The sequence below is a fragment of the Actinophytocola sp. NPDC049390 genome, from assembly GCF_044466355.1.
Classification (GTDB): domain Bacteria; phylum Actinomycetota; class Actinomycetes; order Mycobacteriales; family Pseudonocardiaceae; genus Actinophytocola.
Map to the genome: position 1 here is coordinate 187,434 of NZ_JBITMQ010000011.1, position 55,652 is coordinate 243,085.

The 55,652-nt window shown below is 69.0% G+C and carries 58 protein-coding genes and 4 tRNA genes (2 of these 62 cut by a window edge); 52 read left to right on the top strand and 10 right to left on the bottom strand.

The features are described from left to right. Together ACIBVP_RS28800 and ACIBVP_RS28805 are read right to left on the bottom strand one after the other, a co-directional pair. Positions 1-271 carry the 5' portion of a TetR/AcrR family transcriptional regulator gene (locus tag ACIBVP_RS28800; RefSeq protein ID WP_396109481.1) on the bottom strand. 269 nt of this gene lie to the left of the window's left edge, so the window shows 271 of its 540 coding nt (coding positions 1-271); it begins with the start codon at positions 269-271; its stop codon lies off the left edge, out of view. Beyond that, the gene (locus ACIBVP_RS28805; RefSeq protein WP_396109482.1) at positions 268-1,602 is read right to left on the bottom strand and encodes an amidase; all 1,335 of its coding nucleotides are present in this window, start codon (positions 1,600-1,602) and stop codon (positions 268-270) included. Before ACIBVP_RS28805 ends, ACIBVP_RS28800 begins: the two co-directional genes overlap by 4 nt. A 68-nt stretch (positions 1,603-1,670) precedes the next feature. On the opposite strand from ACIBVP_RS28805, the gene ACIBVP_RS28810 reads away from it, so the two are divergent. Next, positions 1,671-2,450: a siderophore-interacting protein gene (locus ACIBVP_RS28810; protein WP_396109483.1), complete on the top strand. Its 780-nt coding sequence runs from the start codon at positions 1,671-1,673 to the stop codon at positions 2,448-2,450. An 82-nt stretch (positions 2,451-2,532) separates the two neighbouring features. Continuing rightward, positions 2,533-3,402: a zinc metalloprotease HtpX gene (gene htpX / locus ACIBVP_RS28815; protein WP_396109484.1), complete on the top strand. Its 870-nt coding sequence runs from the start codon at positions 2,533-2,535 to the stop codon at positions 3,400-3,402. A 28-nt stretch (positions 3,403-3,430) separates the two neighbouring features. On the opposite strand, the gene rfbA is transcribed toward htpX, so the two are convergent. Next, a complete protein-coding gene (rfbA, locus tag ACIBVP_RS28820) occupies positions 3,431-4,312 on the bottom strand; it encodes a glucose-1-phosphate thymidylyltransferase RfbA (protein ID WP_396109485.1) in 882 nt (293 codons plus the stop codon). Positions 4,313-4,335: 23 nt separating this feature from the next. Next, on the bottom strand, positions 4,336-4,827 hold the full coding sequence (locus ACIBVP_RS28825; RefSeq protein ID WP_396109486.1) for a YajQ family cyclic di-GMP-binding protein: 492 nt from the start codon (positions 4,825-4,827) through the stop codon (positions 4,336-4,338). 131 nt (positions 4,828-4,958) lie between these two features. On the opposite strand from ACIBVP_RS28825, the gene ACIBVP_RS28830 reads away from it, so the two are divergent. The 8 genes from ACIBVP_RS28830 (at position 4,959) to ACIBVP_RS28865 (ending at position 10,528) form a co-directional block, all read left to right on the top strand. Then, positions 4,959-5,042: transfer RNA gene (locus tag ACIBVP_RS28830), tRNA-Tyr, on the top strand. A gap of 164 nt (positions 5,043-5,206) precedes the next feature. Continuing rightward, positions 5,207-6,226: a winged helix DNA-binding domain-containing protein gene (locus ACIBVP_RS28835; protein ID WP_396109487.1), complete on the top strand. Its 1,020-nt coding sequence runs from the start codon at positions 5,207-5,209 to the stop codon at positions 6,224-6,226. A 191-nt stretch (positions 6,227-6,417) separates the two neighbouring features. Next, positions 6,418-9,081, top strand: coding sequence for a putative bifunctional diguanylate cyclase/phosphodiesterase (locus ACIBVP_RS28840; protein ID WP_396109488.1), 2,664 nt, complete (start codon positions 6,418-6,420; stop codon positions 9,079-9,081). A gap of 83 nt (positions 9,082-9,164) precedes the next feature. Continuing rightward, positions 9,165-9,237, top strand: a tRNA-Thr gene (locus ACIBVP_RS28845). 53 nt (positions 9,238-9,290) lie between these two features. Beyond that, positions 9,291-9,363 (top strand) — tRNA-Met (locus ACIBVP_RS28850). A 138-nt stretch (positions 9,364-9,501) separates the two neighbouring features. After that, complete coding sequence (gene rpmG / locus ACIBVP_RS28855) at positions 9,502-9,669, top strand: 50S ribosomal protein L33 (RefSeq protein WP_184815317.1); 168 nt, start codon at positions 9,502-9,504, stop codon at positions 9,667-9,669. A 2-nt stretch (positions 9,670-9,671) separates the two neighbouring features. Then, positions 9,672-10,124 (top strand): MaoC family dehydratase N-terminal domain-containing protein, encoded by a 453-nt coding sequence (locus tag ACIBVP_RS28860; RefSeq protein WP_396109489.1) that lies wholly within the window; start codon positions 9,672-9,674, stop codon positions 10,122-10,124. Continuing rightward, positions 10,121-10,528 (top strand): MaoC/PaaZ C-terminal domain-containing protein, encoded by a 408-nt coding sequence (locus ACIBVP_RS28865; RefSeq protein ID WP_396109490.1) that lies wholly within the window; start codon positions 10,121-10,123, stop codon positions 10,526-10,528. The genes ACIBVP_RS28860 and ACIBVP_RS28865 overlap by 4 nt, the downstream gene beginning before the upstream one ends. On the opposite strand, the gene ACIBVP_RS28870 is transcribed toward ACIBVP_RS28865, so the two are convergent. Both ACIBVP_RS28870 and ACIBVP_RS28875 read right to left on the bottom strand, forming a co-directional pair. Then, on the bottom strand, positions 10,525-11,280 hold the full coding sequence (locus ACIBVP_RS28870; protein WP_396109491.1) for an IclR family transcriptional regulator: 756 nt from the start codon (positions 11,278-11,280) through the stop codon (positions 10,525-10,527). The two genes, ACIBVP_RS28865 and ACIBVP_RS28870, sit on opposite strands and share 4 nt — an antisense overlap. Before the next feature lie 274 nt (positions 11,281-11,554). Continuing rightward, on the bottom strand, positions 11,555-12,775 hold the full coding sequence (locus tag ACIBVP_RS28875) for a pyridoxal phosphate-dependent aminotransferase (protein ID WP_396109492.1): 1,221 nt from the start codon (positions 12,773-12,775) through the stop codon (positions 11,555-11,557). Between the two features lie 64 nt (positions 12,776-12,839). On the opposite strand from ACIBVP_RS28875, the gene ACIBVP_RS28880 reads away from it, so the two are divergent. From ACIBVP_RS28880 to rplA, 6 genes are all read left to right on the top strand, one after another. Next, positions 12,840-13,484 (top strand): hypothetical protein, encoded by a 645-nt coding sequence (locus ACIBVP_RS28880; RefSeq protein ID WP_396109669.1) that lies wholly within the window; start codon positions 12,840-12,842, stop codon positions 13,482-13,484. Between the two features lie 136 nt (positions 13,485-13,620). Beyond that, positions 13,621-13,693, top strand: a tRNA-Trp gene (locus ACIBVP_RS28885). Between the two features lie 65 nt (positions 13,694-13,758). Beyond that, positions 13,759-14,241, top strand: a complete 483-nt coding sequence (secE, locus tag ACIBVP_RS28890) for a preprotein translocase subunit SecE (RefSeq protein ID WP_396109493.1) — start codon at positions 13,759-13,761, stop codon at positions 14,239-14,241. An 86-nt stretch (positions 14,242-14,327) separates the two neighbouring features. After that, entirely contained in the window at positions 14,328-15,164 is an 837-nt protein-coding gene (nusG, locus tag ACIBVP_RS28895) for a transcription termination/antitermination protein NusG (RefSeq protein ID WP_396109494.1), read from the top strand. A gap of 37 nt (positions 15,165-15,201) precedes the next feature. After that, the gene (gene rplK, locus ACIBVP_RS28900) at positions 15,202-15,633 is read left to right on the top strand and encodes a 50S ribosomal protein L11 (protein WP_396109495.1); all 432 of its coding nucleotides are present in this window, start codon (positions 15,202-15,204) and stop codon (positions 15,631-15,633) included. Positions 15,634-15,692: 59 nt separating this feature from the next. Next, positions 15,693-16,412, top strand: a complete 720-nt coding sequence (gene rplA, locus ACIBVP_RS28905; protein ID WP_396109496.1) for a 50S ribosomal protein L1 — start codon at positions 15,693-15,695, stop codon at positions 16,410-16,412. 64 nt (positions 16,413-16,476) lie between these two features. Here the strand turns inward: rplA and ACIBVP_RS28910 are convergent, their stop codons facing one another. Next, entirely contained in the window at positions 16,477-17,376 is a 900-nt protein-coding gene (locus tag ACIBVP_RS28910) for a S1 family peptidase (protein ID WP_396109497.1), read from the bottom strand. 81 nt (positions 17,377-17,457) lie between these two features. After that, a complete protein-coding gene (locus ACIBVP_RS28915; protein ID WP_396109498.1) occupies positions 17,458-18,252 on the bottom strand; it encodes a hypothetical protein in 795 nt (264 codons plus the stop codon). A gap of 261 nt (positions 18,253-18,513) precedes the next feature. Here ACIBVP_RS28915 and rplJ point away from each other — a divergent pair, with 261 nt between their 5' ends. The 18 genes from rplJ (at position 18,514) to ACIBVP_RS29005 (ending at position 41,438) form a co-directional block, all read left to right on the top strand. Then, a complete protein-coding gene (gene rplJ, locus ACIBVP_RS28920; RefSeq protein WP_396109499.1) occupies positions 18,514-19,056 on the top strand; it encodes a 50S ribosomal protein L10 in 543 nt (180 codons plus the stop codon). A gap of 29 nt (positions 19,057-19,085) precedes the next feature. Continuing rightward, entirely contained in the window at positions 19,086-19,478 is a 393-nt protein-coding gene (gene rplL / locus ACIBVP_RS28925) for a 50S ribosomal protein L7/L12 (RefSeq protein ID WP_396109500.1), read from the top strand. A 200-nt stretch (positions 19,479-19,678) separates the two neighbouring features. After that, a complete protein-coding gene (locus ACIBVP_RS28930) occupies positions 19,679-20,806 on the top strand; it encodes an ABC transporter ATP-binding protein (RefSeq protein ID WP_396109501.1) in 1,128 nt (375 codons plus the stop codon). Further along, complete coding sequence (locus tag ACIBVP_RS28935) at positions 20,803-21,597, top strand: MlaE family ABC transporter permease (protein WP_396109502.1); 795 nt, start codon at positions 20,803-20,805, stop codon at positions 21,595-21,597. Before ACIBVP_RS28930 ends, ACIBVP_RS28935 begins: the two co-directional genes overlap by 4 nt. Position 21,598: 1 nt before the next feature. After that, on the top strand, positions 21,599-22,435 hold the full coding sequence (locus ACIBVP_RS28940) for an MlaE family ABC transporter permease (RefSeq protein WP_396109503.1): 837 nt from the start codon (positions 21,599-21,601) through the stop codon (positions 22,433-22,435). Further along, positions 22,432-23,781: an MCE family protein gene (locus tag ACIBVP_RS28945; protein WP_396109504.1), complete on the top strand. Its 1,350-nt coding sequence runs from the start codon at positions 22,432-22,434 to the stop codon at positions 23,779-23,781. The genes ACIBVP_RS28940 and ACIBVP_RS28945 overlap by 4 nt, the downstream gene beginning before the upstream one ends. Next, positions 23,778-24,824 carry an MCE family protein gene (locus ACIBVP_RS28950; RefSeq protein ID WP_396109505.1) on the top strand — a complete coding sequence of 349 codons (1,047 nt, stop codon included), beginning with the start codon at positions 23,778-23,780 and terminating at the stop codon, positions 24,822-24,824. Before ACIBVP_RS28945 ends, ACIBVP_RS28950 begins: the two co-directional genes overlap by 4 nt. Then, complete coding sequence (locus ACIBVP_RS28955) at positions 24,821-25,813, top strand: MCE family protein (protein WP_396109506.1); 993 nt, start codon at positions 24,821-24,823, stop codon at positions 25,811-25,813. Before ACIBVP_RS28950 ends, ACIBVP_RS28955 begins: the two co-directional genes overlap by 4 nt. Continuing rightward, positions 25,810-26,982: an MCE family protein gene (locus ACIBVP_RS28960; RefSeq protein ID WP_396109507.1), complete on the top strand. Its 1,173-nt coding sequence runs from the start codon at positions 25,810-25,812 to the stop codon at positions 26,980-26,982. Before ACIBVP_RS28955 ends, ACIBVP_RS28960 begins: the two co-directional genes overlap by 4 nt. Then, positions 26,982-28,142 carry an MCE family protein gene (locus ACIBVP_RS28965; RefSeq protein WP_396109508.1) on the top strand — a complete coding sequence of 387 codons (1,161 nt, stop codon included), beginning with the start codon at positions 26,982-26,984 and terminating at the stop codon, positions 28,140-28,142. The genes ACIBVP_RS28960 and ACIBVP_RS28965 overlap by 1 nt, the downstream gene beginning before the upstream one ends. Further along, the gene (locus ACIBVP_RS28970; protein ID WP_396109509.1) at positions 28,142-29,413 is read left to right on the top strand and encodes an MCE family protein; all 1,272 of its coding nucleotides are present in this window, start codon (positions 28,142-28,144) and stop codon (positions 29,411-29,413) included. Before ACIBVP_RS28965 ends, ACIBVP_RS28970 begins: the two co-directional genes overlap by 1 nt. 17 nt (positions 29,414-29,430) lie before the next feature. Beyond that, on the top strand, positions 29,431-30,027 hold the full coding sequence (locus ACIBVP_RS28975) for a hypothetical protein (RefSeq protein WP_396109510.1): 597 nt from the start codon (positions 29,431-29,433) through the stop codon (positions 30,025-30,027). A 12-nt stretch (positions 30,028-30,039) separates the two neighbouring features. Then, positions 30,040-31,098 (top strand): hypothetical protein, encoded by a 1,059-nt coding sequence (locus ACIBVP_RS28980; protein WP_396109511.1) that lies wholly within the window; start codon positions 30,040-30,042, stop codon positions 31,096-31,098. A gap of 417 nt (positions 31,099-31,515) precedes the next feature. Next, positions 31,516-35,010, top strand: a complete 3,495-nt coding sequence (gene rpoB, locus ACIBVP_RS28985) for a DNA-directed RNA polymerase subunit beta (RefSeq protein ID WP_396109512.1) — start codon at positions 31,516-31,518, stop codon at positions 35,008-35,010. Between the two features lie 88 nt (positions 35,011-35,098). Then, on the top strand, positions 35,099-38,998 hold the full coding sequence (locus ACIBVP_RS28990; protein WP_396109513.1) for a DNA-directed RNA polymerase subunit beta': 3,900 nt from the start codon (positions 35,099-35,101) through the stop codon (positions 38,996-38,998). Positions 38,999-39,175: 177 nt separating this feature from the next. Beyond that, positions 39,176-39,928, top strand: coding sequence for a D-Ala-D-Ala carboxypeptidase family metallohydrolase (locus ACIBVP_RS28995; RefSeq protein ID WP_396109514.1), 753 nt, complete (start codon positions 39,176-39,178; stop codon positions 39,926-39,928). 169 nt (positions 39,929-40,097) lie between these two features. Further along, entirely contained in the window at positions 40,098-40,856 is a 759-nt protein-coding gene (locus ACIBVP_RS29000) for a D-Ala-D-Ala carboxypeptidase family metallohydrolase (protein ID WP_396109515.1), read from the top strand. 69 nt (positions 40,857-40,925) lie between these two features. Then, positions 40,926-41,438: a DinB family protein gene (locus tag ACIBVP_RS29005; RefSeq protein WP_396109516.1), complete on the top strand. Its 513-nt coding sequence runs from the start codon at positions 40,926-40,928 to the stop codon at positions 41,436-41,438. On the opposite strand, the gene ACIBVP_RS29010 is transcribed toward ACIBVP_RS29005, so the two are convergent. Continuing rightward, the gene (locus ACIBVP_RS29010) at positions 41,435-42,160 is read right to left on the bottom strand and encodes an ABC transporter permease (protein WP_396109517.1); all 726 of its coding nucleotides are present in this window, start codon (positions 42,158-42,160) and stop codon (positions 41,435-41,437) included. The two genes, ACIBVP_RS29005 and ACIBVP_RS29010, sit on opposite strands and share 4 nt — an antisense overlap. Then, complete coding sequence (locus tag ACIBVP_RS29015) at positions 42,157-43,041, bottom strand: ABC transporter ATP-binding protein (protein ID WP_396109518.1); 885 nt, start codon at positions 43,039-43,041, stop codon at positions 42,157-42,159. The genes ACIBVP_RS29010 and ACIBVP_RS29015 overlap by 4 nt, the downstream gene beginning before the upstream one ends. 112 nt (positions 43,042-43,153) lie before the next feature. Here ACIBVP_RS29015 and ACIBVP_RS29020 point away from each other — a divergent pair, with 112 nt between their 5' ends. From ACIBVP_RS29020 to rplN, 18 genes are all read left to right on the top strand, one after another. After that, entirely contained in the window at positions 43,154-44,314 is a 1,161-nt protein-coding gene (locus ACIBVP_RS29020; protein ID WP_396109519.1) for a sensor histidine kinase, read from the top strand. Beyond that, positions 44,311-44,916, top strand: a complete 606-nt coding sequence (locus ACIBVP_RS29025) for a DNA-binding response regulator (RefSeq protein WP_396109520.1) — start codon at positions 44,311-44,313, stop codon at positions 44,914-44,916. Before ACIBVP_RS29020 ends, ACIBVP_RS29025 begins: the two co-directional genes overlap by 4 nt. Positions 44,917-45,317: 401 nt before the next feature. Then, complete coding sequence (gene rpsL / locus ACIBVP_RS29030) at positions 45,318-45,692, top strand: 30S ribosomal protein S12 (RefSeq protein ID WP_133906284.1); 375 nt, start codon at positions 45,318-45,320, stop codon at positions 45,690-45,692. Further along, positions 45,692-46,162: a 30S ribosomal protein S7 gene (gene rpsG / locus ACIBVP_RS29035; protein WP_396109521.1), complete on the top strand. Its 471-nt coding sequence runs from the start codon at positions 45,692-45,694 to the stop codon at positions 46,160-46,162. Before rpsL ends, rpsG begins: the two co-directional genes overlap by 1 nt. Positions 46,163-46,225: 63 nt before the next feature. Continuing rightward, positions 46,226-48,325, top strand: a complete 2,100-nt coding sequence (gene fusA / locus ACIBVP_RS29040) for an elongation factor G (protein WP_396109522.1) — start codon at positions 46,226-46,228, stop codon at positions 48,323-48,325. Positions 48,326-48,446: 121 nt separating this feature from the next. Continuing rightward, a complete protein-coding gene (tuf, locus tag ACIBVP_RS29045; protein WP_396109523.1) occupies positions 48,447-49,640 on the top strand; it encodes an elongation factor Tu in 1,194 nt (397 codons plus the stop codon). 281 nt (positions 49,641-49,921) lie between these two features. Next, complete coding sequence (rpsJ, locus tag ACIBVP_RS29050) at positions 49,922-50,227, top strand: 30S ribosomal protein S10 (protein WP_003938093.1); 306 nt, start codon at positions 49,922-49,924, stop codon at positions 50,225-50,227. A gap of 13 nt (positions 50,228-50,240) precedes the next feature. Next, the gene (gene rplC, locus ACIBVP_RS29055) at positions 50,241-50,894 is read left to right on the top strand and encodes a 50S ribosomal protein L3 (RefSeq protein WP_396109524.1); all 654 of its coding nucleotides are present in this window, start codon (positions 50,241-50,243) and stop codon (positions 50,892-50,894) included. Next, positions 50,891-51,589, top strand: coding sequence for a 50S ribosomal protein L4 (gene rplD / locus ACIBVP_RS29060; protein WP_396109525.1), 699 nt, complete (start codon positions 50,891-50,893; stop codon positions 51,587-51,589). Before rplC ends, rplD begins: the two co-directional genes overlap by 4 nt. After that, on the top strand, positions 51,586-51,882 hold the full coding sequence (gene rplW, locus ACIBVP_RS29065; RefSeq protein WP_396109526.1) for a 50S ribosomal protein L23: 297 nt from the start codon (positions 51,586-51,588) through the stop codon (positions 51,880-51,882). The genes rplD and rplW overlap by 4 nt, the downstream gene beginning before the upstream one ends. 33 nt (positions 51,883-51,915) lie before the next feature. Beyond that, positions 51,916-52,752 carry a 50S ribosomal protein L2 gene (gene rplB / locus ACIBVP_RS29070; RefSeq protein ID WP_396109527.1) on the top strand — a complete coding sequence of 279 codons (837 nt, stop codon included), beginning with the start codon at positions 51,916-51,918 and terminating at the stop codon, positions 52,750-52,752. Between the two features lie 19 nt (positions 52,753-52,771). Next, positions 52,772-53,053, top strand: coding sequence for a 30S ribosomal protein S19 (gene rpsS, locus ACIBVP_RS29075; RefSeq protein ID WP_075126579.1), 282 nt, complete (start codon positions 52,772-52,774; stop codon positions 53,051-53,053). A gap of 19 nt (positions 53,054-53,072) precedes the next feature. After that, complete coding sequence (gene rplV / locus ACIBVP_RS29080) at positions 53,073-53,504, top strand: 50S ribosomal protein L22 (RefSeq protein ID WP_396109528.1); 432 nt, start codon at positions 53,073-53,075, stop codon at positions 53,502-53,504. Further along, on the top strand, positions 53,504-54,367 hold the full coding sequence (gene rpsC, locus ACIBVP_RS29085) for a 30S ribosomal protein S3 (RefSeq protein WP_396109529.1): 864 nt from the start codon (positions 53,504-53,506) through the stop codon (positions 54,365-54,367). Before rplV ends, rpsC begins: the two co-directional genes overlap by 1 nt. A 3-nt stretch (positions 54,368-54,370) precedes the next feature. Beyond that, positions 54,371-54,790: a 50S ribosomal protein L16 gene (gene rplP, locus ACIBVP_RS29090; protein ID WP_396109530.1), complete on the top strand. Its 420-nt coding sequence runs from the start codon at positions 54,371-54,373 to the stop codon at positions 54,788-54,790. Further along, positions 54,790-55,038: a 50S ribosomal protein L29 gene (gene rpmC, locus ACIBVP_RS29095; RefSeq protein ID WP_396109531.1), complete on the top strand. Its 249-nt coding sequence runs from the start codon at positions 54,790-54,792 to the stop codon at positions 55,036-55,038. Before rplP ends, rpmC begins: the two co-directional genes overlap by 1 nt. Next, complete coding sequence (gene rpsQ / locus ACIBVP_RS29100) at positions 55,035-55,316, top strand: 30S ribosomal protein S17 (protein WP_396109532.1); 282 nt, start codon at positions 55,035-55,037, stop codon at positions 55,314-55,316. Before rpmC ends, rpsQ begins: the two co-directional genes overlap by 4 nt. Then, positions 55,313-55,652 carry the 5' portion of a 50S ribosomal protein L14 gene (rplN, locus tag ACIBVP_RS29105; protein ID WP_133906298.1) on the top strand. It continues 29 nt past the right edge of the window, so 340 of the gene's 369 nt are visible here — the first part of the coding sequence; its start codon is at positions 55,313-55,315; the stop codon falls past the right edge of the window. The genes rpsQ and rplN overlap by 4 nt, the downstream gene beginning before the upstream one ends.

Genomic DNA, 55,652 nt, shown 5'->3' on the forward strand with positions numbered 1-55,652 from the left:
TGTCCACCGCGACGCGCTCGACCAGCGCCGCCGCCTCGGCCAGCGACGTGCCGGGGTGGGCGTCCGCGAGCGCCGCGAGCCGGGCGGCCTCCTCGGCCACGAACAACAACATGGCCTCCCGCAGCAGCTCCCGCTGCGACTCGAAGTGGTAGGTGAGCGTGCCCAGCGACGTCTCCGCCTCCCGCGCCACCCGCCGGTTCGTCACGCCCGAGACGCCGTCGGTGCCGATCACCCGCAGCACCGCGTGCAGGATCCGTTCCCTGGCGGTCACGGCCTGCGCTCGTCCCAGCGCAGCACCGACTCGAGCTGCGCGGCCAGCGAGATCAGCAGCTCCTCGCCACCGGCGGGCGCGAGCAGCTGGGCGCCGACCGGAAGACCGTCGCCGGTGAGCCCGGCGGGGACGTTCAGCCCCGGCCAGCCGAGCGCGTTCCACGGCCACGCGTACGGGCAGGCCGCCATCACCGTCTGGTCGGTCCGCCAGCCGGAGAGCCCGTCGATCGCGCCCACGGGCAGCGGCGGGGTCGCGGTCGTGGGCGCCAGCACCACGTCGACCCGCTCGAACAACCTGCCCACCTTGCGGCGGTAGCGCGCAAGAGACGCCTGCGACCACCGCAGTGCCCGACCGGAAAGCCGCGCGCCGAGCCGTCCTGTGTCACTGGTACGGACATCGAGCAGCGACCGGTCCGGCGCGGCGGCACACCACTCCTCGACCCCGGCGAGCGACCTCGGCAGGAACGTCAGCCCGAGCAGCCCGTAGGCCGGATCGTCGACCACGATCTCGTGCCCGAGCCCGTGCAGCCGCCGCGCGACCTCGACCACCGCGGCACGGACCCGGGGATCGAGCCGCACGCGGATGCCACCCATGAACGCCGGGCGCAACGACAGTGCGACCCGCAGCCGCGCCGGTTCGCGGTCGGCCGCGGCGCGGAACCGGGTCTGCCCGGCCAGTACGTCCAGCAACAGGGCGGCGTCCGCGGTCGTCCGCGCGAGCGGGCCCCACTCGGTGATCCCGTTGAACGCCTCGGGCGTCGGCAGCGTGCCGCGACCGGGCTTGATGCCGACGAGGTGCGTCCACGCGGCCGGGATGCGGATCGAGCCCGCGCCGTCCGACCCGACGGCCGCCGCCACGACTCCCGCCGCGACCGCGGCCGCCGACCCGCCCGAGGAACCGCCGGGCGTGTGGCCGAGGTGCCAGGGGTTGCGGGTGACGCCGAACGCCTCGCCCTCGGTGATCGGCCACAACCCGAACTCCGGCGTGTTCGTCTTCCCGATGATCACCGCGCCGGCCGCCCGCAGCTGCCGGACCAGCGGCCCGTCCTCGGTGGCGGGCGGGTAGTCGCCAGCGCAGCCGAACGCCGTCGGCTCACCGGCGACGTCCATGTCGTCCTTGACCGCGACCGGCACGCCCAGCAGCGGCCGCCGTTCGCCCGCCGCGAGACGCCGGTCCGCGTCCTTGGCCTCGACGAGCGCGGCGTCCCGGCGCAGGCGGCGGAACGCGTTGAGCGTGGGCTGCGTGGCGTCGGCGCGGTCGAGCGCCTCCTGTGTCAGCTGTACAGAAGTGCGTTCACCCCGTGCCAGTGTCGCTGCCTGAGCCGCCAGCATCCGCCCTCTCCTCTCGTTCGTTCGAACGAACGATAACCCGCAAAACGGCCGGTGCGAAGATGGACGGGATGAACACCACCGTGAGCAGGCGTTCGCGCCGGCAGCAGACGAAGTTGTGGCGGGTCCCCGTGCTGCGGGTCGAGCGGGTGACTCCGCGGATGGCCCGTGTCACGGTCGGCGGCCCGGATCTGGCCGACTTCGCGGCCGCGGGCACCGACCAGAACGTGATGCTCTACTTCTACCCGGACGACGTCGAACTGCCCGAGCCGTTGACGCTGGAGTCCGCACGCGGCATGTGGTCGCAGGTCCGCCCGCTGACCAGGACGTACACCGTCCGCCGCTACGACCCCGCCGCCTGCGAGATCGACTTCGACTTCGTGCTCCACTCCGACGCGGGCCCGGCGTCGGACTGGGCGAAGAAGGCGGAGCCCGGCGACCGGCTGATCTTCGTGGGCCCGTCCCCGGCCTACGTGCCGGACGACACCGCCGACTGGCATCTGCTGGCGGGCGACGAGTCGGCACTGCCCGCGATCGCCGCGATCCTGCGTGAGCTGCGTCCCGGCGTGCCCGCGCACGTGTTCGTGGAGGTCCACGACGCGGCGGAGGAGCAGCCGCTGCCGACCGACGCCGACCTGCGCCTGACGTGGCTGCACCGGGACGGTACGGATGACCTGCTCGCCCGCGCTGTGGCCGCCGCCGACCTGCCGGACGGCCGCGTCGACGCGTGGCTGGCGGGGGAGCGGTCGTCGATGGTGGCGCTGCGGGCGCACCTGTTGACCGACCGGGGCTACGACCGCTCGCGGGTCCGCCCGACGACGTACTGGCGCAGGGGCGAGACAGGCAACTGACCAGCGGGTTTGCCTCGCCCGGGGAACTCGTGCCCGTCGTGGTTCGTTACGCGTCAGTAGAAACGGCCACGGAGGCGGGAAAGTGCACAAGCACTACAACGGGCTGAAGACCGCGTTGTTGCTCGGCGGTATGAGCGCGCTGATCATCCTGATCAGCGGGCTCTTCGGGCGTGGCGCCTTGGTCATCGGTCTCGCGGTCGCCCTGCTGATGAACGGTTACGCGTACTTCAACTCCGACAAGCTGGCACTGCGCGCGATGCGCGCGAGGCCCGTGTCGCAGGCCGAACAGCCCGCGATGTATCGCATGGTCCGCGAGCTGGCGACGTCCGCGCGCCAGCCGATGCCGAGGCTGTACGTGAGCCCGACGGCCGCCCCGAACGCGTTCGCGACCGGCAGGAACCCCCGCAACGCGGCGGTCTGCTGCACGACGGGCATCCTGGAACTGCTGGACGAGCGTGAGCTGCGTGCCGTGCTGGGCCACGAGCTGTCCCACGTCTACAACAGGGACATCCTGATCTCCTGTGTGGCGGGCGCCCTGGCCTCGGTCGTCAGCGTCCTGGCGAACCTGGCGATGTTCGCGGGCCTGTTCGGCGGCTCCGACGACGACCGCCCGAACCCCCTCGCGATGCTGCTGCTGGCGATCCTCGGCCCGGTCGCGGCGGGCATCGTCCAGATGGCGGTGAGCCGTTCCCGCGAGTACCAGGCGGACGCGTCCGGTGCGGAGCTGACCGGCGATCCGCTGGCACTGGCCTCGGCACTGCACAAACTCCAGTACGGCACGGCCCGCCGCCCGCTGGCCCCGGAACCGAAGGTCGTGTCGCAGGCCCACCTGATGATTGCGAACCCGTTCCGCCCGGGCGAGAACCTGGCACGCCTGTTCTCGACGCACCCCCCGATCCCGGACCGCATCCGCCGCCTGGAGGAGATGGCCCGCCGGGGCCCGGGCCACTGAACGGGAATGCCCGGGCCGTGCGCCGAGGTCAGCCCACGGCGCCTGCGGCCAGCGCGACCTCCATCACGTAGTCGCCGTAGCCGGACTTCGCCAGCTTGCTGCCCAGCGCGTAACAGTCGTCGGCGCTGATGAAGCCCTTGTCGAGCGCTATCTCTTCGAGACAGGCGATGCGCACACCGGTCCGGTGCTCGAGGACCTGCACGAACTGCCCGGCCTCCAGCAGGGAGTCGTGCGTGCCGGTGTCGAGCCACGCGAAGCCGCGGCCGAGGTCCAGCAGCCGCGCCCGGCCCTGCCGCAGGTAGGTGAGGTTCACGTCGGTGATCTCCAGCTCACCACGTGCCGACGGAGTCAGCCCCTTGGCGATCTCCACCACGTCGTTGTCGTAGAAGTACAGGCCGGTGATCGCCCGGTTCGACCTGGGCTTGGCGGGCTTCTCCTCGATCGAGATCAGCATGCCCTTCTCGTCGACCTCGCCGACGCCGTAGCGCTGCGGGTCCTTCACCGGGTAGCCGAACAGCACCGCGCCGTCCATGCCGGCGACGTGCTCGTGCATGACGGCGGCGAAGTCGGCCCCGAAGAAGATGTTGTCCCCGAGCACGAGCGCCGCGTCGTCCCCGTCGATGAACGACTCACCGATGATGAACGCCTCCGCGAGCCCGTTGGGCTGCGGCTGCTCCGCGTAGCTGATCTCGATGCCCCACTGGTTGCCGCTGCCCAGCAGCCGCTGGAAGCTGGGCATGTCCTGCGGTGTGGTGATGATCAGCACGTCCCGGATACCGGCCAGCATCAGCACCGACAGCGGGTAGTAGATCATCGGCTTGTCGTAGACCGGCAGCAACTGCTTCGAAACGGCCTGCGTGATGGGGTGCAGCCGGGTACCACTGCCACCCGCGAGGACGATGCCTTTCATTGGGCCACCGTAGCGAGCGCGACTCAACGATAGTTCGTGAACTGCAGCGCGATGCCGAAGTCCTCACCCTTGAGCAGCGCGATGACCTCCTGCAGGTGGTCCTTCTTCTTGCCGGAGACCCGCAGCTGGTCGCCCTGGATCTGGGCCTGCACGCCCTTGGGCCCCTCGTCCCGGATCTTCTTGGCGATCTTCTTCGCGTGGTCGGAGTCGATCCCCTGCACGATCTTGCCGGTGACCTTGTAGGTCTTCCCGGACACCGCGGGCTCGCCCACGTCGAACGCCTTGAGCGAGATCTGCCGCTTGACCAGCTTGTCCTTGAAGACGTCGATGGCCGCGTTGCAGCGCTCCTCGGTCTCGGCCTCGATCGTGACCGCTTCCTCGCCCGCCCACTTCACCGAGGCACCGGTACCGCGGAAGTCGAAGCGCGTGGACAGCTCCTTGCTCGCCTGGTTGAGCGCGTTGTCGACCTCCTGCCGGTCAACCTTGCTCACCACGTCGAAGGACGGATCCGCCACCAGTCTCACCTCTCGAGCCGCCGTACTGCCAAGTGCCGGACGCGAGCCTACCGCTGGAGGGGATACCGGTTGTGAGCGCCGCGAGGGCGTTGGGTATGGTTTCGCCCGTCCGGTCACGACCGGTCACTCCCGGCGGGTTGCCCGAGCGGTCAAAGGGAGCAGACTGTAAATCTGTCGCGCAAGCTACGCAGGTTCGAACCCTGCACCCGCCACCACAAGCCACAACGGCCCACGGACCATCAAGAATCGGTCAGTGGGTCGTTTTGCTGTCCAGCCGAAAAGTTTGGGCTGGGTGCGATTTTGGGCGCGATCGCCGGAACTGTTCCGGCAACACCGCAGGGTCATCAGCCCGTGCTCGTCGACTGACTAGCGTCGGCGTGTGGACATCTGGGCTGCTCGTGCGTACGCCAACGGGCTCGGGGACGACCGCGCGCGGACCGTCGTCGACGCGGTGCGGAAGGTCGTCGCGCTTCAGGGGCAGGACGTGCGGGCCACGCGGCTCGCGGTGCGGGTACGGACCGACGGGCTGACGGCGGCCGACGTCGACGACGCCGTCGCGCGGGCGGACGTGGTGCGGACCTGGGCGATGCGCGGGACGCTCCACCTCGTCGCGGCCGAGGACCTCCGGTGGTTGACGTCGATCTTCGGGCCCTACTTCCGGGATCGGCAGCGGCCTCGGCGGCGGCAGCTCGGGCTCACCGACGACGACTGTGCGCGCGGCGTGGAGCAGCTGCTGACCTTCCTGCACGCGCCGATGACCCGCGCGGAGATCGTCGAGCGGGTCGATCTCGACCTCGCGGGGCAGGCGGCGCCGTACTTCCTCGCGTTCGCGGCGTTCGAAGGGGTGGTGTGCCGCGGGCCGGAGCGGGGGAACGAGGCCACCTACGTCCTCGTCGACGAGTGGGTGCGGACGCACGGTGAGGGCCGGCTGGCCGAGCGGTACCTCCGCGGCCACGGGCCCGCCACGCCGGCGGACCTCGCCGCCTGGTCCGGGTTGCCCGTGACCGTCGCGCGGAAGGCCTTCGACGACGTCCGCGACCTTCTCGAGCCCGTCGACGGGGGCTTGCGGCTGCGGGACGGACATCACGGCGACGCGGTGGGGACCCGGCTGCTGGGGCACTTCGACGCCTACCTCCTTGGCTACGGAGAGCGACCGATTCCGCCGGAACATGTCAAAACCATCCAGACGGGTGGTGGGTTCGTGATGCCTGCCGTCTCGGTGAGTGGGCGGATTCACGGTGCCTGGAGCGCCAGGCCAACACGGGACTCTCTCGGTATCGACGTGACGCCTTTCACAACGATCTTGGAACGGTTGACGGATGAACTATCTGCCGAGGCTGCTGACCTCGGTAGATTCCTCGGACAGCAGACGACCCTCTCGGTGCGGACACCGAACTGACCAGTTGGTTTAGCCCTTCGACCAGCGAATTAGCACAGTCGGAATCTGTGCACGGAGGGGGTACAGTTACGCGACCGTGACTAGCCCGATCGGGGGGCGTGGTCACTTGGGGGTCTGGGGATCGCTTCCTCAGATGTCCCCGCGCGGCGGGATTGGCCTGTGGTGTCGCCAGGGGCGGCAGAGGAGGTTGCATGCCGGACCATGCCATGCCGGCGGCCACGGACCGCACCCCTGAGGACTACCCAGTGCTGGACCGCCGGTTCAGCGTTTTTTCGGTCCTCGTGCTGGTCTCGGGCGTGGCCGCGGCGGCGGCCGTCTCCTGGTGGCTGCCGTTCCACGGCGGCACCGAGCTGATCCTGACCGGGCTCCTGCTCGTGCTCGGGTTCCTCGTGGTCGAGCAGCTGTCGGTCAACATCGACGTCCGGGGCGGTGTCTCCTGGACCATCTCGTTCACCGAGATCCCGCTGGCCATCGGGTTGTTCGTCGCGCCGTTCCAGGTCGTGCTCGCCGCGCACCTGATCGCGGGCGTCAGCACGCTGCTCGCCAGGCGAGTCCAGGACCGCGTCCTCTACAACACCGGCGCGGAGATCTTCGAGATCGCCGTGGCGTACACCGTCCTCACCGTGGTCGCGGGCGCTGTGGGCACCGGTGACCCGGACTGGTTCGCGGTGTTCGTCGCCGCGCTGTCAGCGCCGGTCACCAGCACCCTCCTGGCGCTGGTCGCGGTGCACGTGCTCGGCAGGCGGATGCGCCTGTCCGCCGCCACCAAGCTCGTGTCCCGCACGCTGGTCCTCGGCCTGGTCAACGCGTCGGTCGGCGTCGTCGGCTTCGAGGTGGCCACCGGCGTCCAGTACGGCTGGCCACTGGTCATCGCGATGCTCGGCGGGCTCTGGGCCCTCTACCTCGCCTACTCCGGACTGCTCCGCGAACAACGCGACCTCGAGGCGTTGTCCGAGGTCAGCCTCATCGTCGCCCGCTCGGGGCGGCGTGCGGCGGCCCGGCCTGCAGCCGGACCCGATACCTCGGCCGCGGTCAGCAACGAGGACTGGCTCGGCATCGCCCAGCGGATCAAGGACCAGCTCGGCGCGGCCCGCGTCGTGTTGCGCCTGCGGTTCGACCCGGGGCAGCCGATGCACACGGTCGTCGCCGGTGACGAGCTCGCCGCCGACCTGTACGAGGTCGAGCCGACCGGCGCCCGCGCCGACGCGCTCCTGCGGCTGCCCGGCTCGCACGTGCGGCACTTCCGCCGCGTCGACGCACTGCCCGAGGTCCGGGCCGCGCTGGTGCAGCGGAACGCGCAGGAGGCGCTCGTCGTGCCGCTGCGCAGCGCCAGCCACCTGCTCGGGGTGGTCGAGGCGCACGACAAGCTGTCCCGCTGGCGCGGCTTCGGTCAGGCCGACATCCGCATGATCGGCACGACCGCGAGCCACCTCGCGACCGCGCTGGACAACAGGAGACTCCTCGCCACCCTGCGCCACGACGCCTACCACGACCCGCTGACCGGCCTGTACAACCGGCCCGGCTTCCGGCAGGTCGCGACCGAGCTGCTCACCACCAACCCCGGCTCGGTGATGCTCCGGCTCGACCTGGAGGTGCAGCCGGCGATCAGCGACGCGCTCGGCTACGCGTGGAGCGACCGGATCGTCATCGCGGCCGGGCGGCGGCTGCGCGAGACGCTCGGTCCGGACACCCCGCTCGCCCGGCTCGAGGGCGGCGCGTTCGCGGCACTGCTCGTCGACTCGGACTTCGAGCAGGCACAACTCGTCGCGGACCAGCTGGTCACGCGGTTGTCCGCGTCGTACCCGGTCGACCGGCTGTCGATCGAGGCCGGGGTGGTCATCGGCTACTCCTCCGCCACGATGGCGGACGGGGTGCTGTTCTCCGACTCGACGTCGGTACCGCCGGGCGCCAGGGATGGGGCGCCCGCCGGACTCGACGTCGACGAACTGCTCAAGCGGGCCGACGTGGCACTGCGGGCGGCACAGACGTCCGGCGAGCACGCCAGGGCGTACGTGCCCAGCATGGGACAGATGTTCCTGCGGCGGTTCCAGCTGGTCACGCAGTTCCGGCAGTCGATGGAGACCGGTCAGGTCAAGATCCACTACCAGCCGAAGATCGCGCTGCCCAGCCGTGAGGTGCTCGGTGTCGAGGCCCTGGTCCGCTGGCGGCACCCCGAGTTCGGCGACCTGCACCCCGACGAGTTCGTGCCCGCGGTCGAGGCGGCCGGCCTCGTCGACGCGCTGACCGACTTCGTGCTCGACAAGGCGTTGATCAAGGTCCGCACGTGGATGGACCGGGGCCTGCGGATCGGGGTCGCGGTCAACCTGTCGGTCCGCAGCCTCGCCAACCTGGACTTCCCGGACGGCGTGGCCGACGCGCTGGCACGGCACCGGGTGCCGCCGGAGCTGCTGACGCTCGAACTGACCGAGTCCGGTGTGATGGCCGACCCGCAGCGGGCGCTGCCGGTGCTGCGTGCCCTGCACAACCTGGGCGTCGTGCTGGCCGTGGACGACTTCGGCACGGGCTACTCGTCCCTGGCGTACCTGCGGCAGCTGCCCGTGGACGAGGTCAAGATCGACAAGAGCTTCGTGTTCGGCATGGGCAGCGACCTCGGCGACCTCGCCGTGGTGCGGTCGATCGTCGAGCTGGGGCACTCGCTCGGGCTCACCGTGGTCGCCGAGGGCGTCGAGGAGGACGTGGCACGGGACCAGCTGGCGGCCATGGGCTGTGACGTGGCGCAGGGGTACCTGATCTCGCGGCCGCTGTCGGAGGCGCGGCTCGAGGCGTGGCTCCAGGCGCGAACGGCGCAGGCCAGGGGCTTGCGGGACGAGACGGTGCTGACCTTGCTGTCGTAGAGGGGATACCCGATTTCGTCCGCGCCGACAGGCCGTGTAATCTTCTCTCGGCTCCACAGGAACGGCTTGCACGTTCTGGATCCGCCCCAATAGCTCAGTCGGTAGAGCGTCTCCATGGTAAGGAGAAGGTCTACGGTTCGATTCCGTATTGGGGCTCGGTGAACTGGCCGCGGTGTTCGATTCCGGGCACCGCGGCACAGGCATGTCAAGGCGGTGTAGCTCAGTCGGTAGAGCAAGCGGCTCATAATCGCTGTGTCGCCGGTTCAAGTCCGGCCACCGCTACGCGATTGGGCGACGTATGTCCGCGGAGAGCGCGGACCGTCATCGCTCCGCATAATCCTGGGGGCCCAGCCCCCAGACCCCGGCCGGGGGCGAGCCCCCGGACCCCCGGGACACTAGTTTGGAGAAGAGGAACCTCAGGTGGCTGGTGGCAGCGACGTTCGCCCGAAGATCACGCTGGCGTGCGAGGAGTGCAAGCACCGCAACTACATCACCAAGAAGAACCGGCGCAACGACCCGGACCGCTTGGAGATGAAGAAGTTCTGCCCGAACTGCGGCACGCACCGGCTCCACAAGGAAACTCGCTGAGAGTGGCCCTGGATCCGGCTTTCGTCGGGCACACGTACCCGACGTCTGAGGTCTACGAGGTCGGCAGGGCCAAGATCCGGGAGTTCGCCGAGTCGATCGGTGACGACCACCCGATGTACCGCGACACCGCCGCCGCGCGGGCGGCGGGTCACCCGGACGTCATCGCCCCGCCGACCTTCCCGATCATCCTGTTCAGCCACTACTCGATGGCGGACATCATCAACGACCCCGAGCTGGGGGTCGACTACGGCCGCCTCGTGCACGGCGACATGGGCTTCCAGTACGCGCGACCGCTGTGCGCGGGTGACCGGGTCACGGTGACCACGCGCATCGCGGCCATCGACGTCCGCATGGGCAACAGCTTCCTCGGCCTCGACGCGCTGATCGACACCGAGGACGGCACCCGCGTCGTCACGGCGACCGCGCAGCTGGTGATCCGGGCGGAGGACGCGTGACCGCGGCAGGCGACGAACTTCCCCAGCTCGACGTGCGAGTGCGCCGCGCGGACCTGGTCCGCTACGCGGGTGCCTCGCTCGACTTCAACCCGATCCACTGGAACGACAAGGTCGCCGAGTCGGTCGGGCTTCCCGGCGTCATCGCCCACGGCATGCTGACCATGGCGCTCGCCGGCCGTCTCGTCACCAACTGGACCGGTGACCCGGCCGCCGTGCTCGAGTACAGCGCCCGCTTCATCCGCCCGGTCGTCGTGCCCAACGACGCCGACGGCGCGCTGGTCGAGCTGACCGGCAAGGTGAAGGAAGTCCGCGACGACGGCACCGCCCGCGTGGACATCACCGCCAAGTTCGAGGGCAAGGCCGTGCTGGGCAAGGCCATCGCGGTCGTCCGCCTGCCCGCCTAGAACACCGGCGCGAGGTCCTTCGCGGCCCGCACCGTGTGCCACACGACGTCCGGCGGCACCTCGTCCGACCTCGTCGACACCACGACCGCCCACGAGTCCTCCGCGGTCGCGCGCCGCACGACGTGCCCGACGCACGACACGCCGTCGCGGAACTGCCCGGACTCGAGCACCGGCCCGTCGCTCAGCGTCGTCAGCTCGTGGTCCAGCGCGTCGCGGTCCACCACCGTCCTCGCCGTGAAGCGGCGCATGCCCTGGTCAGTGAGGTACTCGGCCCGGCGGGTCCTGGGCAGCTCGGCGAGCAGCACCTTGCCGATCACGGTCGCGTGCGCCGCCACGTCCAGCCCCACCTCCAGGTCCTCCAGGTAGGGCGACTCCGGCCCCTCCACGACGTCGGCTATGAGGATGCGGCCCGACACGAACTGCCCCAGGTACACGGTGCGCCCGGTGGTCGCCGACAGGTGCCGGAGCACCTGACGCACCTCCGGCGGCTGGTCGAAGGACGTCAGCAGGTCGCGGAACCGCCGCGCCACCGCGACGCCGAGCACGTAGCCGCCGTCGGGCGTGCGGACCAGGTAGTCCTCGTAGGCGAGGGTCCGCACCAGGTGGTAGGCGGTGGAGAGGTTGAGGCCGCACCGGCGGGCGATCGCCTTGACGGCCAGCGGCGCGCGGCTCGCGCCGACCTCCTCCAGGATCCGGAAGGCCCTCGACACCGAACGAACGAGGTCCGATGGCTCGGGCGCTCTGTCGCTCATGAGTCACCGTTTCGTGCAGCCGCTTTCACCATCTGAAATATTACGGCTTTCACCAGGCCCGGCCGCCTGTCAGCCTACGATGCGTGGCCGACCTGTCCCAGCTCGAGTCGGCGGCTTCCCGAACGCCGGCCCTGACCCCGCCGGAGTAGAACCTGAATGGCGTCTTCCGGGCCCTCGGATGTCCGGAAGACGCCATTCAGGGCGTGCGGCGGGCGACCACCGACGAGAACGGCCCCCCGACGCCGGTGGCGTCGAGGGGCCGGACAACGTCGAACTACTTGGCCTCACCCAGAAGAGCGGCCATCCGGGACACGCCCGTGGCCAGGTCCTCGTCCCCGAGGGCGTACGAGAGCCGGAAGTACCCGGGCGTCCCGAACGCCTCCCCGGGCACGACCGCCACCTCGGCGTGCTCCAGCACGAGCGCGGCCAGCTCAACGCTGGTCGACGCACGAACCCCGCGGATCTCCTTGCCCAGCAACGCCTTCACCGACGGGTACACGTAGAACGCGCCCTGCGGCGTCGGCACCTCGACGCCGGGGATCTCCGACAGCATCCGCACGATCGTCTGCCGACGCCGGTCGAACGCCGACCGCATCGCGTGCGCCGCGTCCAGGGAACCCGACACCGCCGCCAACGCGGCTCGCTGCGAGACGTTGGCGACGTTCGACGACAGGTGGGACTGCAGGTTGGCGGCGGCCTTCGTGACGTCCGCCGGGCTGATCATCCAGCCGACCCGCCAGCCGGTCATCGCGTACGTCTTCGCGACGCCGTTGATCACGATGCAGGTGTCGGCCAGCTCGGGCACGACCACCGGCATGGACGGGGCGGTGACGCCGTCGTAGGTGAGGTGCTCGTAGATCTCGTCCGTGATCACCCAGATGCCGTGCTCCACGGCCCAGCGGCCGATGGCCTCGACCTGCTCGCGCGGGTAGACGGCACCGGTCGGGTTGGACGGGGAGCAGAACAGCAGCGCCTTGGTCTTGGGCGTGCGAGCGGCCTCCAGCTGCTCGACCGAGACGAGGTAGCCGGACGTCTCGTCGGCCACGACGGGCACGGTGACACCGCCTGCCAGGCCGATGGCCTCCGGGTAGGTCGTCCAGTACGGCGCGGGCAGCAGCACCTCGTCGCCCGGGTCGATGATCGTGGCGAACGCCTGGTAGACGGCCTGCTTGCCGCCGTTGGTCACCAGCACCTGGTTGGCCTCGACCTCGTAACCCGAGTCCCGCTTCGTCTTCGCGACGACGGCCGCGCGCAGCTCGGGGAGGCCGGCGGCGGGGGTGTAGCGGTGGTTCTTGGGGTCGGCGGCCGCGGCGACGGCGGCTTCGACGATCTCCGGGGGTGTGGGGAAGTCCGGCTCACCGGCGCCGAAGCCGATGACCGGCCTCCCCGCGGCCTTGAGCGCCTTGGCCTTCGCGTCCACCGCCAGCGTGGCGGACTCGGCGATGCCGCCGATACGGGCGGAGATCCGGCGCGGGGTGACGGTGGTCTCGCTCATGCAGGCATCGTCGCAGATCGGCCGAACGGAACAGCGAGCGGCCACTAGCCTGCGGCGGGTGGCGATGGCGGAATGGGACGGGGCGACGCTCCGCACCACCTACAAGGACAGCTACCAGGCGAAACGTGACGAGTTCGCGGACCGGGCGCGGGACGGGGGCTGGGCGGAAGTGCTCGCGGCGGTCGAGGAGGCGCCGTCACTGGTCAACGCCTGGCGGCCGGGCGGGCCGAGCTGGTACACGCCACTCCACCAGGCGGCGTGGCACGGCGCGAGCGAGTCCGTGGTCCGCGCGTTGCTGAGCCACGGGGCGTGGCGGACGCTGCGCACCGCGGCGGGTGACCGGCCGCTGGACATCGCGCTGCGTGGTGGGCGCACGCACCTCACCGGGCCGCTGCTGCCGGTGATCCACCGCCCGGTGCCGACCGACGTCCTGCGGGCGCTCCAGTCGCACCTCCACGGCGTGATCCGCGGCCGGGCCGCCGACCTGGTCGACGAGCAGCGGCTGCGGCTTCCCGAGCTGGACGTGCTCACGGAGCTGGAGACGCCGGAGATGTGGTTCCCGGTGCCGGGCATGTACGGCGGGTTCCGCTACGCCCTCGAGGAGCACGAACTGAAGGTGGACAGCTGGAGCCGGGTGGTCGGCGGGTCGGGTGAGACACACCGGATCACGGTCGACGGCGCGGTGCTCACCGACAGCGGGTTCGTGTGAGTGGGGGCGTGCTTGCGGGCCGTCATCGCGGTTGCCGTACACTCTTGAACTTGGAAGTTGACGACTCGCTCCGCGCGGCGACACGGGGCAGGTCGAATGCGTCCGAATTCGTGGCGTCGAGTGATCGGCAACGCGAAGGGGTGTAGCTCAATTGGCAGAGCAGCGGTCTCCAAAACCGCAGGTTGCAGGTTCAAGTCCTGTCACCCCTGCGTCAGGCGCAAGGCCGGGGAGGACCTCCCCGGTTCCGTGAAGAACACCGAGCGGAGGAACTGGCGTGGTTGACGACCGGGACAAGGAGCCGAGCAAGGGACAAGAGCGCCCTTCTCGTCCGGTCACCGCCGCGGCGCGGCGTGAGCGCCGTGCATCCGCTCGCCCTGCCGCGCGGAAGGAGTCCTCGGCGGAGGACACCAAGTCCGCGAAGGGCATCGAGGACAAGGCGAAGCCGAAGGCCAAGGCGAAGTCCGACAGCGACGCGAAGCCGGCCGCCAAGACCGCCCCGAAGAAGGGCGAGCACAAGGGCAGGCCGACGCCGACGCGGGACAAGAGCAAGGACGCGCGGCCCGGGTTCCTCGCCAGGATCTTCCGCTTCCTGCGGGAAGTGGTGTCCGAGCTGCGCAAGGTCATCTGGCCGACGCGCAAGCAGATGATGACGTACACGGCCGTCGTGTTGGTTTTCGTGGCCTTCATGGTGGCGCTGATCGCGGGTCTCGACCTCGCGCTCACCCAGGGTGTTGACGAGCTGTTCGGCAACGACTGAGCGTTGCTCGGCTGAGCTGCGCTTTCGCGAGCGCACCGGCACAGTAGGTGGAGCACGCGATCGATGAAAGGAAGCAGGGCCGAACAGTGAGTTCCGACAACGGCGCGGCCGGCAGCGACGAGCTGACCGGTCTGGCCGAGGACGGCGACGTGCGCACGGAGGACGTCGCGGCAGCCGAGGCGGCGCTGGCCGTCGACCCCGAGGTCGAGTCCGCGGCGACCGACGACGACACCGCCGACGACACTGACACCGCCGACGACGTCGACGCGCCGGTCGAGACCGTGGCCGACGACGACGCGGCGGCCGCGGACGCCGACCCGGTCGCCGAGATGCGGGACGCGCTCCGCCGCGCGCCGGGCGAGTGGTACGTCGTGCACTCCTACGCCGGCTACGAGAACAAGGTCAAGACCAACCTCGAGACCCGGATCCAGACCCTGGACATGGAGGAGTACATCTTCCAGGTCGAGGTGCCGACCGAAGAGGTCACCGAGATCAAGAACGGGCAGCGCAAGCAGGTCCAGCGCAAGGTGCTGCCCGGCTACATCCTCGTGCGCATGGACCTGAACGACGCGTCGTGGTCCGCGGTGCGGAACACGCCGGGGGTCACCGGGTTCGTCGGCGCGACGTCCAAGCCGTCGCCGCTGACCATCGACGAGGTTCTCAAGTTCCTCCTCCCGCAGGTGGAGGAGGCCAAGCCGGCAGCCGCTGGCAAGGGCACGACGGCCGCACCGGCCAAGGGTCCGGTCGTGGAGGTCGACTTCGAGGTCGGCGAGTCGGTCACCGTCATGGACGGTCCGTTCGCCACGCTGCCCGCGACCATCAGCGAGGTCAACGCGGACGGCCAGAAGCTCAAGGTCCTCGTGTCGATCTTCGGTCGGGAGACCCCGGTCGAGCTGTCGTTCAGCCAGGTCTCGAAGATCTGAGCCACGGCTGTCGGAAGACAACTGAGCAGGGAAAGAAATGCCACCCAAGAAGAAGAAGCTGGCCGCGATCATCAAGCTGCAGATCACGGCAGGCCAGGCCAACCCGGCGCCGCCCGTGGGTCCCGCCCTCGGTCAGCACGGCGTCAACATCATGGATTTCTGCAAGCAGTACAACGCCGCGACGGAATCGCAGCGCGGCAACGTGGTGCCGGTGGAGATCTCGGTCTACGAGGACCGCTCGTTCGACTTCAAGCTCAAGACCCCGCCGGCGGCGAAGCTGCTGCTCAAGGCCGCGGGTGTCGACAAGGGCTCCGGCGAGCCGCACCGGAACAAGGTCGCCAAGGTGACCTGGGACCAGGTGCGTGAGATCGCCGAGACGAAGAAGGCGGACCTCAACGCCAACGACATCGACCAGGCGGCCAAGATCATCGCGGGCACGGCCCGTTCGATGGGTATCACGGTCGAGTAATTCGCAAGCGTGGGAGAGCCAGGCGCTGGCTCGTTCACCACTGACTGTTAGGACATTTCATGGCAAAGCGCAGCAAGGCCTACCGCCAGGCCGCCGAGATGGTCGACCGCGAGCGGCTGTACAGCCCGCTCGAGGCCGCGAAGCTCGCGAAGGAGACCTCCAAGGTCAAGCTGGACGCGACCGTCGAGGTCGCCATCCGGCTCGGGGTCGACCCCCGCAAGGCGGACCAGATGGTGCGCGGCACGGTGAACCTGCCGCACGGCACCGGCAAGACGGCACGCGTGATCGTGTTCGCGACGGGTGACAAGGCCAACGAGGCCGTCGCCGCCGGCGCGGACGAGGTGGGCGCCGAAGACCTGATCGAGCGCATTCAGGGTGGCTGGCTCGACTTCGACGCCGCGATCGCGACCCCCGACCAGATGGCCAAGGTCGGCCGGATCGCACGCATCCTCGGCCCGCGCGGCCTCATGCCGAACCCGAAGACCGGCACCGTGACCCCGGACGTGACGAAGGCCGTCGCCGACATCAAGGGCGGCAAGATCAACTTCCGCGTCGACAAGCAGGCCAACCTGCACCTGGTGATCGGCAAGGCCTCCTTCGACCAGGAGAAGCTGGTGGAGAACTACGCCGCCGCCCTCGATGAGGTGCTGCGCGCGAAGCCGTCCGCCGCGAAGGGCCGCTACCTGAAGAAGGTCACCTTCTCGACCACCATGGGCCCCGGCATCCCCGTGGACCCGGCCCGGACCCGCAACCTGCTGCAGGACGAGCCCGTCGCCTGATTTCGCTGAACGAACGAGGGCCGCACCTCCCGCGCGGGGCGCGGCCCTCGTCGTATGTTCAGCCTCAGCCGATGGTGGCGCCGACCGCTTCGAGCGCCGTGGTCACCGGCTGGAAGAACGTCTCACCTCCCGTCGTGCAGTCGCCGCTGCCACCCGAGGTGAGGCCGACCGCGGCACCCTCCTCCGTGAACAGCGGGCCGCCGCTGTCGCCCGGCTCGGCACACACCGTGGTCTGGATGAGCCCGCTGACCGTGCCCTCCGGGTAGTTCACGGTCGCGTCGAGGCCGACGACCTGGCCGTCGAACAGGCCGGTGGTGCTGCCCATGCGGAACACCTGCTGCCCGACCCGCGCCTCCTCGGCACCGGTGATCTCGAACAGCTGCCCGCCGAGGTCGACCACGCTCCGCGCGTCCTGCGCCGGGTCGTCGTAGGTGAGCAGCGCGAAGTCACCCTCGCCGGGGAAGGCGGCCGTCTCGACACTCGCGATCGGCGCGCCGCCCGCCTCGCCCGACCACTGCTCGGCGGCGACGCCGCAGTGGCCCGCGGTCAGGAAGCCGGGGCTGCCGTCGCTCGTGACGACGTTGAAGCCGAGCGAGCAGCGCGAGCCGCCGGCGAAGATCGCGTCACCGCCCTCGGCGAACAGGCGGAACTCGCCGTCGCCGCGCCGGAGTCGTGCCTGGTCACCGACCGCGTCCACGGCGCCCTCGAGCTCGTTCCAGGTGTCCCCGGTGACGGTGGCGTCGGCGGTGATGATCATCCGGTCGGTGCGCGGGTCGACCGCCCACGCGGTGCCGGGAATGCGTTCCTGCCGCAGGCTCGTCAACGCGTCCATCGCGGACACGGAGTCCTGCGCGCCCTGCTCGGCGTTGGCCTGCGGCAACAACACCGCGACAAGACCGCCGAGCGCGACGACCCCAGCCGCGGCGAACAGGCCCCTGCGGGTGGCTGTCCGGTGTCTGGGCATTCGCGACCTCCTCGGTAACGGATACGGACCGAACTCGATCCGTTCCGTACACGAGGAGTTCTCAGCGGCGGTTCACGAACCTCAACTGGTCGGACCTGTGGAGCCCACCGGACAGGCGGGCTCGGTGGCGTGGCCGGTGATGATCCACTGACCGCCCTTCGAGCCTTCGATCTTCGACACCGTGAACACGCCGAGCGGCGGCCCGCCCTGGATGCCGCCCCGGATGTTGTCCTCGCACGAGCTGATCCGGATCTCGTCGCCCGGCACCTTCGTGGTCGTGTACGAGGGCATCGACTCGGCGTACGCGTTCGAGTCGGTCACCTCACGGGCCAGCCCGCGGACCGCGTCGGTGCAGTCGGAGTAGCCCATGTCCCGGGCGAACTTCTCGCCCCGGTCCTGGAACCGCAGGCAGACCTGCTCCGGCACACCGTTCTCGCCGTTCGCGATGTGGTGGTAGATCTTGCGGACGGTCTCGTACGGGTTGGTGTCCAGGATCAGGTTGTCCGTGGTCTTGCCGCCGCCGGTCTGGGAGGCCGGGGGCTTGTCGCGGTCCGTGCCGAAGAAGTAGTCGATCGCCAGGTAGGCGCCCAGTGTGAGGATGGCCAGGACCACCAGACCGGTCACGATCTTGCTGATCGCGCCCTTGAGCAGCCGCTTGCCGAGGCTCTCCTTCGGCGGCGGACCCCACGGTTGCAGCAGGCCGGGCGGGGGCGTGCCGGGCGGGAACCCCTTGTCCGCCTGCTCGCGCATCAGCTCCTGGAAGCGCTGGAACTCCTGGAACTGGCGCACCTGCTCCGGCGTGATCTCGGTCGGCTCGCGCACCGCGGGCGGGGGCGCGGCGGGGTCGTGCTCGCGCGGGTGCTCGTTGTCGGCCACGACCACCATCATGCCGTGTCGGCCCCGGTTTGGAGGGGGCCACCACCGCAACGTACGATGGACGACGGTTCTACCGAAGACCGCTGGTTTCTGCCGTCAGGCAGACGAAGGTTCCGCGAGTACGCGGGCGGCCCGCGCAGGAGGAACGTGGTTGTACCCGGGCTCGCGCCCGGGAAGAAGCGCCCCGTGCCGTCTTGCGCCGGGGCGTTCGTCGTCTCTGAGGCCGGGGCCAGTGGCTACAGCCAATGAGAGGAGGCGACCATGGCGAAGGCAGACAAGGTCGAGGCCGTCGCTGAGATCGCGGACAAGTTCCGCAACAGCTCGGCTGCCGTTGTCACCGAGTACACCGGTCTGACCGTGTCCCAGCTGACCACCCTGCGTCGCGCTCTCGGCACGGGCACGTCCTACCGGGTCGCCAAGAACACCCTGGTCCAGCGCGCCGCGGAGGCCGCCGACGTCAAGGGCCTGGACGCCCTGTTCGTCGGTCCGACCGCGATCGCGTTCGTCGAGGGTGAGCCGGTCGATGCCGCGAAGGCGCTTCGCGACTTCGCGAAGGACAACAAGGGCCTGGTCATCAAGGGCGGCTACATGGACGGCCGCCCGCTCACGGTCGACGAGGTCGACAAGATCGCCGACCTCGACTCCCGCGAGGTGCTGCTCGCCAAGCTGGCGGGCGCCATGAAGGGCAACCTCGCCAAGGCCGCCGGGCTGTTCAACGCCCCGGCCTCGCAGGTCGCCCGCCTGGCCGCGGCACTGCAGGAGAAGAAGGCGTCCGCCGAGCAAGCGGCTCCCGCCGAGAGCTGAACAACCACAGTTAGAAAGGAATGCCAGTCATGGCGAAGCTCAGCACCGACGAGCTGCTCGACGCGTTCAAGGAGATGACGCTGCTCGAGCTGTCGGCTTTCGTGAAGCAGTTCGAGGAGACCTTCGAGGTCACCGCTGCCGCGCCGGTGGCCATGGCCGCTGTCGGCCCGGCCGCCACGGACGGTGGCCCCGCCGCCGCCGAGGAGCAGGACGAGTTCGACGTCGTCCTCGAGTCCGCCGGTGACAAGAAGATCCAGGTCATCAAGGTCGTGCGTGAGGTCGTCTCCGGCCTGGGCCTGAAGGAGGCCAAGGAGCTGGTCGAGTCCGCTCCGAAGCCGGTCCTGGAGAAGGTCGCGAAGGAGGCCGCCGAGGCCGCCAAGGAGAAGCTCGAGGGCGCGGGCGCCAAGGTCTCGCTCAAGTGAGCTAGCTCGAACCACCGCGAAAGCCGGTGCCCGATTCGTCGGGTACCGGCTTTTGTGCGTCCTGTCGACACACCCCGCCTTCACACACGGTGAGTGACTGGGTAGCTTGCCTCCTCATGGTCTAACCGGCCAGTAACCCACACGGGGACACGCTCGTTCTACACATAGTCGGGGATGCGAGAAGCTGAGCGGGAGGTTCGATGGGCGCCGAGGTGGTTGTCGAGGGCCTGACGAAGTCCTTCGGCCGCCAGACCATCTGGCGGGACGTCACACTGACTCTCCCGCCTGGCGAGGTCAGCGTCATGCTCGGGCCGTCCGGCACGGGCAAGTCGGTGTTCCTCAAGTCGATGATCGGGCTGCTCAAACCGGACAGCGGCCGCTGCGAGATCAACGGCGTCGACATCGTCACCTGTTCGGAGCACAAGCTCTACGAGATCCGGAAGTTGTTCGGCGTCCTGTTCCAGGACGGCGCGCTGTTCGGCTCGATGAACCTGTACGACAACGTCGCCTTCCCGCTGCGGGAGCACACGAAGAAGTCCGAGTCGGAGATCCGCCAGATCGTCCTCGAGAAGCTCGAGATGACCGGTCTGCAGGGCGCGGAGCGCAAGCTGCCCGGTGAGATCTCCGGCGGAATGCGCAAGCGCGCCGGCCTCGCCCGCGCGCTGGTGCTGGACCCGGAGATCATCCTGGTCGACGAGCCGGACTCGGGCCTCGACCCGGTCCGCACGAGTTACATCTCGCAGCTGCTCATCGACCTGAACACCCAGATCGACGCGACGATCCTGATCGTCTCGCACAACATCAACCTCGCGCGGACCGTGCCGGACAACATCGGCATGCTGTTCCGCCGCGAACTGATCATGTTCGGGCCCCGCGAGGTGCTGCTGACCAGCGAAGAACCGGTCGTCAAGCAGTTCCTCAACGGGTCACGCATCGGGCCGATCGGCATGTCCGAGGAGAAGGACGAGGCCACCATGGCCGCCGAGCAGGCCCAGGTCGACGCCGGTCACCACGACGGCGGCACCGACGACGTGCGCGGTGTCGTGCCCCAGATCCAGCCGACCCCCGGCCTCGGCGAGCGCACCGGGGTGCGCCGCCGCCTCGACCGGGTCATGTCGATCATCCACACGCTGCCGCCCGCGGCGCAGCAGGGCATCCGGGACTCCCTGACCGAGGAGGACCGCGCCCGGTACGGCGTCCACGCGGGCGCCACCGCGTTCCGGCCCAGCCCGCACCCGCGCGGCGACGGTTGGCAGGCCAGCTCCGGTGACCTCAACGTCGCCGACCTCCCGACGTCGAACTACCGCGACCCGCGGGGTGGTGCATGACCACCCGTTCCGCGCCGGCGACATTCCCCGGAGCGGGTGCGCTCCGCGAGACGGGCCGGTTGTTCGCACTCGCCCTCGACGTCGTGGTCCAGACGTTCCGGCGGCCGTTCCAGGTCCGCGAGTTCATCCAGCAGTGCTGGTTCATCGCCTCGGTCACGATCCTGCCGACGGCACTGGTCGCGATCCCGTTCGGCGCGGTCGTCGCGCTGCAGCTCGGGTCGCTGATCGTCCAGCTCGGCGCCCAGTCGTTCACCGGCGCGGCCGCGGTGCTCGCGATCATCCAGCAGGCGGCGCCGCTGGTGACCGCGCTGATGGTGGCCGGTGCCGGTGGTTCGGCGATCTGCGCGGACCTCGGCGCGCGGACCATCCGCGAGGAGATCGACGCGATGGAGGTGCTGGGCGTCAACCCGATCCAGCGCCTGGTCGTGCCGCGCGTGCTCGCTGCCATGGTCATCGCCGTCCTGCTGAACGGCCTGGTCAGCGTGGTCGGCGTGCTCGGCTCGTACTTCTTCAACGTGGTCCTGCAGGGCGGCACACCCGGCGCGTACCTGGCGAGCTTCTCGGCGCTCGCGCAGCTGCCGGACCTGTGGATCTCCGAGATCAAGGCGTTGATCTACGGCTTCATCGCCGGTGTCGTCGCCGCCTACCGGGGCCTGAACCCGAAGGGCGGGCCGAAGGGTGTCGGCGACGCGGTCAACCAGTCCGTGGTGATCACGTTCCTGCTGCTGTTCTTCGTGAACTTCGTGCTCACCGCCGTGTACCTGTCCATCGTTCCGCAGAAGGGCAGCTGACATGGCCATCTCGGACACCGCGCGGCGGATGGCGAACGCCCCGCTGACCTGGCTGGACACACTGGGCGACCAGCTGTCGTTCTACCTGCGCGCGCTCGCGTGGATCCCGCGCACGCTGCGGCGGTACATGCGGGAGACCATGCGCATCCTCGCCGAGGTCAGCTTCGGCTCCGGCGCGCTCGCGGTCATCGGCGGCACGATCGGCGTGATGGTCGGCATGACCGTCTTCACCGGCACGGTCGTCGGCCTGCAGGGCTACGCGGCGCTGGACCAGCTCGGCACCTCCGCGCTGTCGGGCTTCGCGTCGGCCTACATCAACACGCGTGAGGTCGCGCCGCTCGTGGCGGGGCTCGCGTTGTCGGCGACGGTCGGCGCGGGCTTCACCGCGCAGCTCGGCGCGATGCGGATCTCCGAGGAGATCGACGCGCTGGAGGTCATGGGGGTGCCGTCGCTGCCGTTCCTGGTGACGACGCGGATCATCGCGGGCTTCATCGCAGTGATCCCGCTGTACATCATCGGGTTGCTGTCGAGCTACCTCGCGTCCCGCACGATCGTCGTCTACTTCTACGGGCAGTCGGCGGGCACCTACGACCACTACTTCAACCTGTTCCTGCCGCCGGAGGACGTGTTCTGGTCCTTCGGCAAGGTGCTGATCTTCAGTGTGGTGATCATCCTGACGCACTGCTACTACGGCTACCGCGCCTCCGGCGGCCCGGCGGGGGTCGGCATCGCGGTTGGCCGCTCCGTGCGGACGACGATCGTGACGGCGGCGCTGCTGAACTTCTTCATCGGCTTCGCCATCTGGGGCACGACCACGACGGTGAGGATCGCGGGATGAGCCGGGGAGCGTGGGCGACGGTCCGGCGCCGGCTGCTCGGCGTCGCGTTCATCGTGGTGGTGGCGGCGCTGGTGAGCCTGTCGATCGCGATGTACAACAAGGCGTTCACGCCGGTCGTGAAGGTCTCGCTGTCGACGGACAAGGTCGGCAACCAGCTGCAGGTCCTCGGTGACGTGAAGGTCCGCGGGCTGATCGTCGGCGAGATCCGCGAGATCACGCCGACCCGTGACGGCGCGGTGCTCGAACTGGCACTGGACCCGGAGAAGGCGGACCTGATCCCGCGCAACGTCTCCGCGCGCTTCATCCCGAAGACGCTGTTCGGCGACCGGTACGTGGCGCTGCAGATCCCGAAGGACGCGGACACCGCGACGCTGTCCGACGGCGACCGGATCGAGCAGGACCGCTCGGCGCCCGCCGTCGAGCTGTCGCAGGCGCTCGACCACCTCCTGCCGGTACTGCAGGCGGTGCAGCCGCAGAAGCTGTCGACCACGCTGACCGCGATCTCCACCGCGCTCGACGGCCGCGGCGAGCAGATGGGCAGGACGCTGGTGGAGCTGGGGAAGCTCGTCGAGGAGATCAACCCGCACGTGCCGCAGCTGACGCACGACCTGCGGGCGCTCGTCGAGGTCAGCGACACCTACACCGAGGCCATCCCGGACTTCGTCGCCGCGCTCGACGACATGACCGTCACCTCGCGGACCATCTACGAGCAGCGCGCCAACCTGAGCACGCTGTTCAACGACCTGACGAACTCCAGCCGCGACCTGGAGTCCTTCCTGCGCGCCAACTCCGACAACATGATCGGCCTGGCCGACAGCTCCCGTGACACGCTCGAGCTGCTGGCGAGGTACTCACCCACCTACCCGTGCTTCCTGAAGCAGATGGCGTCCCTGGTCGACGCGGCCAAGCCGGTGTTCGGGGCGGGCACCAACGCACCCGGTCTGCACGCGACGATCGAGGTCGTCGTGAACAAGGGCAAGTACGAGCCCGGCAAGGACACCCCGGAGTTCAACGAGCACCGCGGCCCGCGCTGCTACGACCCGAAGCAGATGGGCAACCCCTTCCCGGACCAGCCGCCGGACGGCCCGCTGCAGGACGGCACGTCGCACGGCCCGCAGAACCGCACGCAGCAGGACGGTGTGCTGCCGCCCGCGAACGGTGAGGAGTTCATCACCGACCCGAACTCGCTGACCACGGCCGACTCGATCGCCAACACCCCGGCCGAGCAGGAGTTCCTCGCGCAGCTCATCGCGCCCGGCATGGGTGTCGAGCCGTCGCAGGTGCCTGGCTGGTCCACGTTGTTGCTCGGCCCGATGTTCCGCGGGGCGGAGGTGACGGTGAAGTGAAAGGGAGTGCTCTGGGCATCGCAGGGCCGCTGACCAAGCTGGTGATCTTCACGGTGGTCACCGTGATGGCCACCGCGCTGCTCGCGATCAGCATCGCCAACGTGAACCTGTCCGAGACCACGGACTACAGGGCCAGGTTCTCCGACGCGACGTTGCTGCTGCCCGGTGACGACGTGCGCATCGCCGGGGTGCGGGTCGGCCAGGTCGAGGAGGTCGGCATCGTCGACCGCAAGCAGGCGGAGGTCACCTTCTCCGTCGACGCGGGCCGCAAGCTGCCGAAGAACGTCACCGCGCAGATCAAGTTCCGCAACCTGGTCGGGCAGCGGTACGTGTCGCTGTCGCAGGGCAGCGGCGGCAACCCCAACGCCGTGCTCGGGCCCGGCGAGACGATCCCGCTGGAACGCACCAGGCCCGCGCTGGACCTGACCGAGCTGTTCAACGGGTTCAAGCCGTTGTTCCGCGCGCTGTCGCCGGACGACGTGAACAAGCTGTCCTACGAGATCATCCAGGTCCTGCAGGGCGAGGGCGGCACGGTCGAGTCGCTGCTCGCGCACACCGCGACCCTCACGTCGACCATCGCGGGCAAGGACCAGGTGATCGGCCAGGTCATCACGAACCTCAACAACGCGCTGACCACGATCAACCAGCGCGGCGAGAAGCTGTCCACACTGGTCGTTCAGGTGCAGCAGCTGGTGTCGGGCCTCGCGGCCGACCGGGAACCGATCGGTGACGCGATCGACGCGCTCGGCGGGCTCACCGAGACCACCGCCGGGCTGCTCGACCAGGCCCGTGAGCCGCTCAAGCAGGACATCGCGGCCCTGGGCGGGCTGGTGAACAACCTCAACGACAGCGAGGCGGTCGTCGAGCACTTCATCCAGTTCCTGCCGGAGAAGACGGCGAAGCTGACCAGGACCGTGAGCTACGGGTCGTGGTTCAACTTCTACGTCTGCTCCATGTCCGGCTCGATCAGCATCCCGGGGATCATCACCACACCGGTCGATGTGCCGCTGTCCGGAGCGCCCCCGGAGAGGTGCGTGCGATGAGGTCCTTCCGCTCCCGCAACCCGATCCCGATCGGCATCGCCGGGATCATCGTGATCGCGCTGGGTTTCACGGTCGCGATGTTCTCCGACGACCTGCCGATCATCGGCGGCGGCACCAGCTACTCGGCCGAGTTCAGCGAGGCCGCGGGCCTGCAGCCGGACGACGAGGTCCGCATCGCGGGCGTCAAGGTCGGCAAGGTCTCCGACGTCGAGCTGTCCGGCGCGGTCGTCGTGGTCACGTTCAAGGTCAAGGACGCCTGGGTCGGTGACGAGTCGCTGGCCGCCATCAAGATCAAGAACGTGCTGGGCCAGAAGTACCTCGCGCTCGAACCGGACGGCCGGGACGTGCTCGACCCCGGCACGCCGATCCCGAGGGACCGGACGATGGCGCCCTACGACGTGCTCGAAGCGTTCCGCGGCCTCGCCGACACCACGAACGCGATCGACACGGTCCAGCTCGCCGAGAGCTTCGAGGTGATCGCCGAGACGTTCAGCGACACCCCGGACGACGTGAAGGGCGCGCTGACCGGTCTGCAGCAGCTGTCGACCACGATCTCCAGCCGCGACAAGCAGCTCGCCGCGCTGCTGTCCAACACCCGTGAGATCAGCGACACGCTCGCCGAGCGGGACGCCGAGGTCGTGAAGCTCCTGCAGGACGGCAACCTGCTGCTGGCCGAGATCGGCCGCCGCCGCGACGCGATCACCACGCTGCTGGAGGGCACCCAGGCGTTGTCGAAGGAGCTGAAGGGGCTCGTCGACGACAACAGCAAGCAGCTCGGTCCGGTGCTGGAGAGCCTCGACCAGCTGACCGGCATGCTGGCCCGCAACCAGGACGCGCTCGGCGAGGGCATCAAGAACATGGCCCCGTTCGTGCGGCTGTTCAACAACGCGGTCGGCAACGGGCGCTGGTTCGACAACTACCTCTGCGGATTCCTGCCACCGCAACTGGGTCCGGTCAACCAAGAGGGCTGTCTCGGGAGGACGTCGTGAGCTTCGCTTCCCGGTTCAGCCGGGACCTCGCCCGCGGGGTCTCCATCGCGATCGTGCTCGCGCTGGTGGTCGCCATGTTCCTGTGGTGGCTGCTGGTGGAGGGCAACCAGCGCCGCTACTCGGCCGTGTTCACCGGCGTCATCGGCCTCTACGAGGACAACGACGTGCGGGTGCTCGGGGTGAAGGTCGGCCACGTCGACAAGGTGACCCCGAACGGCGACACCGTCCGCGTCGACATGCTGGTCGACCGCACGGTGCAGATCCCCGCGACCGCCAAGGCCGTGATCGTGGCGCCGTCGCTGGTCAGCGACCGGTACGTGCAGTTCACACCGGCGTACACGGGTGGCGACGCCATGGTCGAGGGCACGGTCCTCGGCAAGGACCGCACCGCGACCCCGCTCGAGGTGGACGACCTGTACGCGAGTCTCAACCGGGTCAGCGTCACGCTCGGCCCCAACGGGGTGAACAAGGACGGCGCCCTCGCCGACCTGCTCGACACGCTCGCGGCGAACGCCGACGGCAACGGCGCCGCGCTCAACCAGACGATCACCCAGCTGTCGCAGATGGCGCGCACGCTGTCCGGCAGCGACGAGGACCTGTTCGCGACCGTCGACAACCTGCAGAAGTTCACCTCCGCGCTCGCCGAGAGCGACGCGGCCGTCAACGCGTTCAACGAGCAGGCCGCCGACGTGACCTCGTTCCTCGCCGACGAACGCCAGGACCTCGGCGAGGCCGTGCGCCAGCTGGGCATCGCGCTGGGCGCGGTGCAGAAGTTCATCAACGACAACCGCGCGCACCTCAAGTCCAACGTGGACAAGCTGGCCTCGATCACCCAGGTGCTGGTCGACCAGCGGGCCGCGCTGTCGGAGGTCGCGGACATCGCGCCGCTCGCGCTGTCCAACATCATCAACTCCTACAACGGCAGCTCCGGCACGCTCGACGCCCGTGCCGACCTCAACGAGCTGGCGCAGCCGCCGATCGTGACCGTGTGCAACATGATCCGCCAGGGCACGCCGAACGAGCTGCCGCAGTACCTGGCCGACACCTGTGACCAGCTGAAACCGCTGCTCGAGGGTGTGCTGCCGACACCGGCCGACATCCTGACCGCACTGCAGGACGGCACGGCGCCGCCGCTGCCGGTCCCCGGCAACATCGCGGGGGGCAACTGATGAAGAAGCTCGTGGCCATCGCCGCCTCCGTGCTGATGCTGTCCGGCTGCAGCGAGTTCACCGGCATCTACGACATCCCGATGCCGGGTGGCGCCGACCTCGGCGACCGCCCGTACACGGTGAAGGCGCACTTCCGGGACGTGCTCGACCTCGTGCCGCAGTCCGGCGTGAAGGTCAACGAGGTGCCGGTCGGCCGGGTCGAGGACATCCGGCTCGCGCCGGACGGGTGGACCGCCGAGGTCACCATGCGTGTCAACGGTGACGTGGAGCTGCCCGCCAACGCGCTCGCCATGCTGCGCCAGTCCAGCCTCCTCGGCGAGAAGTACGTCGAGCTGTCGCCGCCGCCCGCCGACCAGGTGCAGGGGACACTCGCCGACGGCGCGCTGATCCCCCTGGAGCGGACCAACCGCAACACCGACATCGAAGAGGTGCTCGGCGCGCTGTCCATGCTGCTCAACGGTGGTGGTGTCGAGCAGCTGCAGAACATCGCGCAGGAGCTGAACAACGCGCTGGAGGGCCGTGAGCCCGACCTGCGCGCCACGCTGTCCAACATGGACACTCTGGTCACCACGCTCGACGAGAGCAAGGACGACATCACCAAGGCCATCGACGGCGTCAACAAGCTCTCCGCGACGCTGTCGGCCGAGAAGGACCGGCTGGCGAGCGCCATCGACTCGCTCGGTCCCGGTCTCGAGGTGCTGAACCAGCAGCGCAGCCAGCTGGTGACGATGCTGCAGAGCCTCCAGTCGCTCTCGGACGTGGCCGTGGAGACCGTCAACGCGAGCCAGGAGGACATCGTCGCCGACCTCAAGGCGCTCACCCCGGTGCTGAAGAAGCTCGGGGAGGCCGGCTCCGACCTGCCGAAGTCGCTCGAGATCCTGTTCACCATCCCGTTCACCGACGAGGCCGTGAACGGTGTGAAGGGCGACTACTTCAACCTGTACGCCAAGATCGACCTGAACCTGCAGACGATTCTCGACAACCTGTCCCGCAGCAGGCGGAACCCGTTGCAGGACATCCCGATCGTCGGCGGTCTGACCGGTGGCCAGGAAGGCGCGGGCGACAGCCCGCTGCTGCCGATCCCGGGCACCGAACAACCCGCGGGCGGCGACGGTCTCGGTGGCCTGCTCGGCCCGCTGCTCGGGGGAGGTGGCCGGTAGTGCTCACGAAACGGGTACGGCTCCAGCTGATCGCGTTCTTCGTGATCGCGGTCGTCGCGGTCGTGTACGCGGCCTTCCGGTTCACCGACCTGGGGCGGGTCTTCGGCGCCGACGGCTACACGGTGAAGATGAACCTGTCCGAGTCGGGCGGCATCTTCACCAACGCCGAGGTCACCTACCGCGGCTACAACGTGGGCCGGGTGGGGGAGATCCACCTGACGGAGGAAGGCATCCAGGTCGACCTGGACATCGACCCGGACGCGCCGCCGATCCCGGCGAACCTCGACGCGGTCGTCGCGAACCGGTCCGCGGTCGGTGAGCAGTACGTCGACCTGCGGCCCCGCGACGACAAGGAGCCGTTCCTGTCGGGTGCCTCGGTGATCGCCGCGGACCGGACCGTCACCCCGGTCTCGACCGACACGGTCATCCGCGACCTCGACAGCCTCGCGAGCTCGGTGCCGACGGACTCGCTGCGCACGGTCGTCGACGAGCTGGACCGCGCGTTCGCCGGCACCGGCGACGACCTGCAGGTCCTGCTCGACTCGACGCGGGACTTCACCGAGATGGCCCGCCAGCACCTGCCGCAGACCATCGCGCTGATCCAGGACGGCGGCACGGTCCTCGACACGCAGAACGCGCAGGCGGGCAACATCAAGTCCTTCGCCAACGACCTGAACCTGCTGGCCGAGCAGCTGAAGACGTCCGACCCGGACCTGCGCAGGCTGATCGCGGAGGGCCCGAGGGTGGCCTCGCAGGTGACCGACCTGCTCGCCGAGTCCGGTCCCGGGCTCGGCGTGACGATCGCGAACCTGCTCACCACGTCGGACATCCTGCGGGCCCGCAAGGACGGCCTCGAGTACCTGCTGGTCGCGTACCCGGTGATGAGCGCGGCGGGGCAGGGCCTGCTCGCCGACGACCCCGGTCAGGCACACCTCGGGCTCGTGCTCAACCTGTTCAACCCGCCGCCGTGCACGCAGGGTTACGAGAAGACCCAGCGGCGCAACGGCAACGAGATCACCCCGTCACCGCCGGTGCCGGCCGGGACCTACTGCGCGGAGCCGCCGGGCAGCCCCGTCAACGTGCGTGGTTCCGCCAACGCCCCCTACGGTGGTAAGCCCGTCGCACAGGACCAGCCGGTGGTACGGCCGGGCAGCGGTGGCGGTGGGACGCAGCAGCGGCCCGTGAGCCCGCTGGACGGCCTGCCGGGCACCGTCGGCCTCGCCGGGGGCGGCCAGCCGGGGCTTGCCGCGCTGCTGGGCTTGCCGAGCTAGGGATGTCTGGAGTGGTAGTGAAGACATCGGTGAAGACCGAGGTGGAGGACCCGCCAGTGGCCGAGACCGACGCGGACGAGCGGGCCGAGCGCGAGAGCAGGCTCCCGCAGGTTCTGCTGACGGCGGCCGTGGCGCTGGTCGTGGCCGCCGCGGCGGTCGCGGGCTGGTTCGGCGTGGCCTGGTTCAACGCGGCGAACGACGACTCGCTCGCGTACTCGCAGGTCCGCGACGAGGTGAACCGGGTCGGCGTCGCGGCGGTGGTCACCATGAACACCCTCGACTACCGCAAGGTCGACGAGGGCCTCGCGGACTGGGAGGCGGCCACCACCGGCGCGCTGCACGACGAGGTGGTCAAGGGCAAGAAGTCCAGCCGCGACGCCATCGTGGCCGCGGAGTCGGTGACCGAGGCGACGCCTCTGTCGTCCGCGGTGTCCGAACTGGACGACCGCGCTGGTCAGGCTTCGATCCTGGTGGCGTTGCGGGTGAAGGTCACGGTCAAGGGCGAGGAGCCCAAGGACAAGTACATGCGCCTCGCGGCGAAGCTCCAGCGCACCGAGGACGGCTGGAAGCTGTACGAGATCGGTCAGGTCCCGTACCTGCAGCCGGGTCAGTAAGAGGAGAACGACGTGCCACCGCACCGCCGCCGCCCGAACCCGAGCGCGGGCCAGACGCCACCCGTGCGCCGCCCGAGGGTCGCCGGGCTGCGCAACCGTTCCGACCAGCCGGAGCACCTCGCCGAGCAGACGACGGAAGAGCCCGAGACCACCGAGCAGACCGAGCAGGAGACCGAGCGCCTCTCCGGTGTGCTGGACGGCGTGCTGGGCAAGTCCCCGACGCGCCCGCCTGCCGAGGACGAGGTCGACGAGGACGACCTCGCCGACCTCCGCGCCGCGGCTGCCGAGCCGCCGCCGGTCACCGAGGACGACGAGGCGGACGAGGCAGACGGCGAGCCCGACGAGGAGACGGCGGAGGACGAGCCCGCGAGCAAGACCCGCCCCGCGTCGGCGGGCAGCCGCCCGGCAGGCAAGCGCCGCTCGACCGGCAGGGCGCGCCCGGACGACCTGGCCGTCGCCGAGACCGGCGCGGACGCCGCGCGCAGGCCGCGGCACGTCCGCCTCGACGACCAGCCGGCCAAGTCGAAGGGCCAGCGGCAGATCTCGGCAGCGATCGTGGTGGCCGTGGTCGCGGTCGTCCTCGGCGCTCTGGCGTTCTTCTTCCGCGGCGAGGCACAGGACCTGACCAGCGGCGACAAGAACACCGCGCTCACCGACCCGGCCGCGACGAGCCAGGTGAAGGGCCAGCTGACGAACGCCATCAAACGGACGTTCAGCTACAACTACGCCGACCTCGCGTCGACCGAGAAGGCCGTCAAGGAGAACCTGGTCGGCAAGGCCCTGTGCGAGTACGACCTGCTGTTCGGCCAGGTCAAGGAGTACGCGCCGAAGCAGAAGATCGTCCTCGACACCACGGTCCGCGAGCTGGCGCTGGTCCGCATCGACGGCGACCGTGCGGAGGCCCTGGTCTACATCGACCAGCTGTCCACCCGGGTCGACGTGAACAAGACCGTCGCGGTCGGCGGCCAGTTCGCGGTGCAGGCCGCCAAGCACGGCGACCACTGGAAGATCACCGAGTTCGACATGTTCGGCCAGCCGTTGTTCAACGGCAAGCCCGCACCCAAGTGCTGAGGTCTCCCGCGCGGGCAACGTGAGCTTGCGCACACTTGCAGATTGCTCGCCCGTGCCCGGTCCGAAGATCACCCATCCGGACCCGTCACCGCCCGGTCCGACCCCGGTCAACCTGCGTCTACCTGCTGATCCGCCACTGGAGCGGCGCTGACATCACACCTGAACAAGGCACGCGAACATGGCGCGGCATCTTGACTCAGGGCCACCTCGGGGTCACGCTATTCCCCAAGCACGCCTTCAGCGGGAGGTTGGTTGAGCGCGGGTGTAGACAGTCGCCGAGTCTTTGGCTAGACTGCCCCTTTGCGCTGCCCACTTTCGCATGCCCTAGACTGGTGGGCACGACCGCACCCCTGATCAGGCTCGTTACAGTTGCTAACGAGGCTGCTCAACCGCACATCAGTCCTGGAAGGACGCATCTTGGCAGTCTCCCGCGCGACCCAAGCCACTGCTGCGACCAACTCCACCATGTCGAACTCTGGCATCCCAGGGGCGCCGCTGAGGGTCTCGTTCGCGAAGATCCGCGAGCCGCTGGGCACGCCGAACCTGCTCGACCTGCAGATCCAATCGTTCCAGTGGTTCACCGGTGACGAGGCGTGGTTCCAGCGCCGCGTCGACGCCGGTGACGAGAACCCCGTCGGTGGTCTCGAAGAGGTTCTCAACGAGATCTCCCCGATCGAGGACTTCTCCGGCTCCATGTCCCTGTCCTTCTCCGACCCGCGCTTCGACGAGGTCAAGGCCTCGACCGAGGAGTGCAAGGACAAGGACATGACCTACGCGGCCCCGCTCTTCGTGACGGCCGAGTTCACCAACCACGGCACCGGCGAGATCAAGAGCCAGACCGTGTTCATGGGTGACTTCCCGGTCATGACGGACAAGGGCACGTTCATCATCAACGGCACCGAGCGCGTCGTGGTGTCGCAGCTGGTGCGTTCGCCCGGCGTGTACTTCGACACGTCCGTCGACAAGACGACCGACAAGGACGTCTACGTCGCGAAGGTGATCCCGAGCCGCGGCGCGTGGCTCGAGTTCGACGTCGACAAGCGCGACACGGTGGGTGTCCGCATCGACCGCAAGCGCCGCCAGCCGGTCACCGTGCTGCTGAAGGCGCTGGGCTGGACCACCGAGCAGATCCGCGAGCGCTTCTCCTTCTCGGAGACCCTGCTCGCGACGCTCGAGAAGGACCACACGGCGGGCACCGACGAGGCGCTGCTCGACATCTACCGCAAGCTGCGCCCGGGTGAGCCCCCGACCAAGGAGTCCGCGCAGACGCTGCTGGAGAACCTGTTCTTCAAGGACAAGCGGTACGACCTGGCCAAGGTGGGCCGCTACAAGGTCAACAAGAAGCTGGGCCTCGCCCTGCCGACCGACGCGGGTGTGCTGACCGAGGACGACATCGTCACCACGATCGAGTACCTCGTCCGCCTGCACGCCGGTGAGACCACCATGCAGGGCGCCAACGGCGAGGACGTGCCGGTCGAGGTCGACGACATCGACCACTTCGGCAACCGCCGCCTGCGCACCGTCGGCGAGCTGATCCAGAACCAGATCCGGGTCGGCCTCTCCCGCATGGAGCGTGTCGTCCGCGAGCGCATGACCACGCAGGACGTCGAGGCGATCACGCCGCAGACCCTGATCAACATCCGGCCCGTCGTGGCGGCGATCAAGGAGTTCTTCGGCACCTCGCAGCTGTCGCAGTTCATGGACCAGACCAACCCGGTCGCGGGCCTGACCCACAAGCGCCGCCTCTCGGCGCTGGGCCCGGGTGGTCTGTCGCGTGAGCGTGCCGGCATGGAGGTCCGGGACGTCCACCACAGCCACTACGGCCGCATGTGCCCGATCGAGACGCCGGAAGGCCCGAACATCGGCCTGATCGGCTCGCTGTCCTCCTACGCGCGGGTCAACCCGTTCGGCTTCATCGAGACGCCGTACCGCAAGGTCGTCGAGGGTCAGGTCACCGACCAGATCGACTACCTGACCGCGGACGAGGAGGACCGGCACGTCATCGCCCAGGCGAACGCGCCGCTCGACGACCAGAACCACTTCGCCGAGGACCGCGTCCTGGTCCGCAAGAAGGGCGGCGAGGTCGAGCTGATCGAGCCGTTCGACGTGGACTACATGGACGTGTCGCCGCGTCAGATGGTCTCCGTCGCGACCGCGATGATCCCGTTCCTCGAGCACGACGCCGCGAACCGCGCCCTGATGGGCGCGAACATGCAGCGCCAGGCCGTGCCGCTGCTGCGCAGCAGCTCGCCGCTGGTGGGCACCGGCACCGAGCTGAAGGCAGCCGTCGACGCCGGTGACGTCATCGTCGCCGAGAAGGACGGCGTGGTCGAGGAGCTGTCGGCCGACTTCATCACGGTCATGGCCGACGACGGCACCCGCCGCACCTACCAGCTGCACAAGTTCCGCCGGTCCAACCAGGGCACCTGCGTGAACCAGCGGCCGATCGTGTCCGAGGGCGACCGGGTCGTGGCCGGCCAGGTCGTCGCCGACGGGCCGTGCACCGAGAACGGTGAGATGGCGCTCGGCAAGAACCTGCTCGTGGCGATCATGCCGTGGGAGGGCCACAACTACGAGGACGCCATCGTCATCTCGCAGCGGCTCATCCAGGACGACGTGCTCACCTCGATCCACATCGAGGAGCACGAGATCGACGCCCGCGACACCAAGCTCGGTGCCGAGGAGATCACCCGGGACATCCCGAACGTCTCCGAGGAGGTCCTCGCGGACCTCGACGAGCGCGGCATCATCCGCATCGGTGCCGAGGTCGGCGACGGCGACATCCTGGTCGGCAAGGTCACCCCGAAGGGCGAGACCGAGCTGACGCCCGAGGAGCGCCTGCTCCGCGCGATCTTCGGCGAGAAGGCGCGCGAGGTGCGCGACACCTCGCTGAAGGTGCCGCACGGCGAGACCGGCAAGGTCATCGGCATCCGGGTGTTCTCCCGCGAGGACGAGGACGAGCTGCCCCCGGGCGTCAACGAGCTGGTCCGGGTGTACGTGGCCCAGAAGCGCAAGATCCAGGACGGTGACAAGCTCGCGGGCCGCCACGGCAACAAGGGCGTCATCGGCAAGGTGCTCCCGGTCGAGGACATGCCGTTCCTGCCGGACGGCACCCCGGTCGACGTCGTGCTGAACACGCACGGTGTGCCGCGCCGTATGAACATCGGCCAGGTGCTCGAACTCCACCTCGGGTGGCTCGCCTCCCAGGGCTGGAAGGTCGAGGGCTCCCCGGACTGGGCGAAGAACCTGCCCGAGGGCCTGTACGAGGTCGCTCCTGGCACCAACACCGCCACGCCGGTGTTCGACGGTGCCAAGGAGGAGGAGATCACCGGGCTGCTCGGCTCGACGCTCCCCAACCGGGACGGCGAGCGGATGGTCGGCCAGGACGGCAAGGCGACGCTCCTGGACGGGCGTTCCGGCGAGCCGTTCCCCTTCCCGGTGGCGGTCGGCTACATGTACATCCTGAAGCTGCACCACCTGGTGGACGACAAGATCCACGCCCGTTCGACCGGCCCGTACTCGATGATCACGCAGCAGCCGCTGGGTGGTAAGGCGCAGTTCGGTGGCCAGCGCTTCGGTGAGATGGAGTGCTGGGCCATGCAGGCCTACGGCGCGGCGTACACGCTCCAGGAGCTGTTGACGATCAAGTCCGACGACGTGCTCGGCCGCGTCAAGGTCTACGAGGCGATCGTCAAGGGCGAGAACATCCCGGAGCCGGGCATCCCGGAGTCGTTCAAGGTGCTCCTCAAGGAGCTCCAGTCGCTCTGCCTCAACGTCGAGGTGCTGTCCTCCGACGGCGCCGCGATCGAGATGCGCGACGGGGACGACGAGGACCTCGAGCGTGCGGCCGCCAACCTGGGCATCAACCTGTCCCGCAATGAGTCGCCGTCTGTTGACGACGTCGTGAACTGACCGGGTAGCGGCGGGCGCGAGCGATCGCGCCCGCCCCCCGATCCCCAAGTACTTCAAGGCTGTAACCAACAAAAGGGGAAGACCCGACGTGCTGGACGTCAACTTCTTCGATGAGCTCCGCATCGGCCTGGCGACCGCGGACGACATCCGCCAGTGGTCCTACGGCGAGGTCAAGAAGCCGGAGACCATCAACTACCGAACCCTGAAGCCGGAGAAGGACGGGCTCTTCTGCGAGAAGATCTTCGGCCCCACCCGGGACTGGGAGTGCTACTGCGGCAAGTACAAGCGCGTGCGCTTCAAGGGCATCATCTGTGAGCGCTGTGGTGTCGAGGTCACCCGCGCCAAGGTGCGCCGTGAGCGCATGGGCCACATCGAGCTGGCCGCTCCCGTCACGCACATCTGGTACTTCAAGGGCGTGCCTTCCCGCCTCGGCTACCTGCTCGACCTGGCGCCGAAGGACCTCGAGAAGATCATCTACTTCGCGGCCTACGTGATCACCACGGTGAACACCGAGCTGCGGCACAACGACCTGGCGACGCTCGAGAGCGAGATGAACGTCGAGCGCAAGCAGGTCGAGAACCGGCGCGACTCCGACATCGAGGCGCGGGCGCAGAAGCTCGAGGCCGACCTGGCAGCCCTCGAGGAGGAGGGCGCCAAGTCCGACGTGCGCCGCAAGGTAAAGGAGGGCGGCGAGCGCGAGATGCGCCAGCTCCGCGACCGGGCCCAGCGCGAGCTGGACCGGCTCGAGGAGATCTGGAGCACCTTCACCAAGCTCGAGCCCAAGCAGCTCATCGCCGACGAGCTCCTGTACCGCGAGCTGGTCGACCGCTACGGCGACTACTTCACCGGCTCCATGGGCGCCGAGGCCATCCAGAAGCTGGCCGCGGACTTCGACGTGGAGGCGGAGGCCGAGAACCTGCGCGACACCATCCGCAACGGCAAGGGGCAGAAGAAGCTCCGCGCGCTGAAGCGGCTGAAGGTCGTCGCGGCGTTCTCCGCCACGACCAACTCGCCGATGGGCATGGTCCTCGACTGCATCCCGGTGATCCCGCCGGACCTGAGGCCGATGGTCCAGCTCGACGGTGGCCGGTTCGCCACCTCGGACCTGAACGACCTGTACCGCCGCGTCATCAACCGCAACAACCGGTTGAAGCGACTGATCGACCTCGGCGCGCCCGAGATCATCGTCAACAACGAGAAGCGGATGCTGCAGGAGGCCGTCGACGCGCTGTTCGACAACGGCCGCCGCGGCCGCCCGGTCACCGGTCCCGGTAACCGCCCGCTGAAGTCGCTGTCCGACCTGCTGAAGGGCAAGCAGGGCCGGTTCCGTCAGAACCTGCTCGGCAAGCGCGTCGACTACTCCGGCCGTTCGGTCATCGTGGTCGGCCCGCAGCTCAAGCTGCACCAGTGCGGTCTGCCGAAGGCGATGGCGCTGGAGCTGTTCAAGCCGTTCGTGATGAAGCGGCTGGTCGACCTCAACCACGCGCAGAACATCAAGTCCGCCAAGCGGATGGTGGAGCGCGCGCGGCCCGCGGTGTGGGACGTGCTGGAAGAGGTCATCACCGAGCACCCGGTGATGCTGAACCGCGCACCGACGCTGCACCGCCTCGGCATCCAGGCCTTCGAGCCGCAGCTGGTGGAAGGCAAGGCCATCCAGCTGCACCCGCTGGTCTGCGAGGCGTTCAACGCGGACTTCGACGGTGACCAGATGGCCGTGCACCTCCCGCTGTCCGCGGAGGCGCAGGCCGAGGCCCGCATCCTGATGCTGTCCTCGAACAACATCCTGTCGCCCGCGTCGGGTCGTCCGCTGGCCATGCCGCGTCTGGACATGGTGACGGGTCTGTTCCACCTGACCCGCCTGAAGGAGGACGGGGTCGGCGCCGGCCTGGCGTTCTCGTCGCCGGCCGAGGCCATCATGGCCTTCGACCGCGGCGCGATCGACCTGCAGGCGCTGATCAAGATCCGCATCAGCGACCGCACCCCGAACCCGGCCGACAAGCCGGAGGGCTGGGAGCCCGGTCAGCCGTGGCTGGCCGAGACCACCCTGGGCCGCGTGCTGTTCAACGACCTGCTGCCCGACGACTACCCGTTCATGAACGAGCCGATGCCGAAGAAGCGGCAGGCCGCGATCGTGAACGACCTCGCCGAGCGGTACCCGATGGTCACCGTGGCCCGCACGCTGGACAAGCTGAAGGACGCGGGCTTCCACTGGGCCACCCGGTCCGGTGTGACCATCGCGATCTCGGACGTCGTCGTGCCTCCGCGCAAGCAGGAGATCCTCGACGAGTACGAGAAGAAGGCCGACGCGGTCGAGAAGCGCTACCAGCGTGGTCAGCTCTCCGCCTCCGAGCGGAACAACGAGCTGGTCAAGGTGTGGAGCAACGCGACGGAGGACGTCGCGAAGGCCATGGAGGACAACTACCCCGACACCAACCCGATCCCCACGATCGTGAAGTCGGGCGCGGCGGGCAACATGACCCAGATCCGCCAGCTGTCCGGCATGAACGGCCTCGTGACCAACCCGCGTGGTGAGTTCATCCCGCGACCGATCAAGTCCAACTTCCGTGAGGGCCTGTCGGTTCTGGAGTACTTCATCGCGACGCACGGCGCCCGCAAGGGTCTCGCGGACACCGCGCTGCGTACCGCCGACTCGGGTTACCTGACCCGTCGTCTGGTGGACGTGTCGCAGGACGTCATCGTCCGCGAGGTCGACTGCGGCACCACGCGCGGCATCTTCATGAAGGTCGGCGAGAAGGGCACGGACGGCCGGATCATCCGCGACCAGCACGTGGAGACCTCGGTCTACGCGCGGACGCTGTCCACGGAGATCACCGACGCCGACGGCAACGTGCTGCTCAACCGCGGCGACGACCTCGGCGACCCGGCGATCGAGAAGCTGGTCAGCTCCGGGGTCACCGAGGCCAAGGTGCGGTCGGTGCTCACCTGTGAGTCGGCGGTCGGCGTGTGCGCCACCTGCTACGGGCGGTCCATGGCGACCGGCCAGCTGGTGGACGTCGGCGAGGCGGTCGGCATCGTGGCGGCGCAGTCCATCGGTGAGCCGGGTACCCAGCTCACGATGCGTACGTTCCACCAGGGTGGTGTGGCCGGTGAGGACATCACGACCGGTCTGCCGCGTGTCCAGGAGCTGTTCGAGGCCCGCACCCCGAAGGGCAAGGCGCCGATCGCCGAGGTCGACGGCCGGGTCCGCATCGAGGACGGCGACCGCTACTGGAAGATCACGCTGATCCCGGACGACGGCAGCGAGGAGATCATCTTCGACAAGCTGTCGAAGCGTCAGCGCCTCGCGGTCACCCCGGACGGCCCGCTGGCGGACGGCGACCACGTCAAGGTCGGCCAGCAGCTGCTCGAGGGCACGCCGGACCCGCACGAGGTCCTGCGCGTCATGGGTCCGCGCGAGGCCCAGCTGCACCTGGTGGACGAGGTCCAGAAGGTGTACCGGGCCCAGGGTGTGTCCATCCACGACAAGCACATCGAGGTCATCGTCCGGCAGATGCTGCGCCGGGTCACGATCCTCGACTCGGGCGCCGCGGAGTTCCTGCCGGGTGCGCTCGTGGAGCGTGCCGAGTTCGAGTCGGAGAACCGCCGCGTCGTCGCCTCCGGCGGCGAGCCCGCGTCGGGTCGCCCGGTGCTGATGGGTATCACCAAGGCGTCGCTGGCCACGGACTCGTGGCTGTCGGCGGCCTCCTTCCAGGAGACCACGCGTGTCCTGACCGACGCCGCGATCAACGGCCGGTCGGACAAGCTGGTGGGCCTGAAGGAGAACGTGATCATCGGTAAGTTGATCCCGGCCGGTACGGGCATCAACAAGTACCGCAACATCCAGGTGCAGCCGACCGAGGAGGCCCGGGTCGCCGCGTACGCGATCCCGAGCTACGACGACGGCTACTACACCCCGGACGTGTTCGGTACGGGCACCGGTGCCGCGGTTCCGCTCGACGACTACGACTTCGGTCGCGACTACCGCTAGCCAGGTTGTGGACAACGGGCCCCGGGAGCTTTCCCGGGGCCCGTTCCCGTCTGTGCGTTCCCGTTGTGCGGCGCCCCGCCGATCGTCGTGGGACACCTGGCGGGACTTGGTCGGCGAACAGGGCATTTGTCCGTCCCCGCGTTGACAGTGCCGTCGCCACGGCGTGATCTTCGGCGCATGAAGAGCTTCCTGGCCGTTCTCACCGGACTGGCTGCCGCACTGGTCGTGTTCGTGGTCCCCGCGTCCGCCGATCCGGGTCCGGTGACCCCGGCCGGCGTCGAGGCCGCCGACGGTTGTCACACGTGGAACCGGACGTTGTCCGAGGGCACGTCCGGCGAGGACGTGCGCCAGCTGCAGATCCGCGTGGCGGGCTATCCCGGCTACGGCGGCGTGCTGGCACTGGACGGGGCGTTCGGCCCGGCCACGAAGGCCGCGGTGACCCGGTTCCAGCAGGCGTACGGTCTCGCCGCCGACGGTGTCGCGGGCCCGGCCACGTTCGGCAAGCTCTACGAACTGCAGGACGACGACTGCACCCCGGTCAACTTCACGTGGGCGGAGCTCAACCGCTGCAACGGCGACTGGTCCGGCGGGAACGTCTCACCGGACCAGGCACGGGCCAACGCGCTGGTGTCCATGTGGAAGCTGCAGGCCATGCGCCACGCGATGGGCGACCGCCCGATCGTCGTGAACGGCGGGTTCCGCAGCGTCGCGTGCAACAACGCGGTCGGCGGCGCCCCGGCGAGCCGGCACCTGTACGGCGACGCGGTCGACCTGGGCGCGGGTGCGCAGGGCTTCTGCGCGCTGGCGCGGCAGGCCCGCGACCACGGCTTCGCGGAGATCCTCGGCCCCGGCTACCAGGGCCACGACGACCACGTCCACGTCGCCGCGCGCTCCGGGCAGTTCTGGTCGGCGCCCAGCTGCGGCATCTGACGGGCTCGGGTACCGGGCGATACCCCGTCGAGAGTCCGGTCGTTAGGCCGGTCGGTCGGTTGGTTCCGACCGAAGTATGAATTCCTGTCGTGATTCATTGACCTAACCATGATCCTCAGACACTCTCCGAAGGTCACCTTTTACCCCTGCCTCGAAAGGTGCTCCTCTCATGATGCGAAGGATTCTGCTCACACTCGCGGCGTTCGTCCTGGCGATGGCCGGCGCGACAACAGCCGCCTCGGCCGACCCCGAACCGGTCACCGCGGAGGACATCCACGCCGCCGACACCTGCTACACCTGGAACCGCACCCTGTCCCAGGGGGCGAGCGGCAGCGACGTCACCCAGCTCCAGATCCGCGTCGCGGGCTGGGTCTCGTACGGCGAGAACCTCGCGCTCGACGGCCAGTACGGCCCGGCCACAGCCGCCGCGGTCAAGCGGTTCCAGGCCGGCTACGGCCTGACCGCGGACGGCATCGCCGGTTCGCAGACGTTCAACAAGATCTACGCGCTGCAGGACTCCGACTGCACGCCGATCCACTTCGCCTACTCCGAGTTCGACGACAACTGTGGCGCCAACAACTTCAACGGTGGCAAGGTCAGTGCGGCCACGGCCAAGGAAAACATCCGGCGGATCATGTGGCAGCTCGAGGCCGTGCGGCACAAGCTGGGCGACCGGCCGATGGTGATCACCTCCGGCTTCCGCAGCATCTCCTGCAACAGCGCGGTCGGCGGCTCGTCGAGCAGCCTCCACATGTACGGCCAGGCCGCCGACCTCGGTCTGAGCAGTTCGCCGAGCCAGTGCCAGATGTGGGGTGCCGGCAGGTACGCCGGGTTCGAGGAGATTCTCGGCCCGGGCTACCCCGGCCACAACGACCACGTGCACGTCGGCAACAAGTCCAGTCGCTTCTGGAGCGCGCCGAACTGCTGAGTGCCGCTTAACGAACCGTGAAGGAAACGTCGCTGGTGCCGGGCCCGTGGCCTCGTCGATGCTGACGCCATGGAACCTGACACAAAGGACTGGACCTGGGTCCTGACGCGTCCGTGCCCCGAATGCGGGCTCGACACCAGAACGTTGCACCACGACGACGTGCCCGCCATGCTGCGCGACAACGCCGCGGCATGGCGGGCCGTTCTCGTTCGCGACGACGTGCGCACCCGGCCGAACCCGGACACGTGGTCGCCGCTCGAGTACGCGGCACACGTGCGCGACACGTGCCGTGTCTACACCGAACGCCTCCACCTGATGCTCACCCAGGACGGCCCCGCCTACCCGAACTGGGACCAGGACGCGACCGCCGTCGAGGACCGCTACGGCGAGCAGGACCCGGCGACCGTCGCGGTGGAGCTCGTCGCGGCCGCCAACCACCTCGCCGACCGTTTCGCCGAGGTCAGCGGCGACCAGTGGCAGCGCACCGGGACCCGCAGCGACGGCGCCCACTTCACCGTGGACACCTTCGCCCGCTACTTCATCCACGACCCGGTCCACCACCTGCACGACGTGCGGCGTTAGGCGCGCGGCTCCCAGCGGAACGCGCGGTGGAACACCACCCCCGACACCGCGAACCACAGCACCGTCGCCGCCAGCCCCAGGGGTACCGCGGGCAGCGCCGCCTCGGTCACCCCGCCGCCCCAGCCCCGCGCCACCAGGTCACCTGGCCCGGCGATCGGCATGACCAGCCCGATCGTGACGAGCGCCGGTTCGGTGGACGCCGTCATGAACATGCCACCCACCGCCGCCAGCAGCACCGGGGTCCCGGTCAGCTGGGTCGCCTCCACCGTCCTCGTGAGACAGGCGGTCGCGACCCCGGTGGCGGTCGCGACCGCCACCCCGAGCACCACACCGGCGACGACCGCGACCGGGTCCTGCGGCGGCGGCGCCCCGGTGGCCACGCAGAACACCAGGTAGGCGGCCGTTTGCGCGAGCCCGACCACGAACACCGGCGCCAGTACCCCGCCGAGGATCGCCGAGTCGGACAGCTCGGAGGTGCGCAGCCGTTTCAGCACCCGCGACTGCCGCCGCGCGGTGAAGACCGTGAGGCTCACCAGGTACGCGGACAGCATCGTCAGCAGCAGGAAGTTCGTGGACAGCAGCCTGCCCCACAGCGCCGGGTCGTCGGGCTTCTGCCCGAACAGCGTGAGCGCCGCCAGCCCGACGGGGACGACCACGACCGAGAACGCCGTGACGCGCCGTCGCAACAGCAACCGGAGTTCCACAATGGACAGTGTGATCACGACGCCTCCAGTGCCAGGAAGACCTCCTGCAGCGACGCCTGTGTCGCGTGGAGATCGTCGAGCCGCACCGCGTTCCGGTCCGCCCACAGCAGCAGCGCGAGCAGATCCTGTTGCAGGGTCTCGGTTTCCACGGTCAGCTCGCCGTCGGCGACGGCGGCCGTGCCGGAGAACGCGGGCAGCCGCGGAACGGCCGAGGGCAGCGTGGCCGTGATCCGCGCGGGCTGCGACGCGAGCACCTCCGACATCGTTCCGTCGACCCGGATCCGCCCGGCATGCATGATCGCGACGCGGTCGGCGAGCGCCTCCGCCTCCTCGAGGTAGTGCGTCGTCAGCAACACGGTCGTGCCGGTGGCGGCGAGGTCCTCCACCAGCGCCCAGACCCGTTGGCGGGACTCGGGATCCAGGCCGGTGGTCGGTTCGTCGAGCACCAGCAGCCGCGGCCCGCCCCACACCGCGAGTGCCACGTCGAGCCGGCGTCGCTCGCCGCCCGACAGCCGGTCCACGGGCACGTCCACGCGGTGCGCGAGTGCCAGCCGGTCCACCAGCCCGGCGGGGGAGTCGGTCCGGCTCGACAGCCGCTGCCACAGCGACACCGTCTCCGCCACCGTCAGTTCGTCGATCAGGCCGGACTCCTGCGGCAGCACCCCGATCGACGGGGCGATCGCGTTCCGTTCCGTGTACGGGTCGTGCCCCAGCACCCGCACCGCTCCCGCACCCGGCCGCAGGAAGCCCTCGATGATCTCCAGTGTCGTCGTCTTCCCCGCGCCGTTCGTGCCGAGCAGCGCGAACACCTCGCCCTCGGCGACGTGGAAGTCGATCCCGTCGACCGCCACCACGTCCCCGTAGGCGTGGCGCAGGCCGTTCACCTCTATCGCTCGCATGGTGAGAACGGTGCCGAACCGGGGAGGTCCGAGGTAGTGCGCGCACGCACGGGGTCGCGTGACAGCCGTCTGTGCGCGGTATGACAGATGTCATTCGGCTACCGTTCGGCCCGTGCCCGAACGGGATGCGCTCACGTCGCTGCACCGCTACACCCGGCTGACGCTGCTCGCGACGGTGCCGATCATCGGGCTGGCGCCGCTGCTGGTGTCCATGGGCAACGAGCCGCACTGGACGCGGCTAGCGCCCCTGGTGGCCGGCACCGCCGTGCTCGTGCCCGTGCACTGGCGCCGGGTCGTCAGGGCCGTGGAGTCACCGGCCACGGTGCCGCCGTGGCGGCCGTCGGCGGTGACGCTCGCGCTGTCGGCCGTGCTGTTCTGCTACGCCTACACCTACGGTGATCCCGGCAACGTGATGTGGATCTTCCTGCCCGCCGCTCCGGTCGCCGAGCTGCAGTTCGGCCGTTCGCCGTCGGTCGGGTGGCGGCTCACCACGTGGCTCGCGGTGGGTGCCGGGGCGCTCGTCGCGCTACTGATCACGTTCGTGCCACCGTTGAGCGGCCGGAACCCGCTTCCCGCGGCGGCCGTCGCCATGTTCGTGCTGGCCACGCTGCCGTTCGGGGAGCTGGTCGCGCTGCGGCAGTGGCGCATCGCGATCGAGCTGGACCAGGCCCGCCGCGACGCCGCCGAGCTGGGCGCGACCCGCGAACGGTTGCGCTTCGCCGAGGACCTGCACGACATCCTCGGCCACGCGCTGGAGGTGGTGTCGCTGAAGGCGGAGCTCGCGACCCGCCTCGGCGAGGTCGACGCGGCACGCGCGCACGCCGAGATGGCCGAGGTGCAGCGGCTGGCCAGGGCCGCGCTGCGCGACGTCCGCGAACTGGCCCGCGGGCAGCGCCACACCAGCCTGGCGACGGAGCTGTCCGGTGCGCGCACCCTGCTCGCGTCGGCGGGCATCGAGTGCGCCGTGGACGGTGCGGACGCCGGGGGCCCGCACAGCGAGCTGCTCGGCCGGGTCCTGCGCGAGGCGGTGACGAACCTGCTGCGGCACGCGGACACCCGCCACTGCTGGATCACCGTGCGCCCGTCCGCGCTGACGGTGGTGAACGACGGCGCCGCGCCAGAAGCCCCCGGCAACGACAACGACAGCGGCACAGGCACAGGCACGGGCACCGGCCTGGCCGGGCTGTCGCGCCGGGTGACCGAGGCGGGCGGGACGTTCCGCGCAGGCCCGGGGGAACGCCCCGGCACGTTCACGGTGGAGGCGGTGCTGTGATCACCCTGGTACTGGCCGACGACGAACGGCTGACCAGGCAGGCCGTGGCCGCCCTGCTCGGCCTGGAACCGGACATGGCGGTGGCCGAGGACGTGGCGGACGGCGCCGAGGCCCTCCGCGCCATCGCCGAACACCGCCCGGACGTGGTCGTGCTCGACGTGGAGATGCCGGTGCTGGACGGCCTCGCGGTGCTGGAGCGCCTCGCGTCGGAGGGCTCCCCGGCACGCTGCGTGATGGTCACCAGGCATGCCCGGCCGGGTGTGCTGCGGCGGGCGTTGTCGCTGGGTGCGAAGGGCTTCCTCGCGAAGACCGCCCCCGCGTCGCTGCTCGCGGACGTGATCCGCAGGGTGCACGCCGGCCTGCGGTACGTGGACCCGGACTTCGCCGCCGAGGCACTCGCGGAGTCCGGGTCGCCGCTCACCGAACGCGAGCTGGCTGTGCTGCGCCTGGTTGACGACACCACCACGGCCGCCGACATCGCCCGCGAACTGCACCTGTCGGCGGGCACGGTCCGCAACTACATCTCGTCGGCCATGGCCAAGCTGTCGGCCCGCAGCCGCACCGAGGCGGCCCGCACCGCCCGGGACCAGGGCTGGATCTGATCCCACCCACCTGCGGCGCGCGGGCCGCGACCAGGGGGGATACACTCGGTCCAGGCGTGCACAAGATCGTCGCGCCGGTCGCCACCCCAGGTGGCTCGCACCGGGAACAAAGCCCAGCTCGGCGGGCGTTGGACAATAGGCCGACCCCGGTTTTGACCCTCTCAGAACCGCCAGGTATCTTTGGTACTCGCGCCCGACCAAGGTCGGGTCGATCCGCGTGCCTGTGCGCGAGTTCGTGTGAACGGACACCTCGCAGTAACCGCGGAGTTCCTTCCGAGCCTCGTGAGGATGATTCGATCCTGCCCGGGCGTTATGAGGGACGGGCGACACGCCCGACCTCGTGATACGGCGGGAGCACCAACCACACAGCAAGAAGCAGTACACCAGGAGAAAGCCGGTCCATGCCCACGATCCAGCAGCTGGTCCGTAAGGGCCGCCAGGACAAGGTCGCCAAGCAGAAGACTGCGGCCCTCAAGGGGAGCCCGCAGCGGCGTGGCGTGTGCACCCGCGTGTACACCACCACCCCGAAGAAGCCGAACTCCGCGCTGCGCAAGGTCGCGCGCGTCAAGCTGACCAGTGGCATCGAGGTCACGGCCTACATCCCGGGTGAGGGACACAACCTGCAGGAGCACTCGATGGTGCTCGTGCGTGGCGGTCGTGTGAAGGACCTGCCTGGTGTCCGCTACAAGATCATTCGCGGCTCGCTGGACACCCAGGGCGTGAAGAACCGCAAGCAGGCTCGCAGCCGCTACGGCGCGAAGAAGGAGAAGGCCTGATGCCTCGCAAGGGACCGGCCCCGCGCCGACCGCTGATCTCCGACCCGGTCTACAGCTCCCCGCTGGTCACGCAGCTGATCAACAAGGTGCTGCGGGACGGCAAGCGCTCGGTCGCGGAGAAGATCGTCTACAACGCCCTCGAGGGCGCCCGCGAGAAGACCGGCACCGACCCGGTGGTCACGCTCAAGCGTGCGCTGGACAACGTGAAGCCGACCATCGAGGTGAAGAGCCGCCGCGTCGGTGGCGCCACCTACCAGGTGCCGATCGAGGTCAAGCCGGGTCGCTCCACGACGCTGGCGCTGCGCTGGCTGGTCACGTTCTCGCGGGCCCGCCGGGAGAAGACGATGCAGGAGCGGCTCATGAACGAGCTGCTCGACGCGAGCAACGGTCTCGGGGCGAGCGTCAAGCGCCGCGAGGACACGCACAAGATGGCGGAGTCGAACAAGGCCTTCGCCCACTACCGCTGGTGACGGCCCGCGGCCAACAGCCGTTACGGCCGCACCAACGCTGATTGAGGACAGGGGAAGAGACCCGTGGCACAGGACGTGCTCACCGACTTGGCCAAGGTGCGCAACATCGGCATCATGGCCCACATCGACGCGGGCAAGACCACGACGACCGAGCGGATCCTGTTCTACACAGGCATCAGCTACAAGATCGGCGAGGTGCACGACGGCGCCGCGACGATGGACTGGATGGAGCAGGAGCAGGAGCGCGGCATCACGATCACGTCGGCCGCGACGACCTGCTTCTGGAAGGACCACCAGATCAACCTGATCGACACCCCCGGTCACGTCGACTTCACCGTCGAGGTGGAGCGCAACCTGCGGGTGCTCGACGGCGCGGTCGCGGTCTTCGACGGCAAGGAAGGTGTCGAGCCGCAGTCCGAGCAGGTCTGGCGGCAGGCCACCAAGTACGACGTCCCGCGTATCTGCTTCGTCAACAAGATGGACAAGCTGGGTGCGGACTTCTACTTCACCATCGGCACCATCTCCGAGCGGCTCGGTGCGAAGCCCCTGCCCATTCAGCTGCCGATCGGCGCGGAGAGCGAGTTCACCGGTGTCGTCGACCTGGTGAACATGCGCGCGCTCACGTGGCGTGGTGAGGTCAAGAAGGGCGAGGACTACACGGTCGAGGAGATCCCGGCCGACCTCGTCGACCGGGCCAACGAGTACCGCGAGCAGCTCATCGAGGCGGTCGCCGAGACCAACGACGACCTGATGGAGAAGTACCTCGGTGGCGAGGAACTGACCGTCGACGAGATCAAGCACGGCATCCGCGAGATCGTCCGCACCGGCTCCGCCTACCCGGTGCTGTGCGGCTCCGCGTTCAAGAACAAGGGCGTCCAGCCCATGCTCGACGCGGTGATCGACTACCTGCCCGCGCCGACGGACCTCCCGCCGGTCGAGGGCACGCTGCAGGACGGCGAGACCCAGGCCTTCCGCAAGCCGACCACCGACGAGCCGTTCGCGGCGCTGGCCTTCAAGATCGCCGTGCACCCGTTCTTCGGCAAGCTCACCTACATCCGGGTCTACTCCGGCAAGGTGTCGAGCGGTGCGCAGGTCATCAACTCCGTGAAGGACCGCAAGGAGCGCATCGGGAAGATCTTCCAGATGCACGCCAACAAGGAGAACCCGGTCACGGAGGCCCTCGCCGGTCACATCTACGCGGTGATCGGTCTGAAGGACACCACCACCGGTGAGACCCTGTGCGACCCGGCGAACCCCATCGTCCTGGAGTCGATGACGTTCCCGGAGCCGGTCATCCAGGTCGCCATCGAGCCCAAGACGAAGGCCGACCAGGAGAAGCTCTCGACCGCGATCCAGAAGCTCGCCGAGGAGGACCCGACGTTCCGGGTCAACCAGGACGAGGAGACGGGTCAGACGATCATCGCCGGCATGGGCGAGCTCCACCTGGACATCCTGGTGGACCGCATGCGCCGCGAGTTCAAGGTCGAGGCCAACATCGGCAAGCCGCAGGTGGCCTACCGCGAGACGATCCGCAAGACCGTCGAGAAGCACGACTACACCCACAAGAAGCAGACGGGTGGGTCGGGCCAGTTCGCGAAGGTCATCATCAAGATCGAGCCGATGTCCACCGCGGACGGCGCGCTGTACGAGTTCGACAACAAGGTCACCGGTGGCCGCGTGCCGAGGGAGTACATCCCGTCGGTCGACGCCGGTGCCCAGGACGCCATGCAGGACGGCGTGCTGGCGGGCTACCCGCTGGTCGGCGTCAAGGTGACGCTGCTGGACGGTGCCTACCACGAGGTCGACTCCTCGGAAATGGCGTTCAAGGTGGCCGGCCGGATGGCGCTCAAGGAGGCCGCTCGCCTGGCGAGCCCGACTCTCCTCGAGCCGATGATGGCCGTCGAGGTCACCACGCCGGAGACGTACATGGGTGACGTCATCGGCGACCTGAACTCCCGCCGTGGCCAGATCCAGGCCATGGAGGAGCGGGCGGGTTCCCGCGTCGTCAAGGCGCTGGTCCCGCTGTCGGAGATGTTCGGCTACGTCGGCGACCTCCGGTCGAAGACCCAGGGCCGGGCGAACTACTCCATGCAGTTCGACTCCTACGCCGAGGTTCCCGCGAACGTCGCGAAGGAGATCATCGCCAAGGCAACCGGCGAGTAACTGAATCCGGTGCGGGCTGCCTGGGTAGTTCCCTCTATGGTTCCGCACAACTGACCCCAAAGACTGCTGCCGCTGATACCAGAGTGGCGGCGTAGAGAACAAGTCCAGGAGGACGAGAGAAGTGGCGAAGGCGAAGTTCGAGCGGACCAAGCCGCACGTCAACATCGGGACCATCGGTCACATCGACCATGGCAAGACCACGCTGACCGCGGCCATCTCCAAGGTTCTGCACGACAAGTACCCCGAGCTGAACCCCTTCACGCCGTTCGACGAGATCGACAAGGCGCCGGAGGAGAAGCAGCGCGGTATCACGATCTCGATCGCTCACATCGAGTACGAGACCGAGAAGCGGCACTACGCGCACGTTGACTGCCCGGGTCACGCGGACTACATCAAGAACATGATCACCGGTGCCGCCCAGATGGACGGCGCGATCCTGGTGGTCGCCGCGACCGACGGCCCGATGCCGCAGACCAAGGAGCACGTGCTCCTCGCCCGTCAGGTCGGCGTGCCCTACATCGTGGTCGCCCTGAACAAGGCCGACATGGTCGACGACGAGGAGATCCTGGAGCTCGTCGAGCTCGAGGTCCGCGAGCTGCTGACCGAGTACGAGTTCCCGGGTGACGACCTGCCGGTCGTCCGCGTCTCCGCGCTGAAGGCCCTCGAGGGCGACGCCGAGTGGGGCGACAAGCTGCTCGAGCTGCTCGACGCCGTGGACGAGAACATCCCGGAGCCGGAGCGCGAGACCGACAAGCCGTTCCTGATGCCGGTCGAGGACGTGTTCACGATCTCCGGTCGTGGCACCGTGGTCACCGGTCGTGTGGAGCGCGGCATCCTCAAGCCGATGGAGGAAGTCGAGATCGTCGGCATCCGCGAGAAGGCCCAGAAGACCACCGTCACCGCCATCGAGATGTTCCGCAAGACCCTCGATGACGCGCGCGCGGGTGAGAACGTGGGTCTGCTGCTCCGCGGCATCAAGCGTGAGGACGTCGAGCGCGGCCAGGTCGTCGTGAAGCCCGGCACCACCACGCCGCACACCGAGTTCGAGGCCCAGGTCGTCATCCTGAGCAAGGACGAGGGCGGCCGGCACACGCCGTTCTTCAACAACTACCGTCCGCAGTTCTACTTCCGGACCACCGACGTGACCGGTGTGGTGACCCTCCCCGAGGGCACCGAGATGGTCATGCCGGGCGACAACACCGGCATGACGGTCAAGCTGATCCAGCCGATCGCCATGGACGAGGGTCTCCGGTTCGCCATCCGTGAGGGTGGCCGGACGGTCGGCGCGGGCCGCGTCACCAAGATCATCAAGTAGTTATCCCGGACGGGGCCCCAGGTCAAGCACCTGGGGCCCCCCGGTTTGGGTGCCGCGAAACGTGTGTGGCATCCTTGACAGGTTGCTCGTCGCGGACGGTCATGCGATCGGTCGTGTTCGAGCTGGCTCGCGGCATTGGCCGCCGGGCCACCTATGACCACACTCCTGAGGGCAAAAGTCCAAGGGGCCGGTCTGTGCGTAGGGCGCGACACACCCGACCGCGTGGACCGGAGCGGCACGAGTCTTAAAGACTGCATCGAAGAAACGGACGGCAAGCCACCATGGCGGGACAGAAGATCCGCATCCGGCTCAAGGCCTACGACCACGAGGCGATCGACGCTTCGGCGCGCAAGATCGTTGAGACGGTTACCCGCACGGGTGCTCGGGTCGTCGGTCCGGTGCCGCTGCCCACCGAGAAGAACGTGTACTGCGTCATCCGCTCCCCGCACAAGTACAAGGACTCGCGGGAGCACTTCGAGATGCGCACGCACAAGCGTCTGATCGACATCCTCGACCCGACGCCGAAGACGGTTGACGCTCTGATGCGCATCGACCTCCCGGCCAGCGTCGACGTCAACATTCAGTGAGGCCTGAGTACTAATGTCTTCCCGGCAGATGAAAGGGATCCTGGGCACCAAGCTCGGGATGACCCAGGTCTTCGACGAGAACAACCGGATCGTCCCGGTGACCGTCGTCAAGGCCGGACCGAACGTCGTCACCCAGATCCGTACCCAGGACAACGACGGGTACACCGCGGTGCAGCTGGCGTTCGGCGAGATCAAGCCCCGCAAGGTGAACAAGCCCGAGAAGGGCCACTTCGCGAAGGCGGGCGTCACGCCGCGGCGGTACCTCGCCGAGCTGCGCACCACCGACGCCGACAGCTACGAGCTCGGCCAGGAGATCACCGCCGAGGTGTTCGAGGCCGGCGCCGTGATCGACGCGACGGGCACCACCAAGGGCAAGGGCACCGCCGGTGTCATGAAGCGCCACGGCTTCAAGGGCCTCGGCGCCTCCCACGGCACGCAGCGCAAGCACCGTTCGCCCGGCTCCATCGGTGGCTGCGCCACCCCGGGCCGCGTGTTCAAGGGCCTGCGCATGGCCGGCCGCATGGGCCACGTGAAGGTCACCACCCAGAACCTCACCGTCCACCGCGTGGACGCGGAGGACGGGCTCATCCTCCTCAAGGGTGCCGTTCCGGGCCCCAAGGGCGGCGTGGTGTTCCTCAAGACCGCCGCGAAGGGTGATGTGAAGTGACTTCCGTCGAGGTGAAGACGCCCGAGGGCAAGACCGACGGTTCGGTCGACCTCCCCGCGGACATCTTCGACGTGCAGGCCAATGTCGCGCTGATGCACCAGGTGGTCGTCGCGCAGCAGGCCGCGGCCCGCCAGGGCACGCACGCCACGAAGACCCGCGGCGACGTCAGCGGTGGCGGCAAGAAGCCGTACCGCCAGAAGGGCACCGGCCGTGCGCGCCAGGGTTCGACCCGTGCGCCGCAGTTCGCGGGCGGTGGCATCGTCCACGGCCCGCAGCCGCGTGACTACACGCAGCGCGTCCCGAAGAAGATGAAGGCGGCCGCTCTGCGTGGCGCCCTCTCCGACCGGGCCCGCGCGGGCCAGGTGCACGTCGTCTCCGCGCTGGTCGACGGGGACACCCCGTCCACCAAGGCCGCGAAGAAGGCCCTGGCCGCGGCTTCCGAGGCCAAGAACCTGCTCGTCGTGATCACCCGCGACGACGAGGTCGGCCTGCTGTCGGTGCAGAACCTCTCGTACGTGCACTGGATCTGGGCCGACCAGCTCAACACCTACGACGTGCTCGTCAACGACGACGTGGTGTTCACCAAGGCCGCGCTGAGCGCCTTCCTGGAGGGCCCGGTCAAGGGCGGCTCCGCCAAGGCTGTCGCGCGCTCCAGCGAGGTCGCCAGCGACGTTGATGCGGAGGAGAGCAAGTGATCCCCGACCCCCGCGACGTGCTGCTCGCGCCGGTGATCTCCGAGAAGTCCTACGGGCTCCTCGAGGAGAACAAGTACACGTTCGTCGTCGCCCCGCACGCGAACAAGACCGAGATCAAGATCGCGGTCGAGAAGGTGTTCGGTGTGCAGGTGGTGAGCGTGAACACGCTGAACCGGAGCGGCAAGCGCAAGCGCACCCGCACCGGCTACGGCAAGCGCAAGGACACCAAGCGAGCGATCGTGACGCTGTCGGCCGAGAGCAAGCCGATCGAGATCTTCGGCGGACCGGCCTGAGCCGGCGAGTAGAGACATAGGGACTGCGTAGAGATGGGCATTCGCAAGTACAAGCCGACGACGCCAGGGCGTCGTGGGTCCAGCGTCTCCGACTTCGCCGAGATCACCCGGTCGGAGCCCGAGAAGTCGCTGATCCGGCCGCTGCACGGCCGCGGTGGCCGCAACGTGCACGGCAAGATCACCACCCGCCACAAGGGTGGCGGTCACAAGCGGGCGTACCGGCTGATCGACTTCCGGCGCCACGACAAGGACGGCGTGCCGGCCAAGGTCGCGCACATCGAGTACGACCCGAACCGGAGCGCGCGCATCGCGCTGTTGCACTACGCCGACGGCGAGAAGCGCTACATCCTCGCCCCGGACAAGATCAAGCAGGGCGACCGGATCGAGAACGGGCCGAGCGCGGACATCAAGCCGGGCAACGCCCTGCCGCTGCGCAACATCCCGGTCGGCACCGTGGTGCACGCCATCGAGCTGCGCCCGGGCGGCGGCGCCAAGATCGCCCGCTCGGCCGGTTCGCGCGTGCAGCTCGTCGCCAAGGAGGGTCCGTACGCCCAGCTGCGTATGCCCTCCGGCGAGATCCGGAACGTGGACGTGCGCTGCCGCGCCACGGTCGGTGAGGTCGGCAACTCGGAGCACGCCAACATCAACTGGGGCAAGGCGGGCCGCATGCGGTGGAAGGGCAAGCGCCCGACCGTCCGCGGTGTCGCGATGAACCCGGTGGACCACCCGCACGGTGGTGGTGAGGGCAAGACCTCCGGTGGTCGCCACCCGGTGAACCCCGCGGGTAAGCCAGAAGGCCGTACCCGCCGCAAGGGCAAGGCCAGCGACCGGATGATCGTCCGTCGTCGCCGGACCGGCAAGAAGCGCTAAGAGCAGGAGGGAGTGACAGATGCCTAGGAGTTTGAAGAAGGGCCCGTTCGTCGACGACCACCTGCTCAAGAAGGTGGACGCGCTCAACGAGTCTGGCAAGAAGACCGTCATCAAGACGTGGTCGCGCCGCTCGACGATCATCCCGGACATGCTGGGCCACACGATCGCGGTGCACGACGGCCGCAAGCACGTGCCGGTCTTCATCTCGGAGTCGATGGTCGGCCACAAGCTGGGCGAGTTCGCCCCGACGCGGACCTTCAAGGGCCACGTCAAGGACGACCGCAAGGCGCGCAGGCGCTAAGGACGAAGGAGTTAAAGCGATGAGTGACGAGAACGTCGCGGTGGAAGAGCTTCCGCGCGCGATCGCTCGGGCTCGCTACGTCCGCGCCACGCCGATGAAGGTGCGCCGGGTGGTCGAGCTGATCAAGGGCCGCAGCGCCGAGGAAGCCCTCGCCGTGCTCCGGTTCGCTCCGCAGTCCGCGAGCGACCCGGTGGCGAAGGTGCTGGCGAGCGCCGTGGCCAACGCCGAGAACAACCTGGACCTCGACCCGGACACGCTCTGGGTCAGCCAGGCCTACGTGGACGAGGGCCCGACCCTCAAGCGGTTCCGCCCGCGGGCCCAGGGCCGCGCGTACCGGATCCGCAAGCGGACCAGCCACATCACCGTCGAGGTGGAGTCGCGGCCGAAGGCGGAGCCGAAGAAGGCGGCTGCCAAGAGCCGTAAGTCCAGTGCGAAGAGGAGTGCCAGCTAGTGGGTCAGAAGATCAACCCGCACGGCTTCCGGCTCGGGATCACCACTGACTGGAAGTCCCGCTGGTATGCCGACAAGCAGTACGCGGAGTACGTGGCGGAGGACGTGAAGATCCGTCGTCTGCTGTCCAAGGGCATGGAGCGCGCCGGTATCTCGAAGGTGGAGATCGAGCGCACCCGTGACCGGGTCCGCGTCGACATCCACACCGCCCGTCCGGGCATCGTCATCGGCCGCCGCGGCGCCGAGGCCGACCGGATCCGCGGCGAGCTCGAGAAGCTGTCGGGCAAGCAGGTACAGCTGAACATCCTCGAGGTCAAGAACCCCGAGGCCGACGCCCAGCTGGTCGCGCAGGTGACCGCTGAGCAGCTGTCCAACCGCGTGTCCTTCCGCCGCGCGATGCGCAAGGCCATCCAGTCGGCCATGCGCAGCCCGCAGGTCAAGGGCATCCGCGTGCAGTGTGGCGGCCGCCTCGGCGGCGCCGAGATGTCCCGCTCCGAGCACTACCGCGAGGGCCGGGTGCCGCTGCACACGCTGCGTGCCGACATCGACTACGGCTTCTTCGAGGCCCGCACGACCTTCGGCCGGATCGGCGTGAAGGTGTGGATCTACAAGGGTGACGTCGTCGGCGGCCGCCGTGAGGTCGAGGCTCGCAGCCAGGCCCCGGCCGAGCGCGCGCCGCGCCGGGAGCGGCCCACCAGGGCGCGTCGTTCCGGTTCGTCGGGCACCACCGCGACCAGCACCGAGGCCGGCCGTGCCGCTGCCGAGGCGACCACGCCGGCATCGGCGCCAGCAGAGCAGGCCGAGCCGCAGACCCCGTCGGTGAACGGGAGCGGCGAGGCCCAGACGACCAACGGGGAGGGCTGAGCAGTGCTCATCCCACGCAAGGTCAGGCACCGCAAGCAGCACCACCCGAAGCGGGCGGGCGCTGCGAAGGGCGGCACCAAGGTCACCTTCGGTGAGTTTGGTATCCAGGCGCTTCAGCCTGCCTACGTGACCAACCGGCAGATCGAGTCCGCTCGTATCGCCATCAACCGGCACATCCGTCGTGGCGGCAAGGTCTGGATCAACATCTTCCCGGACCGCCCGCTGACGAAGAAGCCCGCCGAGACCCGCATGGGTTCCGGTAAGGGTTCGCCGGAGTACTGGATCGCGAACGTCAAGCCGGGCCGGGTCATGTTCGAGCTGAGCTTCCCGAACGAGGCGGTCGCGCGCGCGGCGCTCACGAGGGCGATCCACAAGCTCCCGATGAAGTGCCGCATCGTCACGCGTGAAGGTGGTGACTTCTGATGGCCGCTGGTACGCAGGCGTCCGAGCTCCGTGAGCTGAACGACGAGGAGCTGGTCCTCCGCCTCCGCGAGGCGAAGGAGGAGCTGTTCAACCTCCGGTTCCAGATGGCGACCGGTCAGATGGACAACAACCGCCGCCTTCGGACGGTCCGGCACGACATCGCCCGGATCTACACCGTGATGCGCGAGCGCGAACTGGGCCTGTCGATCTCCCCCGACGAGGTTCCGAGTGGTGAGGGTGCCGCATGAGTGAGACGACAGAGACGCAGAGCAAGCCGCGCGGCCGCCGCAAGGTCCGCGAGGGCCTGGTCGTGTCGGACAAGATGGACAAGACGATCGTGGTCGCGCTCGAGGACCGCAAGAAGCACCCGCTCTACGGCAAGGTCATGCGCTCCACGACCAAGGTCAAGGCGCACGACGAGGAGAACTCGGCTGGTGTCGGCGACCGCGTGCTGCTGATGGAGACCCGCCCGCTCTCGGCGACCAAGCGCTGGCGGCTGGTGGAGATCTTGGAGAGGGCAAAGTGATCCAGCAGGAATCGCGACTGCGCGTCGCCGACAACACGGGTGCGAAGGAGATCCTCTGCATCCGGGTTCTCGGCGGGTCCGCGCGTCGCTACGCGGGCATCGGCGACATCATCGTCGCGACCGTGAAGGATGCGATCCCCGGCGCTGGTGTGAAGAAGGGCGACGTCGTCAAGGCCGTCATCGTCCGGACCACCAAGGAGAAGCGCCGGCCGGACGGTTCCTACATCCGGTTCGACGAGAACGCCGCCGTGCTGATCAAGCAGGACAACGAGCCGCGCGGGACGCGCATCTTCGGTCCGGTCGGTCGCGAGCTGCGCGACAAGAAGTTCATGAAGA

Bases quoted from the DNA above. Each gene is read 5' to 3' on its own strand.
- ACIBVP_RS28805 (WP_396109482.1), bottom strand. From the start codon at position 1,602: ATGCTGGCGGCTCAGGCAGCGACACTGGCACGGGGTGAACGCACTTCT.
- ACIBVP_RS28810 (WP_396109483.1), top strand. From the start codon at position 1,671: ATGAACACCACCGTGAGCAGGCGTTCGCGCCGGCAGCAGACGAAGTTG.
- rfbA (WP_396109485.1), bottom strand. From the start codon at position 4,312: ATGAAAGGCATCGTCCTCGCGGGTGGCAGTGGTACCCGGCTGCACCCC.
- ACIBVP_RS28840 (WP_396109488.1), top strand. From the start codon at position 6,418: ATGCCGGACCATGCCATGCCGGCGGCCACGGACCGCACCCCTGAGGAC.
- ACIBVP_RS28870 (WP_396109491.1), bottom strand. From the start codon at position 11,280: ATGAGCGACAGAGCGCCCGAGCCATCGGACCTCGTTCGTTCGGTGTCG.
- ACIBVP_RS28875 (WP_396109492.1), bottom strand. From the start codon at position 12,775: ATGAGCGAGACCACCGTCACCCCGCGCCGGATCTCCGCCCGTATCGGC.
- ACIBVP_RS28880 (WP_396109669.1), top strand. From the start codon at position 12,840: ATGGCGGAATGGGACGGGGCGACGCTCCGCACCACCTACAAGGACAGC.
- rplK (WP_396109495.1), top strand. From the start codon at position 15,202: ATGCCACCCAAGAAGAAGAAGCTGGCCGCGATCATCAAGCTGCAGATC.
- rplA (WP_396109496.1), top strand. From the start codon at position 15,693: ATGGCAAAGCGCAGCAAGGCCTACCGCCAGGCCGCCGAGATGGTCGAC.
- ACIBVP_RS28910 (WP_396109497.1), bottom strand. From the start codon at position 17,376: ATGCCCAGACACCGGACAGCCACCCGCAGGGGCCTGTTCGCCGCGGCT.
- rplJ (WP_396109499.1), top strand. From the start codon at position 18,514: ATGGCGAAGGCAGACAAGGTCGAGGCCGTCGCTGAGATCGCGGACAAG.
- rplL (WP_396109500.1), top strand. From the start codon at position 19,086: ATGGCGAAGCTCAGCACCGACGAGCTGCTCGACGCGTTCAAGGAGATG.
- ACIBVP_RS28930 (WP_396109501.1), top strand. From the start codon at position 19,679: ATGGGCGCCGAGGTGGTTGTCGAGGGCCTGACGAAGTCCTTCGGCCGC.
- ACIBVP_RS28935 (WP_396109502.1), top strand. From the start codon at position 20,803: ATGACCACCCGTTCCGCGCCGGCGACATTCCCCGGAGCGGGTGCGCTC.
- ACIBVP_RS28940 (WP_396109503.1), top strand. From the start codon at position 21,599: ATGGCCATCTCGGACACCGCGCGGCGGATGGCGAACGCCCCGCTGACC.
- ACIBVP_RS28945 (WP_396109504.1), top strand. From the start codon at position 22,432: ATGAGCCGGGGAGCGTGGGCGACGGTCCGGCGCCGGCTGCTCGGCGTC.
- ACIBVP_RS28955 (WP_396109506.1), top strand. From the start codon at position 24,821: ATGAGGTCCTTCCGCTCCCGCAACCCGATCCCGATCGGCATCGCCGGG.
- ACIBVP_RS28965 (WP_396109508.1), top strand. From the start codon at position 26,982: ATGAAGAAGCTCGTGGCCATCGCCGCCTCCGTGCTGATGCTGTCCGGC.
- ACIBVP_RS28995 (WP_396109514.1), top strand. From the start codon at position 39,176: ATGAAGAGCTTCCTGGCCGTTCTCACCGGACTGGCTGCCGCACTGGTC.
- ACIBVP_RS29000 (WP_396109515.1), top strand. From the start codon at position 40,098: ATGATGCGAAGGATTCTGCTCACACTCGCGGCGTTCGTCCTGGCGATG.
- ACIBVP_RS29005 (WP_396109516.1), top strand. From the start codon at position 40,926: ATGGAACCTGACACAAAGGACTGGACCTGGGTCCTGACGCGTCCGTGC.
- ACIBVP_RS29015 (WP_396109518.1), bottom strand. From the start codon at position 43,041: ATGCGAGCGATAGAGGTGAACGGCCTGCGCCACGCCTACGGGGACGTG.
- rpsL (WP_133906284.1), top strand. From the start codon at position 45,318: ATGCCCACGATCCAGCAGCTGGTCCGTAAGGGCCGCCAGGACAAGGTC.
- rpsG (WP_396109521.1), top strand. From the start codon at position 45,692: ATGCCTCGCAAGGGACCGGCCCCGCGCCGACCGCTGATCTCCGACCCG.
- rpsJ (WP_003938093.1), top strand. From the start codon at position 49,922: ATGGCGGGACAGAAGATCCGCATCCGGCTCAAGGCCTACGACCACGAG.
- rplC (WP_396109524.1), top strand. From the start codon at position 50,241: ATGTCTTCCCGGCAGATGAAAGGGATCCTGGGCACCAAGCTCGGGATG.
- rplB (WP_396109527.1), top strand. From the start codon at position 51,916: ATGGGCATTCGCAAGTACAAGCCGACGACGCCAGGGCGTCGTGGGTCC.
- rpsS (WP_075126579.1), top strand. From the start codon at position 52,772: ATGCCTAGGAGTTTGAAGAAGGGCCCGTTCGTCGACGACCACCTGCTC.
- rplV (WP_396109528.1), top strand. From the start codon at position 53,073: ATGAGTGACGAGAACGTCGCGGTGGAAGAGCTTCCGCGCGCGATCGCT.
- rpmC (WP_396109531.1), top strand. From the start codon at position 54,790: ATGGCCGCTGGTACGCAGGCGTCCGAGCTCCGTGAGCTGAACGACGAG.
- rpsQ (WP_396109532.1), top strand. From the start codon at position 55,035: ATGAGTGAGACGACAGAGACGCAGAGCAAGCCGCGCGGCCGCCGCAAG.